Raw genomic sequence first — 56,015 nt, forward strand, 5'->3', positions numbered from 1 at the left:
TGCGAACCTGCCGATGGAGGTCGGTCAACCTTGTTTCGAGTTGTCTGCCGTCCAGGAGCGAGGGGAGCTCGTCCCGGCGCAAAGCTTCCTCGGCGAAACTTCCGTAGAGATCCTTGCCATGGGTGTCGCGGTGAAGCGTCGGATCGCGCTCCCCGATGGGGTTCTGCTCGGGAAGCGAGATGATCTTCAGCGATGTTCCAATGGAGATGGGCCGGAACTGCTGAGCGCGATGCGATCGGCCGGGGTGCTGCCGACGGAGGCTGCGCAGCAGCGACGGATGCTCGAGGCCGCAGGGAAGCTGGCGCGGCGTTGGCATCAGCAGGGCCACGCTGCGCAGCGCGAGATCCTGCTCGCCGTCCATGCCGAAGTGGTGGTGCAACGGCAGGAGATTGCCATCGATCTCGCGCCGCATCGATTGCTTGCGGTGCTTTCGGGTAAGAGCCAGCGTGCTGCCCCCGGCAACGGCAACGGCCACAACGATGATGTCCATCTCCCCCGCATCACCATCACTGAGCCAGTGGCCCTGCGTCGCGCCGGCCGGGAAATGGCGCTGCTGGTGGGATCGACCGTTGCCGCGGATCGGTCGGACCCGTCGCTGGTTCGCCTGATCGCCAAGGCCTGGGCGCTGCGCGAGGCGCTGGTGTCGAGCACCGCGCCGAGCCTGACCGCCGTGGCGGCGGAGCGGGGCATCTCGCAATCCTATGCGACGCGGGTGGTTCGGCTCGCATGGCTGGCGCCGGACATCGTCGAGGCCATCCTCGGTGGCTGCCAGCCGGTGAACCTGACGGCAGCGCGGCTGATGCAGGACACCCGCATCCCCACCGACTGGCAGGACCAGCGCAGGGCGCTCGGGTTCGTCTGAACTGGACCTGCAGCTCGCCACCGGGGCGCCGGCCGACCTCGGTCCGGTCAATCAACCGCGTCGGCGCATCTTGCGCGCTCATCGAGCGATGCCAGCCACCCCAAGCAGGGCGCCGCACTCGCCGCCTCCAGACACCAACTGTACATGCCGAAATGGCCTTGAGAGACAGAGCCGGCGTTTCCGTGGCTAACGCCGCCGGGCCGGGGTCTCTCAGGTACGATTCGCGCAATGCCCTCGCGTGTCTGGCCGGAAAGGCGGGCCTTCCGCGGGCAGAGTCCGCCAAGCCAGAAATCGTCTGCGACACCGCGACTGCGTGGTTGGGGCGCCAGGATTCGAACCTGGGAATGGCGGTACCAAAAACCGCTGCCTTACCGCTTGGCTACGCCCCACCAAGCGAATGTCCCGTTCCGCCTCGGCTGCGGTACAGCGCTGACGCGTTGCACGAGCCCGCCGAGACGGTGCCCCACGTCCGGCGGCGCTTCCCTTGGCCTCGAAACAGGACGACGCCCGATCAAACGACGCCGGGCGGCCCCTTATCGTGGACTGTTCCGGCCCTTGCAAGCATCCGAGCTGAGTTTCGTATGCCGCGCCTACGGGTCCACGCCCCGGTTTAGACTCCGCTGCGACTATGGCACACAGTCTCTGTCGGCCTTCGTGAGCCGCGCCCCGGGGGCGACTGCATGAAACCCGCCGCCCCACCGCCACCAGCTTTCCGGCAACGATCGCGCTGCATTGGTGGCAGCGGCCGGCTCAGCGAGCAGCGCGAAGCACGTCGCGCCAGAGCCACTCATGCGCGCTAGCAAACAGCCAGGAAGTCCCCGCAAGGCCGCGAGAACCTCCGCGACCGGCGGGCACAACTCCATTGCCGGCGCTTCCAGGTCATTCCTCAACAACGCCAGGTCCCGCGCCATCGCCGTCGCGCTCGGCCACCCGCCGGGCAGTGCGGCCCGCGCAGAAAACGCTCCATTCCGTGCTCGGAACACCGACGGCGTCGACAAGGCGACCTGTGGATTCGCGAGGACTAACCCGCAGTCCGGAATCTGCGGCGCCGGCGACAGTATCTCGCCAATCCCCTCCATCCGGCATGGTCGCGACATCAGGCAAACAGGCACGTCCGCGCCGATCTGAGCGGCCAGCACCGCCAGTCGCGCCTCTGCCCAGCCCAGCCCCCAAAGCCCGTTCAACGCCCGCAGCGCCGCGGCCGCATCTGCGCTGCCGCCACCGATCCCGGACGCCACAGGCAGTTGCTTCGTCAGGGCCAACGCCGCCGCCGCCGGCATGCCCGCCGCCTGCGCCAGAAGGCGCGCCGCGCGCAGCACCAGATTGTCCGCCTCCGCCGTCAGCGGGCCCGCCGCCGGCCCGTCCAGCGCCAGCGTAAGCTCCTTCGACGGCGCGGCACGCAAGACGTCGCCCACGCCGGCGAAGACGACGAGGCTATCCAGCAGATGGTACCCGTCGCCGCGCCGGCCCGTGCAATGCAGGTAAAGATTGACCTTCGCCGGGGCGGCCTCGATCAGCGCCGGTTCTCCGCAATCGGGTTCGCCGGCAGGCCGCTGCGGATCTTTGCCTCGATCCTCGGCCCCTCGTCGCCCTCCGGGCCGAGGGCCAGGGCGCGGCGCCACTGGAACTGCGCCTCCCGTTGCCGCCCCGCCGCCCAATAGGCGTCGCCAAGGTGATCGTTGATGACGCTGTTGCGCGACTCCAACTCGACCGCGCGCTCCAGCCAGCGGATCGCGCCCGGCAGGTCGTTCAGCTTGTACAGCGCCCAGCCGAGGCTATCGGCGATGTTGCCGTCCTGCGGCCGCAGGGCGACGGCGCGCTCCAGCATCCGCCGCGCTTCCGCCAGATGCTCGCCGCGTTCGACCCAGGTATAGCCGAGGTAGTTCAGCACATAGGGCTGTTCCGGGCTGAGCTCGAGCGCTTGGCGGAAATCGGCTTCCGCCGCAGGCCAGTTGCCGCTCCGCTCCAGCGCCACGCCGCGGCTGTAGAACAGCGCCCAATGGCCGGCCGTCGGCGCCTGCACGCGCCGGATCGCCTCGGAATACGCTGCGGCCGCCTCCACCCAGCGCTGCCGCGCGCGCATGATGTCCCCGAGCCGCGCATAGGGCTGCGAGGCCGTCGGGAATGCCGAGGCGATACTGCGCAACTGCGCGGCAGCCTCGTCGGTCCGATCCAGCCGGTCGAGCAGCGTAGCGCGGCGCAGCCCGACCAGCCCGTTCAGCGGATCGTCCGACGGCACCTGCTCCAGCATCGCCAGGGCTGGCAGGTACTGCTCCTCATCCGCCAGCGCATCCGAACCGATCAGCAGGGCGGGCGCGAAGCCCGGCCTTAGCCGCAGCGCCAGACGCGTCAGCGCCAGCGAAAACTCGGCCGCACCCTGCCCACGAAGCGACCCGGCGAGTGCCAGATATGCCTCGGCAAACCCTTCGACCGGCGAGGCCACAGCACGGGTGGTGAACAACTCCCGCTGCGCCGCAGCCGAGCCGCCGAGCACCAGGTCCTCCTGGCTGCGGGAATAGGCCTCGAGCAGCCGCTCCGCATCGGCTTCCTTGCCGCCGCGGGCGAGGATGCCGCCGGCGATCTGCACCAGTCGCAGTGTCATCGGCTGCGGGTCGCCGATCGCGATGCGGACGAAGCGCTCGGCCTCGCGCGGCCGGCCTGCGATGTCGCAGATCAGCGCCGCATGCATCGCATACAGCGTGCGCAGCCGGCCGGTCTCCGCCAGTGGCCGCAGCAGCGCCAGCGCTTGCTCCGTCTGCCCCTTTCCCTGCAGCGCCCAGGCCAGCAACATCGGCTGCAGCAGTTGCGACACGCCCTGTCGCGGCAGGGCCCGCACGCGCTGCTCGACACGGTCCCAGCGCCCGGCCTGCGCATCCGCGCCGGCGACCATCAGGACGGCGAGCGAATTCTCGGGCAACCGGCGCGCCAGCCGCATCGCCTCGGGCCGGCCATCGAGCAGCGTGGCGATGAAGGCCCGCTCGACCACTTCCGGCTGATCGGGGTCCGCGCGCAGCGCCGCCAACAGGCTGTCAGCCGCCACCCCCGTGTCCGATTCGGCTGTCGCAAACCGGCCGGCCAGATAGGCGCCGAAAGCATTGCTCGGCGAAGGAGTGAAGCGGCCAGCCCCCGAACCGGCATCCCCGGCGGCGCAGGCGGAGAGCAATGCCGCCGCCAGGAGGAGAGGGCGGGACGATCGGACGGAGAGGATCATCCCGCCATCCTAGCGACGGGCGCTGCGGCGCACTACGGCCGATCGCGCCAAGTTGCGGAATGCCGGCCGCCGAGCCTCACTCGATCGTGATGTTGGCGGCACGAATTACCGCGCCGAGCTCCGTCACTTCCTTACGTGCCAGGGCATCAAGTTGCTCGAGCGTCATGGCGGCCGTCGTCGCCCCGCCCTGCTGCGCCCGCTGGCGCACGGTCGGCTGCTGGGCAACCTCTCGCAGCGCGGCGTTCAGCCGCTCCTGGATCGGGCGCGGCGTCGCGGCCGGGACGGCGAAGGCGAACCAGGCATCCAGGGTGAAGCCCGATAGGCCGGCCTCGGCCGTGGTCGGCACGTCGGGCAGGCCGGCGGCGCGGTTCGCGCTCGCCATCGCCAGCGCCTTCACCCGCCCGCCTTCAATCAGCGCGATGGCGGAGGAAGGGGTGGTGATGAACATCTCGACCCGGCCACCCGCCACGTCCTGCAGAGCCGGCGCCGCGCCACGATACGGCACATGCACCATGTCCGCCCCGATCGCACGGGCGAAGAGCACGCCCCCGATGTGCTGGATCGATCCATTGCCCGAGGACGCATAGTTCAGCTTCCCCGGATTGGCCCGCGCCAGGGCGATGAACTCGGCCAGCGTGTTTGCCTGCACATTCGGCGCCGCCAGGATCACATGCGGTGCCATGGTTCCCATGCCGACGATCGACAGGTCGCGAACCGGATCCCAGGTGAGGTTCTGCATCATCGCCGGATTGCCGGCGTGGTAGCCATTGTACTGCAGCAGCAGGGTGTGCCCGTCCGGCTGCGCCCGCGCTGCCGCGCTGATGGCGATGTTGCCATTCGCGCCGGGCCGGTTCTCGATCACCACCGGCTGGCCGAGTGCGGCCTGCAACCCTTCCTGGAACAGCCGCGCGGCGAAATCCGTGCCGCCGCCCGGCGGGTTCGGCACCAACACGGTGATGGGGCGGTTGGGGAAGGCCGGCTGCGCGCCCAGGGTTCCGGGCAGGGCAAGCGCGGCGCCGGCGCCCAGAAGGCTGCGACGGGTGGCGGTGATCATGGGGGAAATCCTCCGGGCTCGGCCTTCGCGGCCTCCTTGCCGTTGAGGATCGGGCAGCCATGTCCGGGTGGCAAGGCACCCCGTCTGGCCGCGCGCCCGCCGCGCGTCTAGGCTGCGTACCAACACCCTGCTGGAGGATTGCGCCGATGTCCTATCCGAACACCCTGCTGCATGTGAACGGGGAGTGGCGCGCCGCGCGCTCCGGCAAGACCATCAACGTCATCAACCCGGCGACCGAGGAAGTGATCGGCACCGTCGCCCACGCCGAGAAAGCCGACCTCGACGAGGCGCTGGCCGCCGCCGACAAGGGCTTCGCGGTGTGGCGGAAGGTCTCGGCCTTCGAGCGCTACAAGCTGATGCGCAAGGCCGCCGATATCTTCCGGTCCCGCGCCGACGACATTGCCCGCCTGCTGACGATGGAACAGGGCAAGCCGCTGGCCGAGGCCAAGGTCGAGGTGATGTCCGCCGCCGACATCATCGACTGGTTCGCCGAGGAAGGCCGCCGCGCCTATGGCCGCGTCATCCCGGCGCGCGCCGAGGGCGTCTACCAGCTCGTCGTGAAGGAGCCTGTCGGCCCCGTCGCCGCCTTCACCCCCTGGAACTTCCCGATCAACCAGGTGGTCCGCAAGCTGTGCGGCGCGGTGACCACCGGCTGCTCGATCATCGTGAAGGCCCCGGAGGAAACCCCGGCCTCCCCGGCCGAACTGATCCGCGCCTTCGTCGATGCTGGGCTGCCGCCGGGTGTCGCGAACCTCGTCTACGGCGTGCCGTCGGAGATTTCCGAGTACCTCATCGCGCACCCCGTCATCCGCAAGGTGACGTTCACCGGCTCGACGCCGGTCGGCAAGCTGCTCGCCGGCCTCGCCGGCCAGCACATGAAGCGCGTGACCATGGAACTTGGCGGCCACGCGCCGGCGATCGTCTTCGACGACGCGGATCTCGACCTCGCGGCAAAGACGCTTGCGGGTGCCAAGTTCCGCAACGCCGGCCAGGTCTGCGTCTCCCCCACGCGCTTCCTGGTGCAGGAGAAGCTTTATGACGGCTTCGTCGAGAAGTTCGTCGCCGCCGCCAAGGCGATGAAGGTCGGCGACGGCATGGCCGAGGGCACCACCATGGGCCCGCTCGCCCATGACCGCCGCGTGCCCTGGATCGAGACGCTGGTGCAAGACGCGCAGTCCAAGGGTGCCAAGGTCCACACCGGCGGGTCGCGCATCGGCAACAAGGGATACTTCTACGAGCCGACCGTGATGACCGACGTGCCGAAGGACGCCCGCGCGATGAGCGAGGAGCCCTTCGGCCCGATGGCCATGATCTCCCGCTTCAAGGACCTCGAGGAAGTGGTGACCGAGGCGAACCGGCTGCCCTACGGCCTCGCCGCCTACGCCTTTACCAAATCTGCCAAGACCGCCAACGCCGTCGCCGCGCAGGTCGAAAGCGGGATGATGACGATCAACCACCTCGGCCTCGCGCTGCCGGAAGTGCCGTTCGGCGGCGTGAAGGACAGCGGCTACGGGTCCGAAGGCGGCTCCGAAGCGATCGAGGCGTATCTGAACACGAAGTTCGTGTCTCAGGCTGGAATCTGAGGCGTCTTGGAGAGGGGCGCCGCCCCTCTCCAAACCTCACCCCGCCAAAGGCCGAAGGGCCTTTGGAAACCTCTACCTGGCGCCGGGCGCGGCTGGTCGGAGAACTGCGATCGTCGCGCCGGTCACGACGGCGCGCTTGCTGTCTCGAGGACGGCGCCTTCGCCGAACGATATGCGCGGGCAGCCGATGTGCTCCGGCCGCGCCTGCTGATCCCCGGCATCGAGCACGGCGCGACCTGACCGACGCACCGCGCCCCCGATGCCCACAACCAAGTCAAGGTTCCCAAAGGCCCTTCGGCCTTTGGTGGGGTGGGGTCCGGGGAGGGGCAAAGCCCATCCCCGTTGCGCCCGCCCCGACGGGAGGACCATTGCCGGACCCAGCCTGGCGCGGCCTGTTCCGCGACCGCGATTTCCTGCGTCTCTGGCTATCGGGCCTGGCGGTCTTCGTCGTGCGCTGGCTGGAGACGCTGGCGGTCGGCGTGTTTGCCTACAACGTCACGCATTCCGCCTTCGTCGTCGCCATGCTGACGATGTTGCGCCTGTTGCCGATGGGGCTGTTCGGCGCATTCCTTGGGGCTGCGGCGGACCGGATGGATCGGCGGCAGGCGCTCGTGCTGACCATCCTGTCGCAGATCGTGACCTCGGCGATCATCGCGGCCTTGGCGATCGCCGATGCGGTCGAGGTGTGGCACCTCGCTGTGGCGTCCTTCATGAACGGCATCGGCTGGGCGGCGGACAACCCAGTGCGGCGGGCGATGATCGGGCAGGTCGCAGGGCCCGCCCGCATGGGCACGGCGATGTCGATCGATGTCGCGACCAGCAATGGCAGCCGCGTGCTGGGGCCGACGTTGGGCGGCGTGATCCTGGCCACCGTGGGTCTCGACGGCGCCTTCATGCTGAGCGTGTTGATCTACCTGCCGGCGCTGGTGGCCGCGTGGCGGCTGCCGCCCGCGCCGCCGGCGCCGGGGGCGGGGGCGACGCCGGTGCTGGCCAGCATCGCGGAAGGCCTTGCCCTGGTTCGGCGGGAACCGCGGCTGAGCGGCGCGCTGTTGGTGACGCTGCTGTTCAACATTTTCGGCTGGCCGGCGACCTCCATGGTGCCGGTCATCGGGCAAGACCGGCTGGCGCTCGGGCCCAGCGGCATCGGGTTGCTGGCGGGGATGGACGGGGTGGGCGCCTTCATCGGCGCGGTGACGGTCGCCGTGCTTGCGCGACCGGAGCACTACAAGATGATCTATCTGTGCGGCATCAGCCTGTACTTCGCGATGCTGCCGGCCTTCGCCTGGGCACCCGATGCCGGGCTTGCCGGCGTCGCGCTGCTGCTGGTTGGTATTGGCGGCGCCGGCTTCGCCATCATGCAGCCGACGCTGATCTTCCTGGCGACGCCAGTCGAGCTGCGCAGCCGCATCCTTGGCCTGCTGTCGGTCTGCATCGGGCTGGGGCCGATCGGCTTCCTGCTGCTGGGCGGGCTTGCGGAACTCATCGGCGCACCGGCCGCAACGGCCGCAATGGGCACGGCGGGGCTGGTCGCCCTGGCCCTGACCCGGCCATGGTGGCGGCACATCTGACGGAGGAATGGCGATGGACAGCATCCTGCCTGCGGCGCGTGAGATCGGCGCCCGGCTCAAGGCCCGCGGCGAGACGGTGGCGGTGGCCGAGAGCTCGGCAGCGGGGCTGATCTCGGCGGCGCTGCTGGCGGTGCCGGGCGCCTCGGCCTATTTCGTCGGTGGCGCGGTGGTCTACACCAAGGCGGCGCGGGGTGGGCTGCTCGGCATCACGGATGCGGAGATGGCGGGCATGCGCTCCTCCTCCGAACCCTATGCGCTGCTGCTGGCCCGCACGGTGCGGGCGCGGATCGGCGCCGATTGGGGCTTTGCGGAAACCGGCGCCGCCGGCCCGAGCGGCAACCGGTATGGCGATGCGGCGGGTCATTCCTGCCTGGCCATCGCAGGGCCGGTCGAGAAGGTCATCACCCTCGAAACGGGGTCGCCGGATCGCGAGGCCAATATGCGCGCCTTCGCCGCCGCGCTGTTCGCCCTGGCGGGTGAGGCCCTTGCATGATCCGCCCTTCCGCCCGACCCTGAGCCCGAACATCCAGGGGACGAAGCGGTGGCGCAGTTCAAGGGCACGGACAACTACGTCGCATCGCGCGAGCTGGAAGTCGCGGTCAACGCTTCGGTCGCCCTGCAGCGCCCATTGCTGGTGAAGGGGGAGCCGGGCACCGGCAAGACCGTGCTGGCGCATGAGATCGCGAAGGCGCTGGGTTATCCGCTGATCGAGTGGCACATCAAGTCCACCACCAAGGCGCAGCAGGGCCTCTACGAATACGACGCCGTGTCGCGCCTGCGCGACGGCCAGCTCGGCGACCCGCGCGTGCACGACATCGCCAACTACATCGTGCGCGGCAAGCTGTGGGATGCCTTCGAGGCTGACGCGCCCGTCGTCCTGCTGATCGACGAAATCGACAAGGCCGACATCGAATTCCCGAACGACCTGCTGCTCGAACTCGATCGCATGCAGTTCTTCGTCTACGAGACGCGGAAGACCGTGGCCGCGAAGCACCGCCCGGTGGTGATCATCACGTCCAACAACGAGAAGGAGCTGCCGGACGCCTTCCTGCGCCGCTGCTTCTTCCACTACATCCGCTTCCCCGACCGCGAGACGATGGAGATGATCGTCCGCGCGCACTACCCGGACATCCGCCAGGACCTGCTGCGGGAGGCGCTGAATGTCTTCTTCGACATCCGGCAGGTGAACGAGCTGAAGAAGAAGCCGGCGACATCCGAATTGCTCGACTGGCTGAAGCTGCTGACCATCGAGGACATGCCCGCCGAGGCGCTGCGCTCCTCCGACGCCAAGACCGCCATCCCGCCGCTGTACGGCGCGCTGCTGAAGAACGAGCAGGACGTGCACCTATTCGAGCGGCTGGCGTTCCTGGCGCGGCGGCGCGGCGGCTGAACCGTGTTCGCACCCTTCATCCTCGCGCTGCGCGCCGCCGGTGTTCCGGCCTCCATCACGGAGTATTTGGCGCTGCTACGCGCGATGAAGGAGGGCGTGGCAGGCTTCAGCGTCGATGATTTCTACCATCTGAGCCGGGCCGCGCTGGTGAAGGACGAACGGCATCTCGACCGCTTCGACCGCGTCTTCGGCGAGATCTTCAAGGGCCTGGAATCGCCGCAGGGCGAGGCGCCGCGCGAATTGCCGACGGAGTGGCTGCGCAAGATCGCCGAGAAGACGCTGACGCCCGAGGAGATGAAGCAGATCGAAGCCCTCGGTGGCTTCGACGCGCTGATGGAGACGCTGAAGAAGCGGCTGGAGGAACAGAAGGGCCGCCACCAGGGCGGCTCGAAATGGATCGGCACGGCCGGTACCTCACCCTTCGGCGCTTATGGCTACAACCCCGAGGGCGTGCGCATCGGGCAGGAGGAATCCCGCCATCGCCGCGCGGCGAAGGTGTGGGACCAGCGGACCTTCCGCGACCTCGACGAGGATGAGGCGCTGTCCTCGCGAAACATGAAGGTCGCGCTGCGTCGCCTGCGCCGCTTCGCGCGTACGGGTGCCGCGACCGAGCTCGACATCCCCGGCACCATCGGCGCCACCGCGAAGAATGGCGGATCGCTCGACCTACACATGGTCCCGGAGCGGCACAACGCGGTGAAGGTGCTGCTGCTGATGGATATCGGCGGGTCGATGGATGACCACATCCGCATCTGCCAGGAGCTGTTCACCGCCGCGCGCTCCGAATTCAAGCACCTCGAATTCTGGTACTTCCACAACTGCCCCTATGAGCGCGTCTGGCGCACCAACCGTCGCCGCAAGGAGACGGAGCGGCCGATGATGGAAGTCATGCGGACCTACGGCCCCGACTGGCGCCTGGTCTTCGTCGGCGACGCCACGATGGGCCCCTATGAGATCATCCAGCCAGGCGGCTCGGTCGAGCACTGGAACGAGGAATCGGGTGAGGTCTGGATGAACCGGCTGACCCGGCATTTCCGCAAGGCGGCCTGGCTGAATCCGATCGACCAGCAGCATTGGCGCTACACGCAGTCGATCTCGATCATGCAGCGGCTGATGGAAAACCGGATGCACCCGCTGACGCTGGCGGGGCTGGAATCCATGGCGCGGGAACTGGCGCGCTGACAGGGGAAACGAACAGGCATGTCCACCACCACCGCCCGCATCCCGCGAGGCCGGCAATTCTTCGCGAATCCCGGCCCGACCAACATCCCTGATTCCATCCTGAAGGCGGTCTCCGCCGTCAGCATCGACTTCAACGACCCGGCCTTCCTGACTGTCTATGACGACGTCGTCGCGGGGTTGAAGCGCATCCTGAAGACGCAGCAGGACGTCTTCCTCTACACCGGCTCCGGCCACGCCGCTTGGGAAGCTGCGCTGGTCAACTTGTTCTCGCCCGGCGATACGCTGCTGATCATCGAGACCGGCCACTTCTCCGAATCCTGGGGCAAGATGGCGAAGGATTTCGGCCTCGAGGTCCGCACCCTGTCGGCCGATTGGCGCCGCGGTGCCGACTTCGCCGCGCTGCGGGCCATGCTGGCCGAGGACAAGACCCACACGATCAAGGCCGTCTGCGCCGTGCAGAACGAAACGGCGACCGGCATGGAACTGTCCATCGCCGAGACGCGCGCCGCCATGGACGCGGCCGCCCACCCCGCCCTGCTGCTGGTCGACACGATTTCCTCGCTCGGCTCGCTCGACTTCCGCATGGATGAATGGGGCGTCGACGCCGCGGTCGGCGGGAGCCAGAAGGGGCTGATGCTGCCGACCGGCATGTCCTTCACCGGCGTCTCGGCGAAGGCCATGGCGACGCACAAGCTGTCGAAGCTGCCGAAATCCTACCTCAACTGGACGAACATGCTGACGCGGCGGCACAAATCCTTCATCGGGACGGTGCCGACCTCGCTGTTCTACGGGATGCGGGAATCGATCCGGCTGCTGGAGGAAGAAGGCCTCGACGCCGTCTTCGCCCGCCATGCCCGCCTGGCCGAGGCGGTGCGCCGCTGCGTGCGCCACTGGTCGGGCAACAACGGCCCCTCCCTGTTCTGCGAAAGCCCGGACCGTTTCTCCAACTCCGTCACCGCCGTGCTGATGCCGGAAGGCCACGACGCCGAGGCGGTGCGCCGCGTCGCGCTGCAGGCCTTCAACGTTTCCCTCGGCGGCGGGCTGAACCGGCTCGGCGGACAGGTCTTCCGCATCGGCCATCTGGGCGACCTGAACGAGCCGATGATCCTCGGCACGCTTGCGACCGTGGAGGCCTCCCTCCGCGTCGCCGGCGTGCCCCACGCGCCCGGCGGGGTCCAAGCGGCGATCGAATACCTGGCCGAGGCCGCGCGCCCGGCGTGACACTTCGGTGATTGCGGCGCCGGCCGGCTTGCCGGCGCCGGTGGGGTGCGCGAGGTAACCCCGGCCACCCACACGAAGTGATGCCGCATGGGATTCGAGATCGAACGCCGCTTCCTGGTCGTCGATGAGGCATGGCGCGACGCCGCGACGCGGTCGCGCCGCCTCGTCCAGGGCTATCTGGCCCGGGAAGGTGGGGTCGCTGTCCGCCTGCGCCTGGACGACGGCCAAGCCCATCTGACCATCAAGGGCCCGGGTGGGCTGGTCCGCCCCGAATTCGAGTACGGCATCCCGGCCGAGGAGGCTGCCGCGATGCTCGATACGCTCTGCGCCGGACGGCGCATCGTGAAGACGCGGCACGATGTCCCGCATGGCGGCCTGCTGTGGGAGATCGATGTCTTCGAAGGCCCGCTTGCCGGTCTCATCATCGCCGAGGTGGAGTTGCCCGCCGCGGATCTTCCGCTCGACCTTCCGCCCTGGGCCGCGCGGGAGATCACCGGGGATGAGCGCTATGCCAACGCGGCGCTCGCGTCGCTGAGCGCGCCGCCGCGGGGGTGACGGCGCCCGGATCGCCGCCTAGGCTTGCAACAGGGGCCATAGCGTGCCGAAGCAAGCCAGGGGAAGCGTCCGCATGAGTTCAACGAGCCGCGCCGTCTATCGCCATGACGAGATGCGCCGCCTGTTCGATCCGTCCTCGATCGCCGTGATCGGCGCCAGCCCCCGCGCAGGGTCCTTCGCCGACCGCACCATCCAGGCGCTGAGGAACTACACCGGCCGGCTGTACCTGGTGAATTCGCGCTACGAGACGATCGGGGAGCGCGCCTGCTTCCCCTCCGTTGCGGCGCTGCCCGAGGTGCCGGATTGCTGCATCGTGGTCGCCGCGAAGGACGCGGTGGAGGAGATCGCCGCCGACTGCGCGAAGGCCGGTGTCGGCGGCATCATGCTCTACGCCTCCGGCTTCTCGGAGACGGGGCGGGATGCGGACATCGGGGCGCAGCTCCGCCTCGCGCAGATCGGCCGCGATGCCGGCATGCGCATCGTCGGACCGAATTGCATCGGGATGCTGAACTTCGGCTCGAAGGCCGGCGTCACCTTCATGCTGCCGCCGCCGATGGAAGCGCCGCTCCCGCATGCGATCGGCCTGGTGAGCCAGTCCGGCGCGCTCGGCTTCTCGCTGGCGCAATCGGTGATGCGCGGCGTCTCCGTCAGCCACCTGCTGACCACCGGGAATTCCTCGGATGTGGACGTCGCCGACTGCGTATCGTTCCTCGCCGACGATCCCGCCTGCCGCGCCATCGCCTGCGTCTTCGAAGGCATGCCGGACCCGATGCGCTTCATCCAGGCGGCCGAAGTCGCCGATGCGGCGAACAAGCCGCTGGTGGTCTTCAAGCTCGGCACCGGGGAAGCCGGTGCGGCGGCGGCGATGTCGCATACGGGCTCGCTGGCCGGCGAGCAGGCGGCCTATCTGGCCGCCTTCGAACGTGCCGGCGCCGTGGTGGTGAAGGATTTCGAGGCGCTCGTGGAGACCGCCGCCTTCCTTGCCAAGGCGCCGGCTCCGCGCGCCCGCGGCGTCGCGGTCGTCGCCGTCTCCGGCGGTGCTGCCATCATGTCGGCCGACAAGGCCGAGGCGCACGCCATCCCGCTGCCGCAGCCGACGCCGCCGGTGCAGGCCATCCTGGAATCGCGCATCCCGGATTTCGGTTCGGCGCGTAACCCCTGCGACGTTACCGCCCAGGTGGCGAACGACCCCGAGAGTCTGACCGCCTGCGCCTCCGCGATGCTCGGCGAGGACCACTACGGCACGCTGATCTATGCGCAGATCTATTCTTCCGAACTCTCCGCCAAGCGGCCGGGTGAACTCGCCGCCATCGCCGAGAAGCACGACAAGCCGATCTGCGTCGTCTGGACGACCGAATGGCTGGAAGGCTTCGGGTCGAAGGAAGCCGAGACGAACCCACACATCGGTCTGTTCCGCTCGATGGACCGCTGCTTCGCGGCACTCGCGCATTGGCATGCCCGCGAAGCGCGGCGGGCCCGCGGCCCGCGCCTGCTGAGCCGGCTGTCGCGGCCGGAGGCGGCCGAGGAAGCCGCGGCGCTGATCGCCGCCGCGCAGGACCGTACCCTGACCGAACGCGAAGCCAAGACCGTCCTCGCCGCCTATGGCGTGCCCGTCGTGCCCGAGACCCTGACCCAGACCGAGGACGAGGCCGTCGCCGCGGCCGAGGCCCTGGGCTTCCCGATCGCGATGAAGGTCGAAAGCCCCGACCTGCCGCACAAGACCGAGGCGGGCGTCATTCGCCTGAAGCTGAAGGATGCAGCCGAGGTGCGGGATGCCTATCGCGCCGTCATGGCCAATGCGAAGCATCATGCGCCGAATGCCCGCATCAACGGCGTTCTGGTCCAGCCAATGGCAAAGCCGGGCGTCGAGGTGATGGTCGGCGGCCGCGTCGATCCGCTGATGGGCCCGCTGATCGTCGCGGGCCTGGGCGGCGTGCTGGTCGAGCTGATGCGCGATTCGTCGCTCGCTCTTGCGCCGATCAGCCACACCGAGGGTCGCGCGATGTTCGAGAAGCTGCGCGGCCGCGCAGCGCTTGAAGGCTTCCGCGGCGCGCCGGCCGCGGATCTGGACCGGCTGGCCGATATCGTGACGCGGCTGTCGGAATTCGTCGCCGATCAGCGCGAGCGTGTCGCCGAACTGGACGTGAACCCGATCATCATTGCCGGGTCGGATGCGGTGGCGGTGGATGCGCTGATCGTGAAGGCCTGATCGGCCCCGCTCAACGAGAAGGGGCGGGCCCTCGCAGGCCCGCCCCCCTATCCCGTCGATGGACCGGCCGCTTACTGCTGCAGCGGCAGCACAACGTTGGTGACTTCGCACAGGTTCACGCCCCGGCGTTCCTGCGCCTGGCCGTTCTGGTAGACGAAGCGCACGTCATACATGCAGTCGCCTTCCGGCAGGCGGACCGGGTAGACCGCGCCCGGCGCGACCATGTCGGCGCCCAGCCGGTCCGGACCCCAGTTCTGGTCGGTGGTCAGCGAGGCATAGACCTCACGCACCGGTTGCTGTCCCTGGTTCACCAGGTTGAAGGACGGGTTGCCGCGCGGGCCGGCGCCCTGGCCCATGCCGCCCTGACCGGGCGCCTGGCCGAAGCCTTGGCCACCCTGCGGCGGCATCTGCTGCTGGCCACCTTGCTGCTGCTGCGGCCGGCCGTCAAACACCACCTCGGTCATGTTGCAAAGGTTGATGTTGCGGCGTTCTTCCGCCTGGCCGCCCTGGCGGTCGTAGACCACCCGCACGTCGTACATGCACTCGCCCTGCGGCAGGCGGATGACGAAGTTGCGCCCGGCGGGCACCACGTTCTGGCCAAGCCGGTCCGGGCCCCAGTTGTTGTCCGAGGTCGGCGACGCATAGGCCTCGTAGATCACCCGGCCGCTGCGGTTCGCCAGGTTGAAGGAGGGGTCGCCCGTCTGGGCCTGCGCAGAGGGGATCAGCCCCCCGAGCCCCAGCAGGGCGGCAGTGGCGATGGCGAGGCGTCTGAACAGCATGCGGGCTCTCCTTCCCGAAGGTCTGGGCACGACGCCCGATCGGATTGGCGCCACGCTAGCCGAGCCGGATGACAGCGCCAACCGCGGTGGGTCACACCTTGCGAAGGACTTCAGGCGTAGCGCGCGAGTGCCTGTTCCAGCGAAGCGAGCGCATTGCCCAGCGCGGCGGACATGGCCGACGCCGCCTGCTCGGGCGTCGGTGCCGTCGCGGTGCCGCCGGGTAGCGGTGCCGTGCCCTCGGTGACGAGTTGGCCGACCAACCGGCCGTTCCGGTCATTCATCAGGAGCAAGGTCAGTTCAGCGCGCGCCACGCCATCGCGTTGGCTGGCGGCGAGGGCGGTCAGCTCGCCCTCCAGGATGAAGTCGGGGGTTACGCGGCTTCCGGGCGCGAGAACGGCGGAGAACAGGTGCGAGTCGATCAGCCAGCGGCGGAGGGACTGCTCGGCGGCTTCGGCCGGCGGCGCCGCCCACTCGGCGTAGAAGTCGAGGCTCACCGTGCCGTCAGGGCGGATCACCTGCAGGTTCCGCGTTTCCATCCCGGCGCCGGCCTGCAGCGTGCGGATCAGCAGGGTGCGCCGGCCGCGCCCGCGGCGCGGTGCACCGGGGCGTCGTGGTTCCAGCGGGAAGCGCGTCGTCTCGACATACGGCCGGTCCGGCAGCACCGAGCAGCCGGCGAGGACGAAGGGAGCGAGGAGGAGGCTACGGCGGTGGGTCATCAGCGGCGGTCCCGTGGCGGTGGCGGGGGCTGGCCGAACAGCGACTGCGACGGACTCCGGCGCAGCTGTTCGGCGGTATCGCGTAGGCTGGAGACGGTTGCGCGTAGGTCGCGGAGCAGCGGCCCGAGATCGGCCTGGGCGTCGGTCGTCGTGCCGCGAACGCTGCGCAGCGCGAGCTCCAGCGACTGGATGACCGCCGGCAGCCGCGCGATGGAGGCTCGCAGGTCGGTCGCCGCCTCGCTGATGTTGGTCGCGGCACCCGTTACGGCAGGGCTGCCCAGAAGCCGCTCGGCGGCCTGGCCCGCCTCGGCGATGCGGGTCGCCGCATCGCGCACCTCGCGCACCGTCGCGGCGAGTTCCGCCCCCTCGATCGTCTGGCGCAGGGCCGTCATCGTCGCCGCGGCCTCGCGCAGGGTGATACCGAGGTCGCCTTGGCCGCCGACCTGGTTGCGCAGATCCTCCATCAATCCGGTCGCGGCGGTGAACAGTCCATCGATATCGACATCCGACAACCTCGTCATCAGCCGCTCGGCCGCCGAGGTCACCTGGCTGATGGTGGACGGAATGGACGGGATGTAGGGGTAGGTTGGCTGCCACGGCACGGTGATCGGCGGGAAGCGTTCCGGGTCGACGAAATCGGCCTCGAGATAAGAAACGCCGGTGACGCCCGTGCTCGCCATGCGTACGCGCAGCCCGGCGCGCACCGCCTGTTCCACCGGCACGTCGCCGTAGCGCGAGGGATCGAGGGCGAAGCGGATTACCACCAGGCGACTGGCGCTCCGTTCCGGCCCGCCATCCGCCTCGTTGTAGATGACCGAGGCGAGGCCGATATCCGTCACGCGCCCGACGGCGACGCCGCGGAAGCGCACCGGCGCGCCGACATCGAGGCCGGCGATGGATTCCCGGACATAGGTCTCGAACACCAGTTGGCGAGTGCCGAAGCTGCCCGAGGTCAGGAACAGGATGAAGCCGACGGCGAGCGCGGCGCCGGCGACGACCAGCATGCCGACGCGGAGGTAGAGCGAGCGTCCCGAACGCGCCATCTACGCGGCCTCCCGCCGGAAGAAGGCGCGGACGGTGGGGTGTGTGCTCTCCGCCTTCAGCTTCCGCGGGTCGCCTTCCGCGATCATGCCCTGGGCGTCCTTGTCCAGCATGATGCAGCGGTCGCCGATGGCGAGGATCGACTGCAATTCGTGCGTCACCACGACGAAGGTGGTGCCGGTATCCCGCGCGATGTCCTTGATCAGCTTGTCCAGCCCCGCGGATGTGATCGGGTCGAGCCCGGCGGACGGCTCGTCGAGAAAAAGCAAGGGCGGGTCGAGCGCCATGGCGCGCGCGATCCCGGCGCGCTTGGCCATGCCACCGGAGATTTCCGCCGGCAGCCGTCCGGCAGCGTCGCCGAGGCCGACCAGACCGAGCTTGGACGACGCCACCGCTTCCCGCGCCGGGCGAGGCAGGTCGGTATGCTCCTCGAGCGGCAGTTCGACATTCTCCGCCAGGGTCATGCTCCCGAACAACGCACCCGACTGCCACATGACGCCGATGCGGCGCAACAGCGCACGGCGGGCCCGGTCGTCCTCCTTGGCGATCTCCTCGCCCAGCAGCCACGCATGGCCGGCGGCGAGGGGCACCAGCCCGATCAGGGCCTTGAGCAAGGTGGACTTGCCGCAGCCGGAGCCGCCGAGGATCACGAAAATCTCACCGCGCCGGACCTCGAAGCTGACATCCTTGAACACCGTGCGGCTGCCGAAGCGGACGGACAGGCCCTCGGCCCGGATCACCGGTTCGTTCGCCATGATCAGATGCCCAGCCGGAAGAACAGCACGGCGAAGACGCCGTCCATCACGACGATGGCAACGATGCCGCCGACCACCGCGGCGGTCGCCGCATCGCCGACGGCACGCGGGCCGCGCCCCGCCGAGAGACCTGCCCGGCAGCCGATGCCCGCGATCACGAGGCCGAAGCACGCCGCCTTGAACAACCCGCCGGCGAGGTCCTGGAGCGACAGCCACTGCTGAAGCTGCGACTGCACGGAAGCCCAGGGATAGCCGAGCGTGCCCATGATCAACGTCATGCCCGCGAGGCCCGCGACGTTCATCAGCAGTGCCAGCACCGGCATCGCGATGGTCGCCGCGACCAGCCGCGGCAGCACCAGCATGGCCGTGGCGTCGACCCCCATGATCTTCAGCGCGTCCACCTCCTCGTTCACCGTCATGGTGCCGAGTTCGGCGGCGAAGGCCGATCCGGTGCGGCCGGCCAACACGACGCCCGCCAGCAGGGGGCCGAGCTCACGCAGCAGGGAAATCCCGACGAGATTGGGTACGAAGACCTCCGCCCCGAAGCGTCGCAGCGGGATCGAGGACTGGTAGGCGAGGATCACCCCGATCAGGAAGCCGAGCAGAAGGGTGAGCGGGAAGGCACGGGTGCCGACCTCGTCGAGGTGGCGCAGCACGTCCGCCAGACGCAGCAGCCGCGGCCGTGTCAGCACGCGCAGGGTGGTGACCACGGCCTCACCGATGAAGGCGATGCCGGCGACGGTGTCGCGCCCGCGGTTTACGGTGGCGCGGCCGATGGCGGTGATGGGGTGCCACGGCGCAGGCGGCCCCGGCGGCGGGATGGTCCCAAGCGCCTTGCGGGTGCGTTCCAACAGCGCGACGGCGTGGTCAGGCGCGCCGCGCAGCTCGGCATCGGGGGCGGCGGTCAGCAGCATGACCGCGCCCGCGGAGTCGATCGCCTCAAGCCCTGCGAGGTCGAGCGCCACGATGGGTGCGCCCTCGGCCGCCTTCATGGCGGTGGGCCAAAGCCGGGCGGCTGCCTCGGTGTCCAGGCGGCCGGTCGCGCGCAGCACGCGGCTCTCGCCTTCGGTCTGTGCCTCGATCCGCGCCGTCGCCATGCCGGGGGTTGGGTCCATGCAGCCGAATGGCCTGATACCGCGCGGTATCGCAAGCCCTTTGCGTCAGGTCGGGCCGCCCAGGGCGTGGATCAGCACGGCGGCGGCGACCGAGACGTTGAGGCTCTCGACCGGCCCTGCCGGCGGCAGCGTCACGCGCAGCGCGCAGGCGTTGAGCGTCGCCGGCGCCAGGCCGTTCTCCTCATTGCCGAGCACCAGGGCGATGGCAACGTCGCGCGGGATGCGGTCCGGGGGCAGGCCGCCGCGCGCCACGGCGGCCACCGTGCGGATGCGCGGGGACAGGCCCCGCAGCGCGATGGGCAGATCCTCGGCGCGGAACAGCTCCAGCGCCTCGATGCCGCCTTCCGAGGTACGGAACGCGGCATCCGACAGGCCGGCCTGACGCGGGTCACCCGACAGCACCATGGCGCGGCAGCCGAAGAAGGCGGCGGACCGCGCGATGGCACCGAGGTTGTGCGGATTGCCGATGCCGTCCAGCACCGGGGTGACGCGCGACCCTGCGATGGCCGGCGGCAGCCGGTGAGGGTCCAGCGCCGGCACGGGGCGCGGCAGCGCGAGAGCGACCAGCCCGCCATGGTGCTGCGTGCCGGCGACGCGGGCGAGTTCGGCCGCCGGGACCTCGCGATAGGGGCGCCGCAGCCGGGCCATGACGGCGCAATGCGGCCCGGCATCGCGGCGCCGCTCCGCGGTGTGGAACAGCCGCATCACGTCCTGCGGACGCGCCGCGAACAGCGCGGCGACGACAGCAGGCCCGCAATGGCGGTCGAGCTCCGGCCGCGTCGTCACAGCCCGGCCAGGGCCATCAGGCGCTGATGCAGAACGTCGGGGATCTCGATGCCCTCGGCGGCGGCGCGAGCGGCGAGCGCGTCGCGCCGGCTGCCGGGCAAACGCACGCCGTCCTCGGCGGTCATGGCGTCGACGAAGGCCTCGATGCGCGCGGCGAAGGATGCGCTGCCGGCCAGCGCGCCGGGATCGACGACGAGCAGCGCCTGGCCAAGGCGCGGACGGTTGCCCTCATCCTCGAAGAAGCTATCCGCCTCGAAGCCGAAGGCGGCGCCGGTCAGGGCGCAGCAGAGCAGTTCCACCACCATCGCCAGCAGCGCGCCCTTCGCGCCGCCCATGGCGAGCATGGCGCCCGCCAAGGCCGCCTTGGCGTCGGTGGTCGGCCGGCCCTGCGCGTCGACCGCCCAGCCCTCCGGGATCGGCCGGCCTTCCTTCGCGGCGACCATGATCTTGCCGCGTGCGACCTCCGACAGCGCCATGTCGATGACGAGCGGCGGCGCGTCCCGGCGCGGAAAGGCTGCAGCGATCGGGTTGGTGCCCATCAGCGGCCGCGCCCCGCCGGGCACGGGCATGGCGGCGGGGGAGTTGGTGAAGGCGAGCGCGACCAGCCCCTGCTGCGCCAAGCGCGCGACAGGCAGGCCCATCGCGCCGGAATGGTGCGAGTTGGTGATGCCCGCGAAGGCAATGCCGTGCGCGCGGGCGCGCCAGGCGGCTTCCGCTTCCGCCATCGCCAGTGCCGGATAGGCAAGGCCGTGGCCGGCATCGACCAGCACCGCGCCGCCGCGCTCGTTCACGATGCGCGGCGCGGCGCGGCCGTCGGCGCGGCCGTTCTTCAGGAAGGTGGCGTATTGCGGCACGCGGGACAGGCCATGCCCGGCCTGGCCGGCCGCCTCGGCCGCGGCCAGCGCGTTGGCCGTCGTCGCCGCCATCGCGGGCCGCGCGCCGGAAGCAGCCAGCGCAGCGCGCGCCAGCGCCTCCGCTTCGTCGATCGATATCCGCATCAGTCCGCGCGTAGCCCCGCATCCTGGATCAGCCGCGCCCAGCGCGCGGTCTCCGCCGCCACGAAGGCGTCAGACCGTGTACGGTCCCAGGCCTCGACCGTGAAGCCACCCTCGCGTGCGCGGCGCGACACATCGACATCCCGGATCGCGGCGAGCGTGTCGGTCTCGAGCCGCGCGAGAAGAGGTGCGGGCACGCTGGCGGGGACCATCATGGCGGTCCAGTTCGTCATTTCCAGGTTGGCCTGCCCGGCTTCCTTTACCGTCGGCACATCCGGGATCAGCGGATGCCGTTCGGCCGAGGTGACGGCCAGCGGGTGTAGGCGGCCACCCTGGATCTGCGCGATGCATTCCGGAAGGTTAGAGACCATGAAGTCGAGATTGCCGGCAGCGAGGTCGGTCACCGACGGCGCGCCGCCCCGATAGGGGACATGCTGGATGTTCTCGCCGGCCCGGGCGGCGATGCGCACCAGTTCGAGCCCCAGATGCGGCGGGGAGCCGGTGCCCGACGAGCCCGCATTCATCCGCTGCGTGCGCGCCGCCGCCAGGAAGTCCGTGAGATTGCGCGCCGGGCTCTTCTCCGCATTCACCACGACGACGAGCGGCAGTGAGCCGAGCACCGAGATGGTGGTGAAGTCGTTGCGGAAATTGTACGGGGCCTGCGGGAATAGCGACGCATTCACGGCATGCGTAAGGGTGATGGCGAGCAGCGTATGGCCATCCGGCGCACTTTTCGCCACGGCATCGGCGCCGATCAGCGCATTGCCGCCGGCGCGGTTCTCGACGACGACGGGCCTGCCCCAGTTCTCGGACAGCTTCTGGCCCACCAGGCGCGCCATGATGTCGGTGAGACCGCCCGGCGGGAAGGGCACGATGTAGCGGACGGGACGGTCAGGGAAGGCAGGCTGCGCGCGGGCGGCCAAGGGCAGGAGCACGGCCGGCAGGCCGGCAAGTACCGAACGGCGATCGATCATGGGATGCATCCTCTCCTGGGCTGTTATCGTTGACGCAACGATAACGCAGGGGTGGTGCAATGCCCTACAGCGAATGCGGCGAGCACCACGGGGCCGCGCCACGGCGCGACCCCGCTGCCCTGATCAGGCGCTCTCGTAGAGGCGCGTGAGGCTGTACTCGCGGTGGCCAAGGATCTCGGCCGCCGTATGCTGACCGTCCGCGGTGCGGATGATGCAGTCGATCAGCGCCTCGCCCGCTTCGTCCAGGTTCATCTTCTTCTGCAGCAGGCCGGTCACGTCCACGTCGACGTGCTCGGACATGGTCCGCATGGTGCGCGGGTTCGCGGTCAGCTTGATCACCGGCAGGATCGGGTTGCCGATGACGTTGCCCTGGCCGGTCGGGAAGGTGTGCACGGCAAAGCCCGACGCCGCGCAGAGCGTCACCATCTCCGCCGCCGCCGATGACGAATCCATGAACCACAGCCCCGGATGGGTCGGTTCTTCGGCCTTGTCGAGCACGCCATCGACCGTGCACTTCTTGCCGATCTTCTGGATGTTGCCGAGCGCCTTCTCCTCGATTGTGGTCAGGCCACCTTCGATGTTGCCCTTGGTGGGCTGGCTCTCGGAAAGGTCGGAGGTCTTATTGGCCTCGACCACCGCCTGGTAGCGGTCGAACATCGCCATGAACTGGGCGCGGATCTCCGGCGTCTTGCACCGCTCGGCGACCAGATGCTCGCCGCCGGTCAGTTCCGTCGTCTCGCCGAAGACCAGCGTGTTGCCATTGGCCCATAGCTTGTCGAAGGAATCCCCGACGGTGGGGCAGGAGGCGAGGCCCGAAGTGGTGTCGGACTCGCCGCACTTGGTCGACACCCACAGATCCACCAGCGGCGCCTTGGTCTTCTTCAGCGCGGTCGCGTACTTCACCATGCGGTAGGCGGCGCGGGAGGCATTCGCGATGGTCGCGATGTCGCCGTTCTGCTCGATGGCGAAGAATTCCACCGGCTTGCCGGTCTTGGCGATGCCCTCGGCGACCTTGGATGCCCAACCGAGTTCGATGCCGATGACGACGACGGCCGCGACGTTCGGATTGCAGCCGGTACCGATGATGGTGCGGAAATGCAGGTCGAGGTCGGCGCCGAACTGCAGGCGCCCATAGGCGTGTGGGATCGCCAGGGTGCCCTGGATGTTGCGCGCCACACCCTCGGCCGCCGCGTTGGAGATGTCGTCCACGGGCAGGATCAGGACGTGGTTGCGCACGCCCATGCGGCCGTTGTCGCGGCGCCAGCCGTCGAAGGTCGCATTCTTCAGGTTGATACCCATCGTGCTCACCACCGCTTCGTCTTGACGTTGTGGACGTGCAGATGCTCGCCGGCGCCGATGTCGGCGACCGCCTTCCCGATGTCCACACCGTACTTGATGATGGTGTCGCCCTTGGCGATCGCCTTGATCGCGACCTTGTGGCCGATGGGGATGTCGGATTTGGCCGGGAACTCGATCATCCGGTCCTGGTCCATGATCCAGCCGTTCAGCGTCTGGCCGGATGTTATCCCCTCGACGACCACGACGCCGGCGGAATCGCCTTCGTCATGGACGCAGAAATGCACCGTCATGGCGTGCCTCTCCCTGAACTGTTGGCCGCGACGCTAGGGCGGTGCGGGTGGGCGGTCAACGCGGTCAATCCGCGCGGATGCCCGCCCGCTCGATGGTCGCGCGCCACTTCGCGGTCTCGCTGCGGATGAGGCTCGCGAAGGCCTCGCGCGTCGTCGCCTGCACGTCGAAGCCCAGTTCCGTCAGCCGGGCCGCGACGGCGGGGCGGCGCGCCGGCTGCACCAGCAGCGCGTTCAGCCGGTCCAGCACGGCTGCGGGCGTGGCGGCGGGCGCCACGACGCCGAACAGCGAAACGGCATCGACCGCGGCGAAGCCGGCTTCCGTGAAGGTGGGCACGTCGGGCAGGGCGCTGCTGCGCTGCGCCGAGGTGACGGCCAGGGCCCGCAGGCGGCCGCCATCGACATGCGGCTTCGCGCTCGGGATCGCGGAGAAAGCGAGCTGGATCTCGCCGCCGAGCAGAGCGGTCAGCATCGGCCCCGCGCCGCGATAGGCGACGGGGACCAGTTCCGTCTCGGTCACCAGGCCGAGCTGCGCGCCGGCCAGATGCACCGCCGTGCCATTGCCGGCATGGCCGATGTTGAGCGCGCCGGGCCGCGCGCGGGCGCGCGCCACGGCTTCACGCACTGTCGCGAAGGGGACCTCGCGCGGGGCGACGAGGACCAGCGGCGCGACGGCGACGAGGCCGACGGGCGCGAGGTCGCGCTCGGTGTCGAAGGGCATGCGGTCGCCGAACAGGCCGGGGTTGGTCACCAGCGCGGAATCGACGAAGCCGACCGTATAGCCATCGGGCGGCGCGCTGATCACGGCCTGGGTGCCGGGGATGGAGGCACCGCCGCCGCGGTTCTCGACGACGAAGGATTGGCCGGAGGCTTCGCTCGCCGCCTGCGCCATGATGCGCGCGACGATGTCGGTCCCGCCGCCCGGCGCGTAGGGCACGACCACGCGAACGGGACGTGCGGGAAAGGCCTGCGCCGCGGCGCGGCGGGACAGGCCGGCGACGGGGAGCGCCGTCAGCGCGGCCTGCAGGAGATGGCGTCGGTTCATGGCCGTTCCTCCTCAGGCGGTGCGATAGCGCGCGATCAGGGCCGGGTCCGGCTCGACACCGAGGCCCGGGCCGGTCGGTACCGCCACGCGGCCGCCGATGACGTCCACCTGACCGGCAAACGGCGTCGTCTCAAGATCGAGGAAGAAGCGTTCGATCGCGATATCGGCTTCCTCGGCGGCAAGGAGATGCAGCGTCGCGACGAAGCCCGGCCCGAAATAGGGCGAGTGCGGCGCGAGCTTCACGCCATGCTGGCGCGCCGCGGCGGAGACCTTCAGGAACTCCGTGATGCCGCCGATGCGCGAGACGCTCGGCTGGGCGTAGTCCACAGCGCTGGCGGACAGCATCTGGATCAGCGCCGTCGCATTGGCGGCGTTCTCCCCGGCGGCGACGGGGATCCTGGCTTCGCGGCGGACGCGGGCCAGCGTCTCGTGGTCCTCGGGTGGCCAGACCGGCTCCTCGATCCACAGCGGGTCCATCTTCGCGATGAGTTGCGCGTTGTGCACGGCCTCGTCGCCGCGCCACGGGCAGTTGGTGTCCACCATGATCGGGATGGACGGCCCGGCGGCGTCGCGCGCCGCCTGCGAGGCTTCCAGCGTGATCTCGTGCAGCTTGATCAGCTCGAAGCCGTCGCGCAGCGCCTTGGTCACATTCGTCGCCACGAGCTCGGGCACGCCGTAGCGCAGCAGGCTGGCATAGGCGCGCAGGGAGGTGCGCCGCGCGCCGAGCATCGTGCTGAGCGACGTACCCGCGGCCTTGCCGGCGAGGTCCCACAACGCGATGTCGAGGCCGGAGAGCGCATAGATGGGCGGTCCACCGCGGCCGAGATTGTGCAGCTTGACCTGCAGCTCCTCGCTCAGCGCCGCGGGATCGTCGAAGCTGCGGCCGGTGACGAGCGGGGCGATGAATTCATCCAGCACCAGCTTGGTGTTGGGGAAGATGGAGGCGCCGAAGCCATCGCCCCAGCCGACCAGGCCTTCCTCGGTCTCCACGCGCACCAGCAGCGTGTCCATCGTGGTGCGTGGCTTGCCGGCGAAGCTCAGCGGCGGGCCGCCATGGGTGAAGGGAATGCGGAGCGGAATGCTCTCGACACGCGTGATCTTCATCGTGTTCCTTGCGGCGATGCGTCGTTCTTGGACCGGGTCGACGCGCCGTCGCGCCGTGCCGGCAGCATCACGACGATGCGATCGGCTGACAAGAGCGGCCGCGTGGCGTCACGCAACCGGACGCTCATCCGCAATCACCTTGCCATCATTCGGCAGGCTTCCGGGCGCCACGATCTCCGCGGTGCCGCGCAACCGCGTCACGGCGTGCAGCGACGCTGCCAGCGCGTCGGCAAGGCCATTTGCATCGCCAGCCTCGGCGCGCAGCGTCATCGCGTCCTGCTCGCCATCGCGGGTAACGACCAGGCGCAGGCGGCCGGTGCCGGGATGGCGCTTCGCGACCTCGGCGATCTGCTCGGGCCGCACGAACATGCCCTTCACCTTCGTCGTCTGGTCGGCGCGGCCGCGCCAGCCGGCGATGCGCGTGTTCGTCCGCCCGCACGCCGAAACCCCCGGCACGACAGCCGAGAGATCACCAAGCGCAAGGCGCAGGATCGGATGGGTCGGGTCGGGCACGGTGACGACGACCTCGCCGACCTCGCCATCCGGCACGGGGTCGCCGGTGCCGGGGCGAACGATCTCGACAATGACCTCCTCGGCGACGACGAGCCCATCGCGCGCTGCGGTTTCGTATGCGACGCAGCCCAGGTCCGCGGTGCCGTACATCTGGAACGCGTCGATGCCGCGCGCCTTCACCTCAGCCTGGAGCGATGGCGGGAAGGCGGCGCCGGAAACCATCGCCTTGCGGATGGATCGCGCGTCGCGGCCGGCCTTCTCCGCCGCATCCAGCAGGATCTTCAGGAAGTCCGGCGTGCCCGTGTAGCCGGCGGGGCGGAAGGCCTCGATCAGGTCCAGCTGCGCCTCGGTATTGCCGGGACCCGCCGGGATCACGGCGCAGCCGAGCGCCTGCAATCCATGATCCATCATCCATCCGCCAGGCGTCAGGTGATAGGCGAAGGTGTTCAGCGCCACCTCTCCCGCGCGGAAGCCGGCGGCGAAGAAGGCGGAGGCCATGTGCCAGGGATCCGCTGCGCGCGCCTCACCCTCGAAGATCGGGCCGGGCGACAGGAACAGCCGTGCGAAGGAACCCGGCGCGGCGGCGACGAAGCCGCCGAAAGGGGGGATCGCCTTCTGCGCCGCAGGCAGGTCTGCCTTGCGCAGTACAGGGATGCGCGCCAGCGTCGAGCGATCGGTCATTTCCGCCGGGTCGATCCCGGCAAGCCGGGCAGCCTGCGCCGGCGCGTGGGCGGCTGCGGCGATCGCGGTGGGCAGGGCGTTCGCGAGCCAGGCCGCACGCTCATCCGCACTGCGGGCCTCGCGCGGATCAAAGTGTTCTCCGATCATGTTTCCTCCTGGCAGGCCCTTCTCCGGGTGCCGCCGTCGTGGCACATCCATCGCCCCAACTCGGGCTGGAGGAACAGATGGCCGGCGTCTTCTGGTATGATGGCACATGGATGACCGAGGAACCGAAGATCCTCGGCCCGATGGACCATGCCTTCTGGCTGGGTTCGGTCATCTTCGACGGGGCGAGGGCCATCAGGGGCTGGGCGCCCGACCTCGACCGCCACTGCGCGCGCGCCGTCGCCTCGGCGCATGCGATGCTGATGAAGCCGACGAAGACCGCGGCCGAGATCGAGGCCCTGTGTCGCGAGGGCATCCGCCGCATGGGCCCGGATGCCGAGCTCTACGTCCGCCCGATGTTCTTCATCCGCAAGGGGCTGGGTGCGGCACGGCCCGACCCGGACAGCACGGATTTCATCCTGTCGATCTACGACAGCCCGATCCCGGGCTGGGCCGGCTTCTCGGCGGTGATGGCGCCCTTCCGCCGCCCGACGCCGGAGATGGCGCCAACCGATGCGAAGGCGGCCTGCCTGTATCCCAACGGCGCGCGCGCCTCGGCCTTCGCGGGCACGCAGGGTGCCGACAACGCGGTGATGTGCGACGCGATGGGGCATGTGGCCGAATTCGCCTCGGCCAATCTCTGGTTCGCGAAGGACGGCAAGGTCATCACGCCGGCGGTAAACCACACCTTCCTGAACGGTATCACGCGCCAGCGCGTCATCAGCCTGTTCAACGAGGCGGGCGTAACGGTCGAGCAGCGCACGGTGAAGCCCGCTGAACTGGACAGCGCGGACGAGATCTTCTCGACCGGCAACTACGCCAAGGTGCAGCCCTGCACACGCTACAACGGGCGGGACATGCAGATCGGCCGTTTCGCGACACAGGCGCGTGAGATGTACTGGCGCTGGATGGAAGCGGCACCGAAGGTCGCTTGACGGCCGGGTGGAGAGAAGCCGCCTCCTCTCTCTCTCCGTATCGGTGCGGACCGACATTTCCGCAGTGGCGGCCGCCTGCTTGCTCCGCTGCGGGTGGACGAGCCTGAAAGCGGAGTACGCGCGGCCCGCCGATGGCCACGCCACGGTGCGGGTGCTTGCTTCCGCTCCTCGCGTGATCATTCGGCATGTGTCGACCCGCCACGCGGCGCCGCGGAGGGCGGATGCGGCGTGACGGCCGCAGCGCCGCTAGGCCGCCAGCGCGGCGGCCAGCGCGCCGAAAGCCTGGCCGGGGTCGCTTGGTTCCGCCTTGCCCTGGGCAAGCACCGCTTCGATCGCCGGGGCCAGGCGGACCGCCTCATCCGCCTGGGGATCGTGACCGACGCGATAGGCGCCGAGCCGCACGAGGTCTTTCACCTCGCCATAGGTGGAGAGCAGGCGCCGCGCCTCAGCGACCAGCGGGCGTTCATGCGGATCGAGCACCGCCGGCGCCGTTCGCGACAACGAGCGCAGCACGTCGACCGGCGGATAGCGGCCAGCCTCCGCGATGCGGCGATCCAGTACGACATGACCGTCCAGGATGCCGCGGACGGCATCCGCCACCGGCTCATCATGGTCGTCGCCTTCGACCAGGACGGTGAACAGGCCGGTGATGGCACCGCTGCATCCCTCCGGCCCCGGGCCGGCGCGTTCCAGCAGGCGCGGCAACTCGGTGAAGACGGACGGCGGGAAGCCGCGCGTCGCTGGCGGTTCGCGGACCGCCAGGCCGATCTCCCGCAAGGCCAGCGCAAAGCGCGTCACGCTGTCCATCAGCAGCAGCACCTGGCGGCCTTCGTCGCGGAAATGTTCGGCCACGGCCATGGCGGCGTAGGCGGCTTCCCGCCGCAACGGCGCGGCGGCATCGGAGGTGGCGCAGATCACGACCGATCGCGCGAGCCGGTCCGGGCCGAGGTCGTCCTCGATGAACTCGCGCAGCTCCCGCCCCCGTTCGCCGACCAGGGCGAAGACGATCACGTCCGCCTCGACCCCGCCGGCCAGCATGGCCATCAGCGTGGATTTTCCGACGCCCGAGGCGGCGAACAGCCCGAGCCGCTGCCCTTGCCGCACCGGCGTGAACAGGTCCAGCGCACGCACGCCGAGCGCCATCCGCGGCCCAAGCCGCGCCCGCAGGCCCGCCGGCGGCGCCGCAGTGTGGGTGAGGCGCGGGCAGGCGCCCGATGCGGGTGGTGCCTGACCATCCATCGGCGCGCCCATCGGGTCGAGCACACGGCCGAGCCAGTCGTCCGAGACAGCGAGGGCAGGACGTGGCGCCAGCACGGCGCGCACGCCGTCCGAAAGGCCGGCCAGCGGGCCCATGGCGATGGCCTCGGCGCGGCCGTGGCGGAACGCCGCGATCTCGGCGAGGGCGCTGGCACCGTTCGGCGCCTCCAGCCGGACGCGGTCGCCGATCGCGGCAAGCGAGCCGAAGCCCTCCAGCGTGACGCTGAGCCCTCCGAGGCCGACGACGGAACCGTGAATCGTCTCGCGCGGGAGGCGGTCGATGGCGGCGGCGGCAGCAAGCAGATCGGGCGACATGGCAGCGATGCTGCGGCAAGCGCGTTGGCGGGGGGTTAAGGCGCGCCGGAGAGGCGCAGAGCGCTTCTCCGATCTATCACGCGATCGCTACAGCACCCGGCGCGCCACCACATCGAGCTTCGCGAGCATGTCCGGGTCGCGCTTTTCCGGCGCGGTGATCAGCGCGTGGTCCAGTGCCCGGTCGCAGCCGGCCGGGCAGGGGTCGCGCGGCGCGCCGAGCGCGGGAACGACCGATTTCACCAGGGCACGCGCCTTGTCGGCGTTGGAGAAAAGTACCTTCACCACCTGCTCGACCGTGACGTGGTCGTGGTCGGGGTGCCAGCAGTCGAAATCCGTCACCATCGCCATGGTCGCGTAGCAAAGCTCGGCTTCCCGGGCCAACTTCGCCTCGGGCATGTTGGTCATGCCGATCACGTCGCAGCCCCACTGGCGATACAGCAGGCTTTCCGCCTTGGTGCTGAACTGCGGGCCCTCCATGACGAGGTAGGTACCGCCGCGCGTGTAGGGGATGCCGATGCCCTTCGCCGCAGTCTCCAGCGCGTCGCCCAGGCGCGGGCAGACCGGATGGGCGACCGAGACATGCGCGACGCAGCCGGTGCCGAAGAAGGACTTCTCGCGCGCGAAGGTACGGTCGATGAACTGGTCGACGAGGACGAAATGCCCGGGCGGCAGCTCCTCCTTCAGCGAGCCGACGGCCGAGAGCGAGATCAGCTCGGTGCAGCCGATGCGCTTCATCGCGTCGATATTGGCGCGGTAGTTGAGCGCGGAGGGCGGCGTGGGGTGGCCACGGCCGTGGCGCGGCAGGAAGGCGACGCGTACGCCGTGCAGCGCGCCGGTCAGGATCTCGTCGGACGGGTCGCCCCAGGGGGTGCGGATCTTGACCCATTTGCGGTCCTCGAGCCCGTCGAGGTCATAGACGCCCGAGCCGCCGATGAAGCCGATCATGGGGGTGATGAGGTCGGACATGGAAAATTGCCTCTGCGCTGCGCGGGTGCGGTTTAGCGCGACAGGGCAGGCGTGCTAAGCGGGCGGAATGATGCGACCTGCGGTTGTCCGGATTCTCGCGCCTGTCTTGCTGGTGATGCTGGCGCTGGCCGCCTGCGGGGAGGACCAGTATTCGCGCAGCGGGCCGATCGGGCCGCGCGGGACGGCGCTGCCGCCGCCCGACCCGGCGACGGGGGCGGCGCGGACGGCGTTGCCGGGGCGGTAGGGAGCGGCGGGGCGACATACGCCCTTACTCCGGAGCACTGGTCGATCCCGATCTAACAAGTCGCGGTGGTGATATCCATGCCGGCCCGCTCCGGGTCGAAGCCCGCAGGGAATCGCGTTTCGCATTGCAGAGCCACGCGGTCCAGCACGGCACCGCGAAGGGATGTTCCACGAAAATCGGCGGCGCCCAGGGTGGCATCCCGAAAGTCGACGGCAACCAGACTCGCGCCGGCAAAGACCGCTCGGTTCAGATACGCCCAGGGAAAGCGAACTTCGTGGAGGCGCGCCCCGCGGAAATCCACGACGGTCACCGTTGTCTCGCCGAAACTGACACCGTCCAGCCGGGCGTTGCGGAAGCTGGCGCCCGAAAGTTGCGACGTCTCGAAGCGGAACAGGGACAGCCTTGCGCCGCTCAGATTCGCCCCTCTCAAGGAACTGTGCCTGACAAGAACCTGAGTCGCGGCGATTCGCGGAAGTGAAGCATCCGAAAGATCAAGGGCCTGCAGCGTCACACGCTCCAGCCGCGCATCGTCGAGCCTGACGCCCTGAGCGTTCATCCCCGGAGGACTGTCGCGCCCAACATATGTATCCGTGATCTGTGCACCCCTCAGATCCGCACTATTGAGGATCCCGTGCAGCGAGACCTGATCGCTGAAGACGGCGCCGCGCAGATCCGCTTGGCTCAGATCGACGAAGGAAAGCTCGGTTCGCACGAAGCGCGCGCCCCGAAGATCAGCGCCGACCAGCCGAACGCCTCTAAGCGTCGCATCGGTCAGATCCTGACCACGAAGATCCGCACCTGACAGGTCCAGGCGGACGAGCTCCGCGCCGCGTAGGCTCAGCCCCGGCAGCGCCGACAAGTCCCCAGTGGCGAGGCGCACCTGGCCCAGCAGGCGTGTCGCTTCCACATCGTCCGGATGGCCCTCTGACAGGGCGCGTGCCAGAGCGAGTGCCTCGGCGGTCCGACCTTCGGCCAAGGCCACCCGCGCAAGGCCAGCCCGCGCCGCGACGTTGCCTGGTCCCGCGGCCTCGAAGGCGGCGCGGGCCGCGGGCAGGTCACGCCAGCGCAGCAGGGCATTGCCGAGGGAAAGCTGAGGGTCCGGTGACATCGCGCTGGCGGCGGCACGGCGACGCAGCGGACCGACCTCGTCGTCCATCGCTTCCAGCGCGGACTCCAGCCCGCGCCGGTGTTGACCTCCACAGGGGCCGCCGTCGGATAGTTCCCCTGTATGAGCGGACATTGCGATGAAAAGGGCCCGTTCACCGGGAGCGAAGGCCCTGCCGTCCCAGATGCTCACCTCGGAGCCCAAGGTGAGCAGGCCTTTCCAGACTTGGTTCACACGAACCCGGACGCGCCGGCCCGACAGACTTGAGGAATGCTCTGACGGCGGCGTTGTGGTGACCTCGCCAGCGAAGATGATGGGTATGTCGCGAACCCGTTGCATCGGTGCCGCGGGCGGAGGATAGCAGCTTGTCGCCCGCACATCTGTCACGGTCACCAGGGTGCAGATGACTGCCAGGACGAACAAGCGCATCTGCTCCGATACTCCGGCAAATCAGATGCGCAGGATGCCTATTTGGTCCGACTGCTCGCAATGCCGCTCATGGCCCCGCTCCGCGGTGCAGAGCGTCATCCGTTACACGTTGAACCGGAACAGCATCACGTCGCCATCCTTCACGACGTATTCCTTGCCTTCCACCCGCATCTTCCCGGCTTCCTTCGCGCCCTGCTCACCGTTCAGCGCCACGTAGTCATCGAAGCCGATCGTCTCGGCCGCGATGAAGCCGCGTTCGAAGTCGCCATGGATCACGCCGGCGGCCTGCGGCGCCTTCATCCCCTTCAGGATGGTCCAGGCGCGTGCTTCCTTCGGGCCGACGGTGAAGTAGGTGATCAGGCCGAGCAGCGCGTAGCCGGCCCGGATGATGCGATCCAGGCCGGAATCCTCCAGGCCGAGCGAATCCAGGAACTCCGCCCGGTCGGCATCCGGCATCTGGCTGATCTCGGCCTCGATCGCCGCCGAGACCACCACGGCCTGCGCGCCTTCGGCCTTCGCCTTGGCGAAGACACGTTCGGACTGTGAATTGCCCGTCGCCGCGCTGCCTTCCTCGACATTCGCGACATACAGCACGGGCTTGGTCGTCATCAGCTGCAGCCGCGCTGCGGCCGCTTCCTCGCCCTTCGGCACCGCCGTCCGCGCCGGCCTGCCGGCTTCCAGTGCCGCCTTGATCGGGTCGATCAGCGCCATCTGCGCGATCGCTTCCTTGTCCCCGCCGCGGGCGCGCTTCACCAGTCCCTGGGCGCGCTTCTCCAACGAGTCCAGGTCGGCGAGCATCAGCTCCGTCTCGACCGTCTCGGCATCGCGGAGCGGGTCGATGCTGCCCTCGACATGAGTGATGTCGCCATCCTCGAAGCAGCGCAGGACATGGACGATCGCGTCCACCTCGCGGATGTTGGCCAGGAACTGGTTGCCGAGGCCCTCGCCCTTCGACGCGCCGCGCACCAGCCCGGCGATATCCACGAATTCCAGGCTGGTCGGCACCGTCTTCTGCGACTTGCCGATGCGCGTCAGCGCATCCAGCCGCCGGTCGGGCACCGCCACGCGACCGACGTTGGGCTCGATCGTGCAGAACGGATAGTTCGCCGCCTGGGCGGAGGCCGTCTGCGTCAGCGCGTTGAAGAGGGTGGACTTGCCGACATTCGGCAGGCCCACGATGCCGCAGTTGAAACCCATCTCAATCCCCCTGTCCGCCGGGCGCGTCGCGCCACGCAGCGTCGAAAGCCATGGCGAAAGTCTCGGCGACGATGGCCGCAGCGATGCGCGCCGCGCCGTCATCCGTCACCGGCGCGAGCGACGCCGCGCGCAGATGCCCCAGGATGGTCCGGCCCGAGACGGCGCCGCGCGGCAGGCCGGCCGCGGCTTCCTGCGCCGCGCGTTCGGCATCGCCGGTAAAATGCAGCAGCAGCCGCGCGACGAGCGACAACGCACCCGCCAGCGTCGCGGCCTGGACCGCGCTCGCCTGCACCATCCGCTGTCCCGGCGTGTCGTCCAGCACATCAAGCGAGCCCCGCATGCCCGCGGCCGCCGAAGCCAGCGCCTCTGCCTCCCGCACCAGCGCCGATGCCAGGATCGCCGTGCCGTTCGCGACATCCTGCGGCGAGGGGCCGCCGAAGCTCATCTCATCGGGCAGATCCGACATCACGCCTCCTGCGTCAGCAGCGCCACGCGGGTCATGAACTCCTCCGCCCGGCCTTCGACGAGCATCGGTGCAGCATCCGTCACCGCATCCAGCAGCTTCTCGAGCCAGGCCTGGTCCTGCTTCGCGAAATTTCCGAGCACATGCCCGGTCACCGCGTCCTTGTGTCCCGGATGGCCGATGCCCAGCCGCACCCGCCAGAATTCGGGGGTCGCGAAGGCGCGGCGCATGTCGCGCAGGCCGTTGTGCCCCGCCACGCCACCGCCCTTCTTCACCCGCACCTTGCCGGGCGCGAGGTCGAGTTCGTCATGGAAGGCAGTGACCGCCTCGACCGGCAGCTTCAGGAAGGATGCGGCCTGCTGCACTGAATCGCCGCTGGCGTTCATGTAGGTCATGGGCTTCAGCGCCCAGACCTTGCGGCCGGCGATCACGCCCTCGCTGACCTCGCCCTTGAAGCGCTTGCGCCAGGGGGAAAAGCGATGGCGCCGCGCGATCGCGTCGAGCGCCATGAAGCCGATATTGTGCCGCTGGCGCGCGTGTTCGCTGCCCGGATTGCCGAGGCCCACCCAGAGCAGAGGTCCGTCTTGCGCAGGCATGGGAGAAAGAAAGGTCGGGGGAGAGAACTCCCCCGATCCCCCTCCTTTTTCTGTCTACTGGCGCCGGCCTCGGCGGTCAGTCTCCAACAGACAGAAAGCGGTGGGGGATTCGGGGGAGGTGTTCCTCCCCCGACTTTCTTACTTCTTCTTCGCGGGCTTGGCCGCGGCGGCAGCGCCGGCGGCCGGCGCCTTCTGCTTCGTCGCCTCGACGGGGCCCGCCGCGGCTGCCGGGGCGGCGTCCTCCACCACTGTCGGGGCGGCGATCGAGGCCACCATGAAGTCGCGGCCGACGATGACCGGCTTCGTGCCGAACTGGTCCTTCACCGCCGACCAACGCAGGCCGTCACCGATGCTGGCCTCGCCCAGGTCGATCTCGAAGGCTGCCGGCACGTTCTCCGGGTCGGCCATCACCTCGATATCGCGGCGCACGACGTTCAGCACGCCGCCGGCCTTGATGCCCGGGCAGGTCTCTTCGTTCAGGAAGTGCACCGCCACCTTCACGCGGATGCGGGCGCCCGGCGCCAGGCGCTGGAAGTCCACATGGATCGGGCGGTCGGTGACCGGGTGGAACTGCACGTCGCGCATCAGGCAGCGCTCGGTGGCGCCGTCCTTCACCGCAACCTCGTACAGGTGCGACTGCCAGCCGCCCTTCTGCAGTTCCTTCATCACGACGCGCGGGTCGAGCGCCGCAAGCGTCGCCTCCTGCTTCGCGCCGTAGATGACAACGGGGACAAGCCCCTGACGCCGGGTTGCGCGGGCTGCCCCCTTACCTGCCTGCTCGCGCGCTTCGGCCTCGATCCGGATGGTCTGGACCATGGTCGTGCTCCAATTCAGGTTCGTGTGATATCGCCGCCGCGGGGCCCGATGGGCAGGCCGCAACGACAAACGCCGGCCTCCAGGGGTGCCGGCGCGCGCCGCTTCTAGGCGATGCAGGTCACGCACGCAAGTGTCGAAGGCCTTGACGCGGCGCGGCCGGGAAGGGGAGCGTCCGGCGGATGGAAGGCCTTATCCTCGTCGTTCTCGTTGCTTTTCTGGGTGGGTGGTTCTTCGGCATCGCCGGCCTGATCCGCGCCGGGGGTGCCCGGCGGGAGGCGGCGGCGCTGCGTGCCGAGGTCGCCGGCCTGCGCACCGAGCTCGGCAGCATGGCAGCGGCCCTGGTCGCCGCCGGGTTCCGGCCGCCCGGGCCGCTTTGGTCCCCGGTCGCGCCGCCCGAGGCGCCCGCATTCGACGCTCCGCCCGCCGCAAGCGCCCCGGCCGCGCCGCAGGGCGCGCCAGAGGATGTGCCGGAGCCGGAACCGGCCGAGGCCGCGGCGCTCCCACCCTGGTCCCGGTCGGCGCCGGCGCGCCCGCAGCGGAACCTCGAGGAACTGATCACCCAGCGTTGGGGCGTCTGGCTCGGGGCGGGTGCCTTGTTGCTGGCCGGTGTCTTCCTGATCCGCTTTGCGGTGGAGGAAGGGTGGCTCGGCCCGGGGGCGCGGTGCGCCCTGGCCGGGCTGCTCGGTATCGCCCTGATCATCGGCGGGGAATGGTTGGCGAAGCGGTCGGCCGCGACCGAACGCGCCAGCGCCTTGCCCGACTATGCGCCGTCTGCGCTTGCCGCCGGCGGTGTCGCGGCGCTGTTCGGTGCCACCTATGCCGCGACGGCGTTGTATGGGCTGCTGCCGCCCCTAGTCGGCTTCGCCGGCATGGCGGCGGCCGGGGCGCTCGGCATGCTGCTGTCGTTGCGGCGCGGGCCGCTGGTGGCTGTGGTCGGGCTGGTCGGCGCGTTCGTGACGCCGTTGCTGGTCGAGACCGGCGGAACCTCGCTGCCTGGACTGTTCGCCTATCTGCTGGTGGTGGTCGCGGCTGCGATGATGGTGGTACGTGCGACTGCCTGGGGATGGCTCGGCTGGTGCGCGACAGTGGCGGGTGCCCTCTGGGTGCTGCTTGGCACCATCATGGGCGAGGGCCTCGATCAATGGGCGCCGGCGCTGTTCGTGCCGGCGGCGGCCGCATGCTTCCTGTTCCTGCTGCCGAGAGAGGCGCTGTCGGGCACCCTTGGCCGGCGTTTGACCCATCTGCCGCCGGCGCTGCTCGGCGCGGCACTGCTGCCGTTGGCGATCTTCGAGACCGGCATCGCGCCAGCTGCGGGGCTGCTGCTGCTGTCGGCGGTCGCCATCCTCGCCGGTCTGCGCGACCCGCGGCTAGTCCGCCTGCCCTGGATCGCCGCAGGGCTCGGCCTGATGCTGCTGCTGGTCTGGCAGGTGCCGGCCTGGACCCAGACCTGGGAGGCCGTGACGATCGAGGGCGTCACCCAGGCGGTCATTCCGGGCGCGACCGTGCCCGCCGCGCTGACCCCCTACCTGACCGTCGCGGCGATCCTGGCGCTGATGCATCTGCTGGCCGGGCTGGCCTTCGAGGGGCGGGCGCTGGCCTGGGCGGGGCTGGGCGCGACCGTGCCGGTGCTGGCGCTGCTCGCCGCCTATGCGCGAGTTCGTGGCTTCGCGACTGACCCGGGCTGGGCGCTCGCCGCGACGGTGCTGGCGGCCGTGCATGTGGGCGCGGTGGCGCGGGCGATGCGCGCCGAGAGCCTGGGCCGCGCCGGGGCCCATGCGGCCGCCGCGACGGCAGCGCTGGCGCTCGGCGTCGCGATGGTGCTGCGCGACCAGTGGCTCACGCTGACCGTCGCGCTGTTCCTGCCACCGCTCGCGATGATCGCCCTGCGGACGGGGCTCGATGCGTTGCGGCGCGTGGCGGTGGCGGTTGCCACGCTGGTGCTCGGGCGGCTGGCGTTGAACGGCTTCGTGCTGGGCTATGACTGGGGCGAGACACCCGTGCTGAACGGGCTGTTGCTCGCCTATGGCGTACCGGCGGGCTGCTTCTGGTGGGCGGCGCGGATCTTCCTGCGCCAACGGGACGGCATCGTGGTGCGGCTACTCGAATGCGGATCGGCGCTGTTCGCGACGCTCCTCGTGCTGCTCAAAATCCGTCACGTTTTCCATCCCGGCGCGCTTGCCGAGGAGGCCTGGGCCTTCGCGGAGGCCGCCTGGCAGTGCACCGCGCTGTTCGCCTGCGCGGCGGTCGCGCTGCTGCTGCACCGGGCCACCGGGCGCGTCGCGATGCTCTGGGCGGCGCGGACGGCGGGGGTGGCGGGGCTCATCGTGGGGGTGATCCTGCTGGCCACCAATCCCTGGGCGACGGATCGCGCCGTCGGCGCCGTGCCGCTGCTCAATGCGCTCGCGCCGGCCTATCTGTTGCCCGCGCTGCTCGCTGCCTGGGCGGTGGCGCGTGCGCCGGAGGCGCAGGAACCGCCAGGAGCGGCGCAGCTTCTCGCGGCCTACGCGCTGGTTTCCGCTTTCGCCTGGGTCACGCTGGAGGTGCGCCGTGCCTTCCATCCGGAGCATATGGGGGCGCGCTGGGTGGGGGAGGCGGAGATGTACGCCTATTCCGGCGCCTGGCTGCTGCTCGGCGCCGTCATGGTGGCGATCGGCATCCGCAGCGGGCGGAAGGAGATCCGACTGGCGGCGCTCGCCGTCATCGCGCTGGCCACGTTCAAGGTGTTCCTGGTGGACATGGACGCGCTGGTCGGGTTGTGGCGCGTGTTGTCTTTCCTCGGGCTGGGACTGGCGCTGATCGCGCTGGGGGCGATCTACCGGCGCTTCGTGATGACGAAGCCGGAACCGGCGTGACGTTGGGGGCGTGAGGGGCTCGACCGCCCTCGGCGCGCGTCTGCTCGCGGCTTCAACCTGAACGCATGCCCGGCGCAAGGCCGGACAGGTGCTGGCGCAGGACGCGGGGCAGGATGCCGCCGTGGCGGAAGCACTCGGCCTCGAAGGGCGTATCGAGCCGGCAGAGCAGGGGCAGTGCCTCGGTCCGCCCATCGGCGCGGCGGATGGTCCAGGTGATGGTCGACACCGGCGCCGGCCAGGGCGCGATGCCTTCCAGATTGAAGGTCTCCGTGCCGTCCAGCGCAAGTGTCTCCGCTGTCACGCCCTGCGGGAGCTGGAGCGGCAGCACGCCGAGATAGACGAGGTTCGATCGGTGGATGCGCTCGAAGCTGTTGGCGATGACGACGCGGACGCCCAGCAACCGCGTGCCCTTCGCCGCCCAGTCGCGCGAGGATCCCGCGCCGTACTCCGCGCCGGCCATGACGATCAGTGGGACGCCCTCCGACGCGTAGCGCGCGGCGGCTTCGTGGATCGGCAGGATCTCTCCGCTCGGCTGGTGGTGCGTCCAGCCGCCTTCGGTGCCTGGCGCGAGCCGGTTGCGTAGGCGAATGTTGCCGAAGGTGCCGCGGATCATGACATGGTGGTTGAGCCGCCGCGCCGCGAAGGAGTTGAAGTCCTTCGGTCGCACCTGGTGTTCGATCAGGTAGCGGCCGGAAGCGGAAGCGGGCGTGATGATGCCGACCGGCGAGATGTGGTCGGTGGTGACGCTGTCGCCGAGCATCACCAACATCCGCGCGCCTTCCAGGTCCTCGGCGGGTTCCGGTTCGGCCGGCACGTCCTGCAGGAAGGGCGGTTCCTGCATGTAGAGGCTGTCCGCCGCCCAGGGGAAGGTGTCGCCTGCGGGGGCGTCGAGGCCTTGCCAGCGCTCGTCGCCGGCGAAGACGGCAGCATAGCGGCGCTCGAAGCGTTCGGTGGTCAGGGCGACATCGCGCGCCTCGGCGATCTCGTCCGCCGTCGGCCAGATGTCTGCAAGCATCACGGGGCGGCCGTCGCGGTCCGGCCCGATCGCGTCGGTCGTCAGGTCGATGCGGATGGTGCCCGCGAGCGCATGCGCGACGACCAGCGGCGGCGACATGATGTAGTTCGCCTTGGCGAGGGTATGGACGCGACCTTCGAAGTTACGGTTGCCTGAAAGCACGGCAACGGCGGTGCTGCCGCCGGTCGCGATCGCTTCCTCCACCGCCTCCGGCAGCGGGCCCGAATTACCCATGCAGGTGGTGCAGCCGAAACCGATGAGGTTGAAGCCGAGGCGATCGAGGTCGGCTTGCAGCCCGGTCGCCTCCAGGTAGTCCGCGACCACGGTTGATCCCGGTGCGAGCGACGTCTTGACCCAGGGCTTCGACGTCAGGCCGCGTGCGACGGCTTTGCGGGCAAGGATGCCGGCACCGAGCATGCCGTCGGGGTTCGAGGTGTTGGTGCAGCTCGTGATGGCGGCGATGACCACCGCGCCATCGGCCAGACCGCCATCGGGGATGCTCCCGCGCGGCGGGAAGGCGGCGTCGAACGAAGGGCGGATCTGCGGCAGGCTGACGCGGTCCTGCGGGCGGCGTGGGCCGGCAGCGGCGGGTTCAGCCTCGGACAGGTCGATTTCCAGGGCTTCGAGGAAGCGCGGCTGCGGGCCATCGGCGTCGTGCCAAAGGCCCTGGGCGCGGCAATAAGCTTCGACCAATCGGGCATGCATGCCGCCGCGGCCGGTCAATTCGAGGAAGCGGATGGTTTCCGCGTCAACCGGGCAGAAGCCCATGGTGGCGCCGTATTCGGGCGCCATGTTGGACAGTGTCGCGCGATCCGGCAGCGACAGGCGGGACAGCGCCGGGCCGAAGAATTCGACATAGGCGGCGATCACGCCATAGGCGCGGAGCCGCTGCACGACGAGCAGCGTGATGTCGGTCGCCGTCACGCCCTGCGCCGGCGCGCCGACCAGGCGGCAGCCCACGACGCGGGGCAGCACGATGCCGATCGGCTGTCCGAGCACGCCGGCCGTCGCCTCAATGCCCCCGACACCCCAGCCGAGCACGCCGAGCGCGTTGATCATCGGCGTGTGGCTGTCCGTGCCCATCAGCGATTCTGGGTACGCCCAGCGACGACCGTCCTGCTCGGATGTCCAGACGCAACGCGCCATGTGTTCCAGATTCACCTGGTGCAGGATGCCCTGTCCCGGCGGCGCCACGCGGAAGCCGGTGAAGGCCGACTGGCACCAGCGCAGGAAGCGGTAGCGTTCCGCGTTGCGTTCGTACTCAAGGTCGAGGTTGCGTGCCACGGCGTCAAGCGTGCCGAAGGCATCCACCATCACCGAGTGGTCGATGACCATGTCCGCCGGAACGCCGGGATTGATCCGCGTGGGATCGCCGCCGGCACGGCGCACCGCGTCGCGCAGCGCGGCAAGGTCCGCCATGGCCGGCAGGCCGCCTGAATCGTTCAGCACCAGTCGCGTCGGATGGAACGGGACCTCCGCGCCGACACCTGCCGGCGTGGACCAGTTCCGCAGACCCTCCAGCGTCGACGCCGTCACCGCGCGGCCATCCTCGTGGCGGAGCACGTTCTCGGCGAGTACCTTCAGGCTGCGCGGCAGCATCGTCAGACCGGCGAGGCCGTTCGCCTCGGCCGCGGCGAGGCTCACCATCGCGTAGACGTCGCCCTCGACCGTCAGCGACCGGGCCGCGGAGAAGCTGTCCTGTGGTCGGGGCATCGTCATCCTCCCGCGCCTGTTTCGTCAGGCGGCGTATGTCGCGTCGCGGCGCAGCCAATCCTCGGTGCCGACCAGCGCTTCTCGGTCCTTGAAGGAGACCATGCGCTCCTCCATCGCCATGGCGTGGCCATCGCGCGCAATCGCGGCGAGCGTGTCCTGCATGGCCCGGATTGCGGCGCGCTGGAGGTCGGATGGAATGATCACGATGGCATAGCCCATCGCCTGCAGCTCGGCCGCCGGCACCAGCGGCGTCTTTCCGCCGTGGAACATGTTGATCAGCTTCGGTCCCGGGATCTCGCGCGCGATGCGCTCGATCTCGGCCAGGCTGCGCGGTGCCTCAACGAAGATCACATCCGCCCCTGCGTCGCGATACGCGCGCGCGCGGTCGAGCGCGGCGTCGATGCCCTCCACCGCAATCGCGTCGGTGCGTGCGATGATCAGGAGGTCGGGGTCCGGCCGCGCGTCACAGGCGGCGCGCAGCTTGCCTGCCATCTCCCGCGCCGGGATCAGCGCCTTGTTGTCCAGGTGGCCACAGCGCTTGGGAAAGTCCTGGTCCTCCAGGTGCAGGCCGGCGACACCGGCGCGGGCGAATCCCCGCACGGCGACGTGGGTGTTCAGCGCATTGCCGTAGCCAGTGTCGGCATCGGCGATGACCGGCAGGCCCGTCGCGTCGCAAATCTCCGTGATGCGCTCGATGATGCGGCTGACGCTCAGCAGCCCGAGATCCGGAAGGGCAGTGCTGCGGGAGATGGCCCCGCCGCTGGCATAGACCGCCTGGAACCCGGCCTGGGCAACGAGGCGGGCGCTGAGGCCGTCATAGGCGCCGGGCGCGACGATGGTCTCTCCCGCCGCGATACGCTGGCGCAGCAGCCTGGCCTTGCTCATGGGCTGGGTTCCTCCGGGCGGTTTCGCCGGATGCCGCCTGTGACGTGATCCGACATCCGCCGTGACCGGATGATCGGCACGCCGCGTGGCCCTGTCCAGGGTCGCGGGCGGCGGCTGGTTGACAGCATGCCTTCGCGCTATATCCATAGATATATATCGGGCCGTGCCGCCGCCTCGCGCCCACCCACGACTTCGAGGAGATCAGCCATGGCGACCTACCCGACCCTCAAGCTCCATGTCGCGGGGGAATGGCGCAGCCGTCCCGGCGCACCCGTCCACAATCCGCTGGATGACAGCGTGGTCGGCGAGGTACCGCACGCGACGAAGGCCGATCTCGATGATGCGCTCGCTGCTGCCGTCGAGGGTCAGCGCGCGTGGCGCCGCACCTCCCCCGTGAAGCGCCAGGCCATCATGCGTGCGGCAGCGCAGCTCATCCGCGAACGGGCCGACGCCATCGCCGACTCCATCACGCTGGAGCAGGGCAAGCCCCACGCCCAGGCGAAGATCGAAGCCATCCGCGCCTGCGACATCATCGAATGGGATGCCGAGGAAGGTCGCCGCGCCTATGGCCGTGTCATTCCCGCCGAACCCGGCATGCGCCACATCGTGCTGCGCGAGCCCATCGGCATCGTCGCCGGTTTCGCGCCATGGAACTTCCCGATCAGCTCGCCGACGCGCAAGGTCGCCGGCGCGCTCGCAGCCGGCTGCGCAATCATCCTGAAGGCATCGGAGGAAACGCCGGCCGGCGCGATGCATCTCGTCGAAGCCTTCGTCGATGCCGGCGTGCCGAAGGGCGCGCTGCAACTGCTGTACGGCGTGCCGTCGGAGATCTCGGAGTACCTGATCCCGCAGGCCACGGTGCGGTTGGTGACCTTCACCGGCTCGGTGCCGGTGGGCAAGCGGCTCGCTGCGCTCGCCGGGCAGTACATGAAGCCGGCCATCATGGAACTCGGTGGGCACGCGCCGGTCATCGTCTGCGACGACATCGACGTGGATGCGGCGGCGGCCGTCTCCGCGACCGTGAAGTCGCGCAACGCCGGTCAGGTCTGCGTGGCGCCGACGCGCTTCTTCGTGGATGACGCGGTGCATGACCGCTTCGCCGCCGCCATGGGCGAGAAGGCGAAGGCGGTGAAGATCGGCAACGGGCTCGATCCCGCAACGATGATGGGCCCCGTGGCAAATCACCGCCGTGTGGAGGCGATGGAGCGCCTGGTCGCCGATGCGGTCTCGCGCGGTGCGCGGGTGCTGGCTGGCGGCGAGCGCGTCGGCAACCAGGGCTGCCTCTATCCGCTCACCGTGCTGGCGGACGTGCCGGACGACGCGCTGGCGATGCAGGAGGAGCCCTTCGGCCCGCTCGCGCTGATCAGCCGTACGCGCAGCCTGGACGAGGCGATCACGAAGGCAAACTCGCTGCCCTTCGGGCTGGCGGGCTATGCGTTCACGAACTCCGCGCCGCGGGTGGAGCAGCTCAGCGACCAGCTCGAAGTGGGCAATCTCTCGATAAACCACTTGGTGGCGTCGATCGCGGAGACACCGTTCGGCGGCGTGAAGGACAGCGGCTACGGCCGCGAGGGCGGCAGCGAAGGGCTCGCCTGCTACACCGTGACGAAGAACGTGTCGCACCTCGTCGGCGCAGGCGCCTGAGGCGCCGGGGAGGCGCCGCGCGGCGCCTCCCCGGCGGTCACGCCGGCAGGTGCGGCAGCGTCACCGGTTCGACATCCCAGACCTTGCCGGTTGCCGGCGGCGTGCAGAGGATCGGCAGCGCATTGGGCGTGCGGACGTTCGGCTCATGCCCGAAGGCGAGGCGCAACGCGCGGAACAGCGCGCCATGCGCCACCACGAGCACGGGGCCGGGCAGCGCAGTCGCGCGATTGATCGCCGCCACGGCGCGGTCATGCAGGCCCTGGAAGGTCTCGGCACCCTCGGGGGTGAAGCCGCCGGCGATCCAGTCATCGTACCAATCGCCCATCGGCTTGCCTTCCTCGGTGCCAAAGGCGACTTCCTGAAGGTCGACGTCGGTAGAGACCGGCAGATTGAGGGCTTCGGCCACGATTTCGGCCGTATCCAGCGCGCGCGACAGCGGTGAGGAGACGATGGTGACGATGCCGCGATCCACCATCGCGAGCGCCGCGCGACGCGCCTGCATCAGCCCCACGCCGTTGAGGGGTATGTCGGTGCGGCCCTGACTGCGGCCTTCGGCGTTCCAGTCCGTCTCCCCGTGGCGGAGGAACCAGAACGAGGTGGGGTTCAGGGTGACAGTCATCCGATCTCCTCCTCGCGGGCGAGGGCGGCGGCGATGGCAGGCACGGCGGCGACCTTCGCGCTCAGGGCCTTCAGATGGGCGAAGTGATCCGTCGGCAGCTTGAGGAAGCCGGCGAGGAACAGCAGCGCCGCGGCGAAGATGTCGGGCGCGGTGACGTGCGGCGTGTCGAGTAGCGTGCCGTTGGGCTGCCGCGCCAGCGCCGCGTCGACGAAGGCGAGAGCCTCCCCGCCGCGGGCGGCGGCGGCGGCGCGCAGCTTCGCAGCGGCGGCCACGTCATCGGCAAGCAGCCCATCCGCCTGGAAGGCGACATAGAAGGTGTTGGCCATCCGGAAGTGGCACCAGGTGAGCCATTCCATGCCCTTCGCGCGGCCGATCGGGTCGCGCGGCAGCAGGCCGGATTCCGGCGCGGCGTCGGCCAACCACAGCGCCATCGCCGGGATCTCGGTGATCGCGACTCCGGCATCGGGAATCTGGATCGCCGCGACCTCCCCCTTCGGGTTGATGGCGAGGTATTCCGGCGTCTTGTGGTCGCCCTTGCGCAGGCTGATGAAGCGGATGTCGAGGTCGAGACCCGAAGCCGCGACCATCTGGTGGACGATGGTCCCGCTTGTGCGCGTCGAGGTCCAAAGGATCGGCTTGGTCATGCAGCGTCTCCGGCGAGGGCGATGCAGGCGAAGGCGACCTTCGCCTCGGTCGGCACGCCGAAGCGCGCGGTATGGCGCGCGGGCAAGCCGTTCGGGAAGTGCTTCACGTATTCCGCGTTGCATTCGGCATAGTCGGCCGGATCGGTGATCAGCATCGTCACTTGCGCGGCGCGGTCGAGCGACGAACCGGCCTCGCGCAGGATGCGGTCCACCATGCCGAGCGCGTTGCGCGTCTGCTCGGCGGCGGTCTCTCCGCGATGGACGCCGTTGGCCGGATCGTGCGGGGCGGAATGCCCCGACACGAACACCAGGCCGCCGGCGCGGGTGGCGCGGCTGAAGGGCCGCGCCTCGCCCGCCGACGGATGGCCGAAAATGTCGAAAGGCGCTTCGCTCACGCCAGCCCCTCGGCGGCCAGGGCGCGCTGTACGGCCGGGCGGGCCTTCATCCGCGCGTAATGCGCGGCGACATTGGCCGGCAGTTCGTGGCCCATGCGGCCGTTCCACCAGAAGGAGACATAGAACAGCGCGCTGTCCGCGAAGGAATAGCCACCGACCAGCCACTCCTTGCCGTCCAGCGCCTTGTCGAACATCGCCAGACCCTTCGAGAAGATCTCTGCGCCACGTGTCTTCACCGCTTCGGCATCGCCTTCCGACGGCGCGAAGTTCGACGGGCGGAACATGCGGGAGAAGCCCTGCATGTGCAGCGTGGCGACGCAGTAATCGGTGCATTCCAGCGCGCGCGCCTGCGCGTCCATGCCCGACGGCAGCAGCGCGGCGGTCGGGAAGCGGGAGGCCAGCCAGAACGCGATGGCGGGATATTCGGTCAGGATGGAGCCGTCCTCGCGCTCCAGCGTCGGGACCTTGGATTTCGGGTTCACGCCGGTAAACGCCGGCTTGAACTGCGCGCCCTCACGCAGGTTCACCAGCACGGCCTCATAAGGCGCGCCGATCTCCTCAAGCAGCACATGGATGCCGAGCGAGCAGGCGCCAGGGGAGTAGTAAAGCTTCATGCCGCGTGTCCTTCCATCCGGCCGCCAGTAGGCGACCGGGCGGAGGATCGGGCGACGGGCGAGGGTTGGCAAGCCGGGGAGGGAAGCGCGGTGAGGGGCTTTGCCCCTCCCCGGACCCCACCCCACCAAAGGCCGAAGGGCCTTTGGAAACCATCACTTGGCGCTGGGCGGGGCGGGGCGCGCGTACTCGGTGCCCGGAATGTGGTTCCCGTATTTGCCGGGCATGCGGGCCGGAACCAACTCAAGGTGTCCAGAGGCCTTTCGGCCTTTGGCGGGGAGAGGTTTGGAGAGGGGCAGAGCCCCTCTCCAACGATCCCTTCTCAGTTAAACAGCGACGAAACCGACGATTCCTCGCTGATCCGCTTCATCGCTTCGGCGAGCAGCGGCGCGATCGTGAGCTGGCGGATGTTGCGCGAAACGCGCACTGCCTCGGTCGCCTGGATGCTGTCGGTGACGATCATGTTCTCGATCGGCGCGGCGCCGATGCGCGCGACAGCGCCACCCGAGAAGACGCCATGCGTCACATAGACACCGGCGGACTTCGCACCGTTCTTCAAAAGCGCCTCGGCCGCATTGCACAGCGTGCCGCCCGAATCGACGATGTCGTCCACCAGCAGGCAGTCGCGACCTTCGACCTCGCCGATCACGTTCATCACTTCGGAGACTCCGGCGCGCGGGCGCCGCTTGTCGATGATGGCCAGATCGACGCCGAGCCGGGCCGCGATGGCGCGCGCGCGCACCACGCCGCCCACGTCGGGGGATACGATCATCAGCTCGCGACCCGCATAGCGTTCCTGGATGTCACGCGAATACAGCGGCGCGGCGAACAGGTTGTCCACCGGGATGTCGAAGAAGCCCTGGATCTGCGCGGCGTGCAGATCCATCGTCAGCACGCGGTTGGCACCCGCCGCCGTGATCAGGTTCGCCACGAGCTTGGCGCTGATGGGCGTGCGGGGACCGGATTTACGATCCTGCCGGGCATAGCCGAAATACGGGATCACCGCGGTGATGCGCCGCGCGGAGGACCGCTTCAGCGCATCCAGCGTGATCAGCAGCTCCATCAGGTTGTCGTTGGCGGGGTAGCTGGTGGACTGCACCACGAACACATCCTCGCCGCGGATGTTCTCATGGATCTCGACGAACACTTCCATGTCCGCGAAGCGGCGGACGGAGGCATTGGTCAGCGGAATGCCACAGGCTGCGGCCACCGCCTCGGCGAGGGGGCGGTTGCTGTTGCAGGCGACGATCTTCATGGCCGGGGGGCTCCGGGTGCCGCAGGGCGTCAATGGCAGGAGAAGGGCGGGCGCTAGGTAGCAACGTGACGGCTGTGTGTAAATCGCTCGCCGAACCTGATCGGAGCTGAGTCGTTGCTGAACCGTCGGGCGGCGGGTGCCGCACATCCGTGCGGGGTGTCCTTTGCGCCGTGCGCTGCTTCGCCGAGGTGTCTTGGCGCGGTCGCTCTTCGCACGCGCCGCCCGGTGCCTGGCGTGTCGGACCGACGGAGGCGCGGTGGCGGAACGGCCATATCCGCGCCGCAACCTTCCGCAATCGTTCCAGCGGAGATTCCCCATGCACCGTCCCGCAACCACGCTTGCCGTGCTGCTGCTCACCCCGGCGCTCGCCTGCGCGCAGACCAGCCGGCAATACGATGCCGCCGGCCGATCGACCGGCCGTACCGAAGGGCAGGCGACGCAGCGCCACTATGATGCATCGGGCCGGCAGGCCGGCCGGTCGGAGACGCGCGGCGACACCACCCGTCACTACGATTCCGCAGGGCGGACGGAAGGCCGCAGCGCGCGGAGCGGCAGCACGACGCGCCACTACGACGCGTCGGGGCGCCCGACGGGTCGCACCGAATGGTCAGGCGACCGCGCACGGATCTACGATTCTTTAGGCCGCAGCGTCGGGCGCATCGAACGCAGCAGCAACGGTTGGCGCCGCTATGACGCCCAGGGAAGGCTGGTCGGGAGCGGCACGGGGCCGGCGCCCGACCGATAGAGGGGTCGGAGGCCGTTTGAAGCGCCGGGCACTTGCTCACACGCCCGACGACCGCATCCGGACCACATGACCGAAGCCCGGAAGCCGCCAGGCGGCTGCCCAGAGTAGGGTCGGGTCAGCCCTTGCCGACCAGGCCCTTCACCTCGTCCATCGCCTCGGCGAAGCGCTTGTTCAGCACCGAGAGCGCCTCGCTGTTGGACTTCTGGATGAGGTCGGCGATCTCCTGCAGGTTGGCCACCGCCTTCTCATAGGTGGCCTTGGCCAGCTCGGCCTGCTTCGTCGCCTTGTCGTGCGGCGCGTCAGCCGAGGCGAAGGCCTTCATCGCATCGGTCATTTCGGTGACCGAGGCCTGCATGATCTCCATGTGACGCCGTGCGACCGCCTGCGCGCCTTCCAGCGCGACGCGGTTGGCGGTGGACAGCGCCTCGATGTTGCGGCGCTGGGCGGCGGCGAGAGCCTCCATGTCCGGCATCGCCGGCATGCGGAACTCGCCAAGCACCTTCATCATGTCGAAGTCCGGCTTGAACCCGAAACGGTCTGACATCGCCCTGCTCCCGCACGTTGCGGAGGTAGCCTAGACCCTATCTCGCCGCACCGCATCATGAAGAGCGTGCGGCATGCGTCCCGGCGGTTGTTCAGGCGTCCGGCGTTGCCACCGGCGTGGGCGACGGCGCCTCATCCGGCAGCAGACGCAGCGTCCGACCGATCTGCCCCGCGCGGTCGAGCAGACGGTCCAGCGCCGCCATGGTGTGGCCGAGATCCTCGCTTTCATCCTCGATCCACGCGCGCACCGTGCCGATCCAGACGCCGACCAGCCCGAGCGCGAGCAGCCGGCGCATCGGCGCATCGGCATCGACCTCCGCGGCATCCAGCATCCAGCGCATGGACCGAACCAGATGCGGCCCGAGCAACGCCGCGAGGCCCGGGTCGCGCCGCATGTCGTCCAGCAGGCGCAGAATGCCGGCGCGATGCGGCTGCATGGCGTCGAGCCGGCGCATCAGGACGTCGAACAGCCTGTCGCGCGCGAGGCCTCCCTGGCCAGGGATGGTGCCGGCCAGGACCGTCCGGTCCATCAGGCTGCCGTGCAGCACCAGCAGGTCGAGCCGGGAGGGGAACCGCCGTCGCAACTCGGCGAGGGACAGGTCGGCCTCGCCTGCCAGCCGCCGCATCGTCAGCCCGTCCCAGCCATGCGCCGCGACCACGCGCCAGAGCGCGGCGATCAGGGTGTTGTCGTCGGTCTCGCTCATGAGGGGAGCATATGGGATTGCGTGCTCAGCCTGCCAGTTCGCGTGCGCGGTCCGTCGCGGCCTGGATCGCCTTCGACATCAGCGCCGGCCAGGCATCCGGCCCCATCAGCACGTTGAGGGCCCGCTCCGTGGTGCCCTTCGGGCTGGTGACGGCCTTGCGCAGGTCCGCCGCATCCTGGGTGCTGGCCGCCAGCAGCGCCCCCGATCCCGCAACCGTCGCGCGGGCCATCTGGCGCGCGAGCGCCGGGGAAAGGCCCTGCTCGATCGCTGCCTTCTCCATCACCTCGGCCAGCAGGAACACATAGGCCGGGCCACCGCCGGAGACGGCCGTGACCGGATTGATCTGGTCCTCCTGGTCGACCCAGGCGACCTCGCCCACCGCCCGCAGCAGCGCGTCGGCCAGCGCCTTCTGCGCCGGCGTCACGCCATCCGCGGCGAAGGCGGCGGTGAAGCCCTGCCGCACGGCCGCCGGGGTGTTCGGCATGGCACGCACCACGGCGGCGCCGTCGCCCAGCGCGGCCCGCATGGACGCGACCGAGCGCCCCGCCATGATCGAGACGAACAGCGTGTCCCCCGTCGCGAAGCGGGCGAAGGCGGGCAGCGTCGTCGGCGCCTCCTGCGGCTTGATCGCCAGGATCACGGCTGCGGGCTGGAACTCCACGGGGATCGAGGCCGCATCCGGTACGATGGTGGCGCGCGACGCGAAGGCGGCTGCCGCCGGCTCATGCGGTTCGACCACCACGGCGCGGGACAGGCCGCGCTCCAGCCAGCCGGACAGCATGGCGCCGCCCATCTTGCCGCAGCCGATCAGGAGGAGGTCGGGAAGGGTCTCGGTCATGCTTCGCAGCGTAAGGTCCCGCGGCTGCCCCGGCTACACCCGCCGCAGCGGTACCCGCCAGGCGAAGACCGCGCCGGCCGCCATCAGCGCCGCGACGCTCACGAACAGCATGCGGAAGGCTTCGATCAGGTCGGCGCGTAGGGCGGCGGCCACGTCCGGGGCGAGCGTCCCGACAAAGCCCGCACCCTCGGCCACCAGCCGCTGGAAGGCGGGAGCGGTGGCGGGGCCCGTCAGCGTCAGCGCCGCGAAGACCGCCGCCGCGACCAGCGCGGTGCCCGTCGCCGCCCCGATGTTGCGGGAGAAGGCGACGCCGGCCGAGGCCGAGCCAAGCCTCTCCCGCCCCGCCGCCGCCTGGGCCGTGACCTGCACCATGGGGAAGGACGTCCCGGTGCAGAAGGCGACCACCGCCAGAAGGAACACGAGAACGGACAGGGACAGATCCGGCGCGATCACGGCGAGCACCGCCCAGATCGCGCTGCCGACCGGCAGGAACACCGAGGGCCAGCGCATGGCATGGCCGGTCTTCGCGGCCATCCGCCCGGCGAAATAGGCACCGCTGACCCCGCCCACCGACATCGCCAGCAGCATCAGCCCCGACGGCCCGGGCTCCAGCCCGCGCACCGTCTGCAGCCAGACCGGCAGAAAGGAGATCATGCCGACCTGTGCCCCCACGACGCAGGCCGAGACGGCATAGGCGCGCCAGATGGAGGGATCGGCGAACAGGCCCAGCGGCAGCAGCGGGTCCGGCGCCGCGCGCTCGACCCGCAGCAGGAGGGCGCCGGCCCCGACCGCCAGCGCCGCCAGCCCGCACGCCAGCGGCAGCAGCGCCGGGTCGAGCCGTCTGGCGCGATCCAGCCCGATCAGCGCCGCCGCCACCATCACGACGAACAGCGCCAGTCCGAGCCAGTCGAAGCGCAGGCGGACACCAAGCCGGGCCGGCGGCACGTAGGGCAGCCGCCGCGCCAGCAGCGCGCAGAGCGCCGCAACCGGCAGCAGCAGTACGAAGATCGACCGCCAACCGAAAGCCTGCGACAGGTATCCCCCCGCCACCGGGCCGAAGGCGGAGGCGAAGGCGTAAGACCCGGCGATGCGCGCCTGGTATCGCCCGCGTTCTCGCGGTGGCAGCGCCTCTCCGATCAGCGCCTGGGCCAGGGTGAGCAGCGCCCCGCCGCCGAACCCCTGCACGATGCGCGCGGCGACCAGCGCCGGCAGGCTCGGCGCCAGGACGCAGCCAAGGCAGCCGGCGGCGAAGACCGCGAGCGCCACGAAGGTGACGCGGCGCCGCCCGAAGACGTCGCCAAGCTGGCCGAAGATCGGCGCGGCGCAGGTGGCGGCGACCAGGTAGGCGACAAGGATCCAGGATGTACGCTCGATGCCGCCCATCTCGGCGGCGATGGCCGGAAGGGCGGTGGCGACGATGGTCTGGTCCACCGCGGCCAGGAAGATGACCAGCGAGACGCCGGGGAAGGCACGGAGGAACGCGTCGCGGAGGGCGGCCTCGGAGGTCACGCGGAGAAGGCGCCCGGTTTTCGTCGGCCAGGAACCGGAGGGGCGCCGCCCCTCCGTGCCTCCTCGCCAGGATGCTGGGCATCCTGGACCGCAGCTATCTGGCGCCGGGCATGACGGTGATGACCGGCCCGCGAGGCGCGCTTCGTGCGCGAGGGCGGGCTTGGGCGACGATCCTGTCTGCGGTGCGATGCGCCACGTATCGGTTTCCAAAGGCCTCGGGCCTTTGGCGGGGTGGGTTGGAGGGGCAGGGCCCCTCCAATCTCTACCGCGGAGGTAGCGGTGTCCTCCCCCGCGGCCACGCTCAGAGGCTCCCGCTCCGCCCCATCTCCAGGAACTTCTCGCGCCGCCGGGCCCGCAATGTCGCGCCGTCCAGATCGACCAGCGGTGCCAGCAGCTCCGCGATCTTGTCGCCCAGCGCGCCGATCGTCGCCTCGGCATCCCGATGCGCACCGCCCAGCGGTTCCGGCACCATGGCGTCCACAAGGTTCAGCCTGCGGAGGTCGTCCGCGGTCAGCTTCAGCGCCTCGGCCGCCGTCGCGGCCTGCGCGGCGTCGCGCCACAGGATGGAGGCGCAGCCCTCGGGCGAGATCACCGAGTAGATCGCGTGCTCCAGCATGATGATGCGATCGGCGGCGGCGAGCGCGATCGCGCCACCGGACCCGCCCTCGCCGATGATGGAGGCGATAAAGGGAACGGGGGCTTCCAGGCCCGCTTCGATCGACCGGGCGATGGCTTCGGCCTGTCCGCGCGCCTCGGCCTCGATGCCGGGGAAGGCGCCGGCCGTATCCACGAAGGAGAGGATCGGCAGGCCGAAGCGGCCGGCGAGTTCCATCAGGCGCTTTGCCTTCCGATAGCCCTCGGGCCGCGCCATGCCGAAGTTATGCTCCACGCGGCTTTCGGTGTCGTGGCCGCGCTCGGTGCCGATCACCATCACCGCACGCCCGCGGAAGCGGCCCATGCCGCCCATCACCGCCGCGTCGTCGGCGAAGGCGCGGTCGCCGGCCAGCGGCGTGTAGTCCTCGATCAGGGTGGCAACGTAGTCGCGGCAGTGCGGCCGTTCCGGGTGGCGGGCGACCTGGGCCTTCTGCCAGGGCGTCAGCTTGGCGTAGGTGGCCTTCAGCAGCGCCTGTGCCTTGTCGCGCAGCCGACCGACCTCCTCGGCGACGTCGATGCCGCCGGCGTCGGTGGTCCGACGCAGCTCCTCGATCTTGCCTTCGAGCTCGGCGATCGGTTTCTCGAAATCCAGGAAGTGGCGCATGGCCGCGGCGGTTAGCGGAAATTGGGAGCGGGCGCGAGACCCCACGGTGGCCGGGCCGTCGCAACGGGGCTTCTTGCTGGCGATAGAATGAAATAATATAACATTGCAATCTGCTGTCCCGGAGCCGTCATGTCCTTCCTCTGCGAGGTCTTTCCGCCCGATGCCGGGCAGCGCAGCCTGACGGCCGGCGCCTGTGCGGCGGTCAGCGATGACGAGGCGGTGCTGCTGGAAATCCTCCGCGCCGAGGTCGCGCTAGCCTTGTGGCTGCGCCCCGTGCCGGCCGGCTGGTCACGGCTGACGGACCCGCTGCTTGAGACCGCACCCTTCCGCGCCGCCGCCGAGGACGCGCCGGAGGCTGCGGTCGATGCGCTGATGGCCGCGCTGGGGCTGCCGGTACCGTTGGACCTCGCCGTCGACATGACGCAGCTCGCCCGCGTCTTCGCGGCCATCAGCGGCCGGTCGCGGGTCCGGCTGCGGCTCGATGGCGTGACGCATGATGCCTGCCGCCGTTTTCATTGCGATGCCGTGGGCCTGCGGCTGCTCTGCACCTACCGGGGCGTCGGCACGCAATGGACGATGTGCGGACCCGACTGCACCACGCCGCATCAGGCACCGGCCTGCTCCGTCGCGCTGCTCAAGGGCAGCCGCCATGAACCGCCACCGCCGCCCGGCTGCCTCCATCGCTCCCCGCCCGTCAGCCGCCTGCCGGAGAATCGGCGTGCGCGGCTGCTGCTGTGCATCGACGAACCCGGGATCTTCGCATGACCGCCACCGACGCCCGCCTGCCCGTGACCGTGCTCTCGGGATTCCTTGGCGCCGGCAAGACGACGCTGCTGAACCATGTACTGGCCAATCGCGAAGGCCGCCGCGTCGCCGTCATCGTCAACGACATGTCCGAGGTGAACATCGACGCCGCGCTGGTGGACAATGCCGGCACGCTCTCCCGCACCGAGGAGAAGCTGGTCGAGATGTCGAACGGCTGCATCTGCTGCACGCTGCGCGAGGATCTGATGCAGGAAGTCGCCAGGCTGGCGGCTGAGGGCCGCTTCGACGCCCTGCTGATCGAGAGCACCGGCATCGCCGAACCGATGCCCGTCGCCGCGACATTCGACTTCCGAACCGAGGACGGCTTCTCGCTGGCCGACGTCGCCCGGGTCGATTCCATGGTGACGGTCGTCGATGCCAAGGCATGGCTCGAGGATTACGGTTCGGCGGATACGCTGGCGAAGCGCGGCGAGACGGCGGGTGAGGGGGACACACGTTTGCTGGTGGACCTGCTGGTCGAGCAGGTGGAGTTCGCCGACCTGATCGTGCTCAACAAGGCTGATCTGGTCGCGGAGGCCGATCTGCGCCGGCTCGCGGGTATCATTGCCACCTTCAATCCTTCCGCCGAGATCGTCGGTTCCGTGCATGGCCGGGTGCCGCTGGAGCGCATCATCGCGACCGGCCGCTTCGACTACGACGCGGCACGGCAGGCGGCCGGCTGGGCGCAGGCCCTTTCCGGCCACCATCTGCCCGAAAGCGAGGAGTTCGGCATCACCACCTTCGTCTGGCGCGCTCGCCGCCCGCTGCATCCGGCGCGCTTCAAGCGGCTGATCGAGGGCAGCCTGCCTGGTGTGATCCGCGCCAAGGGCTTCTTCTGGCTGGCGAGCCGGCTGGATTGGGCGGGAGAATGGCATCTCGCCGGCCGCGTCGGCCGGCATGAGGGCGCGGGCATGTGGTGGGCGGCGCAGCCGCGCAGTCGCTGGCCGGACGACCCCGCATGGCGCGCCGGCGTGCTGCGGCACTGGATGGAACCTTGGGGCGACCGGCGGCAGGAGATCGTCTTTATCGGCGTTGGCATGGACGAGGCCGCGCTGCGGTCGGACCTCTCCTCTTGCCTGCTGACCGATGCCGAGATGAAGGCGGGCGAAGGCGGCTGGGCCCGGCTGCCCGATCCGTTTCCGACCTGGGCAGGGTGACGGCTGCGCCCTACTGCGCCAGCGGGTGATGCGCCTCGACCAGCGCCTTCAGCCGCGCTTCCAGCACCTTCGTATAGATCTGGGTCGTGGCGATGTCGGCATGGCCCAGCAGCACCTGCAGGCTCCGAAGGTCCGCACCGCGACCGAGCAGGTGGGAAGCGAAGGAGTGCCGCAGCACGTGCGGGCTGACCCGTGCCGGATCGATTCCGGCGGTGAGGGCGGCTTCCTTCAGCAGCAGCGCCAAGGATTGCCGCGTCAGATGCCCTGACGCGGCGCGGGAGGGGAACAGCCAGCGGGCGCCCTTGGCGCCGGCCCGCTCCGCGGCGTCGGTGCGTGCTGCGAGCGCCAGCTCGCGCGCCCGGGCCGAGATCGGTACCAGCCGCTCCTTACCGCCCTTGCCGCGGACGGCAACCAGCCCTTCTTCAGCGCGCAGGGCGCCGGCGGGCAGGGCAATCAGTTCGCTCGCGCGCAGGCCGGAACAATAGAGCAGCTCCGCCGCCGCCGCTGCGACCGGCCCGCGGCGGCTAGGCAAGGCGGCAGCAGCGGCGATCAACGTTTCCACCTCCGCTTCCGACAGCGCCTTTGGCAGGCTGGCGGGCAGGCGGGGGCTTTCGAGCAACTCCGTCGGGTCGTCGGCCCGCACCCCTTCCCGTGCCAGGAACCGATGGAATTGGCGGATCGCCGAGAGGCGTCGCGCCTGGGTGCGCGCGGCATAACCGGCGCCCGCGAGCTGCCGCACCCAGCCACGGAGCGATTCGGCATCCGCCGCATGCACCGCTACGCCGCGTGCGGCGGCAAACCCCGCGAAATCGTCCAGGTCGGCCTGGTAGGCCGCGAGGGTGTTGCGTGCGGCCCCTCGCTCGGCGACCAGCATCTCGAGGAAGGCCTCGACATGGCGCGACAGCCCGACACCGTCCGGCAGGGCCGGCCTCTGGCGCCGCGGGGCCGGGCGTGCCATGCGGCTATCGGCTCGACTGGAACCGTTCGTTGGGGATGGCGCGCTCAACCGGCTGCGGCGGCACGCTGGGCGGGAAAGCCCCCAGGACGAGCAGCCCGACGGCAACCGCGCCCAGTACCAGCAGCAGGATCAGTATGAAGGGGCTGCGGGACATCGGGCGCGGCTTCTCCTTGCGGAACTCGGGGAGCGGATCAGGACGACGGCGATAAGATGTTCAAGAACCTTGACTTTTCAGGACAGGAAATCCGTCGCGGCGATTTCATCCGAACCGATATTGCTCTAGCCTCCGGCCCTGTGTCGCGCAACTCCGCCATCGATCTTCCCGACGAAGACCCCCCGAACCTCCCGCCATCCACTGCTTTTGCACGCGCCGTGGTGCTCGTTGGTATGCCCGGCGCCGGCAAGACGGCGATCGGCCGACGGCTGGCGGCGCGACTCGGCATGCCCTTCCGTGACGCGGATGCCGAGATCGAG

Annotated in this window: 55 protein-coding genes and 1 tRNA gene (1 of these 56 running past the window's edge); 17 read left to right on the plus strand and 39 right to left on the minus strand. The window is 69.8% G+C overall.

All coding sequences use genetic code 11. The annotated features are described in order from the left end of the window. Window positions 1–490 (minus strand): hypothetical protein (locus GXW78_RS00005; RefSeq protein ID WP_211864944.1); only part of this gene is annotated, 490 nt, incomplete at its 3' end. 27 nt (window positions 491–517) lie between these two features. On the opposite strand from GXW78_RS00005, the gene GXW78_RS00010 reads away from it, so the two are divergent. Continuing rightward, on the plus strand, window positions 518–862 hold the full coding sequence (locus tag GXW78_RS00010; protein ID WP_211864945.1) for a hypothetical protein: 345 nt from the start codon (window positions 518–520) through the stop codon (window positions 860–862). A gap of 314 nt (window positions 863–1,176) precedes the next feature. Here the strand turns inward: GXW78_RS00010 and GXW78_RS00015 are convergent. The 4 genes from GXW78_RS00015 to GXW78_RS00030 form a co-directional block, all read right to left on the minus strand. Then, window positions 1,177–1,251, minus strand: a tRNA-Gln gene (locus GXW78_RS00015). Between the two features lie 237 nt (window positions 1,252–1,488). Continuing rightward, window positions 1,489–2,379 carry a 4-(cytidine 5'-diphospho)-2-C-methyl-D-erythritol kinase gene (locus GXW78_RS00020; protein ID WP_211865369.1) on the minus strand — a complete coding sequence of 297 codons (891 nt, stop codon included), beginning with the start codon at window positions 2,377–2,379 and terminating at the stop codon, window positions 1,489–1,491. Beyond that, a complete protein-coding gene (locus GXW78_RS00025) occupies window positions 2,376–4,073 on the minus strand; it encodes a tetratricopeptide repeat protein (RefSeq protein ID WP_211864946.1) in 1,698 nt (565 codons plus the stop codon). Before GXW78_RS00025 ends, GXW78_RS00020 begins: the two co-directional genes overlap by 4 nt. Before the next feature lie 76 nt (window positions 4,074–4,149). After that, complete coding sequence (locus GXW78_RS00030; RefSeq protein ID WP_211864947.1) at window positions 4,150–5,127, minus strand: Bug family tripartite tricarboxylate transporter substrate binding protein; 978 nt, start codon at window positions 5,125–5,127, stop codon at window positions 4,150–4,152. A gap of 146 nt (window positions 5,128–5,273) precedes the next feature. On the opposite strand from GXW78_RS00030, the gene GXW78_RS00035 reads away from it, so the two are divergent. From GXW78_RS00035 to GXW78_RS00070, 8 genes are all read left to right on the plus strand, one after another. Beyond that, window positions 5,274–6,710 carry an NAD-dependent succinate-semialdehyde dehydrogenase gene (locus GXW78_RS00035; RefSeq protein ID WP_211864948.1) on the plus strand — a complete coding sequence of 479 codons (1,437 nt, stop codon included), beginning with the start codon at window positions 5,274–5,276 and terminating at the stop codon, window positions 6,708–6,710. Between the two features lie 367 nt (window positions 6,711–7,077). After that, entirely contained in the window at window positions 7,078–8,277 is a 1,200-nt protein-coding gene (locus tag GXW78_RS00040; protein WP_211864949.1) for an MFS transporter, read from the plus strand. A 13-nt stretch (window positions 8,278–8,290) separates the two neighbouring features. Further along, window positions 8,291–8,770, plus strand: coding sequence for a CinA family protein (locus GXW78_RS00045; protein ID WP_211864950.1), 480 nt, complete (start codon window positions 8,291–8,293; stop codon window positions 8,768–8,770). 48 nt (window positions 8,771–8,818) lie between these two features. Further along, window positions 8,819–9,667: an AAA family ATPase gene (locus GXW78_RS00050; RefSeq protein ID WP_211864951.1), complete on the plus strand. Its 849-nt coding sequence runs from the start codon at window positions 8,819–8,821 to the stop codon at window positions 9,665–9,667. A 3-nt stretch (window positions 9,668–9,670) separates the two neighbouring features. After that, window positions 9,671–10,849, plus strand: a complete 1,179-nt coding sequence (locus GXW78_RS00055; RefSeq protein ID WP_338147642.1) for a vWA domain-containing protein — start codon at window positions 9,671–9,673, stop codon at window positions 10,847–10,849. Window positions 10,850–10,867: 18 nt separating this feature from the next. Beyond that, window positions 10,868–12,070, plus strand: coding sequence for a pyridoxal-phosphate-dependent aminotransferase family protein (locus tag GXW78_RS00060; protein WP_211864952.1), 1,203 nt, complete (start codon window positions 10,868–10,870; stop codon window positions 12,068–12,070). An 87-nt stretch (window positions 12,071–12,157) separates the two neighbouring features. Next, complete coding sequence (locus tag GXW78_RS00065; protein ID WP_211864953.1) at window positions 12,158–12,625, plus strand: CYTH domain-containing protein; 468 nt, start codon at window positions 12,158–12,160, stop codon at window positions 12,623–12,625. A 73-nt stretch (window positions 12,626–12,698) separates the two neighbouring features. Further along, window positions 12,699–14,834, plus strand: a complete 2,136-nt coding sequence (locus GXW78_RS00070; RefSeq protein ID WP_211864954.1) for an acetate--CoA ligase family protein — start codon at window positions 12,699–12,701, stop codon at window positions 14,832–14,834. A 71-nt stretch (window positions 14,835–14,905) separates the two neighbouring features. Here the strand turns inward: GXW78_RS00070 and GXW78_RS00075 are convergent, their stop codons facing one another. The 13 genes from GXW78_RS00075 to GXW78_RS00135 all read right to left on the minus strand — a co-directional run bounded on the left by GXW78_RS00075 (window position 14,906) and on the right by GXW78_RS00135 (window position 27,071). Next, window positions 14,906–15,613 (minus strand): hypothetical protein, encoded by a 708-nt coding sequence (locus GXW78_RS00075; RefSeq protein WP_211864955.1) that lies wholly within the window; start codon window positions 15,611–15,613, stop codon window positions 14,906–14,908. Window positions 15,614–15,723: 110 nt separating this feature from the next. Then, the gene (locus GXW78_RS00080; RefSeq protein ID WP_211864956.1) at window positions 15,724–16,329 is read right to left on the minus strand and encodes an ABC-type transport auxiliary lipoprotein family protein; all 606 of its coding nucleotides are present in this window, start codon (window positions 16,327–16,329) and stop codon (window positions 15,724–15,726) included. Continuing rightward, a complete protein-coding gene (locus tag GXW78_RS00085; protein ID WP_211864957.1) occupies window positions 16,329–17,372 on the minus strand; it encodes an MlaD family protein in 1,044 nt (347 codons plus the stop codon). The genes GXW78_RS00080 and GXW78_RS00085 overlap by 1 nt, the downstream gene beginning before the upstream one ends. Beyond that, window positions 17,373–18,125, minus strand: coding sequence for an ABC transporter ATP-binding protein (locus tag GXW78_RS00090; RefSeq protein ID WP_211864958.1), 753 nt, complete (start codon window positions 18,123–18,125; stop codon window positions 17,373–17,375). It abuts the gene before it with no gap. A gap of 2 nt (window positions 18,126–18,127) precedes the next feature. Continuing rightward, a complete protein-coding gene (locus tag GXW78_RS00095) occupies window positions 18,128–19,240 on the minus strand; it encodes an ABC transporter permease (RefSeq protein ID WP_246521723.1) in 1,113 nt (370 codons plus the stop codon). A gap of 45 nt (window positions 19,241–19,285) precedes the next feature. Continuing rightward, entirely contained in the window at window positions 19,286–20,026 is a 741-nt protein-coding gene (locus tag GXW78_RS00100; RefSeq protein WP_211864959.1) for a TrmH family RNA methyltransferase, read from the minus strand. Continuing rightward, complete coding sequence (locus tag GXW78_RS00105; RefSeq protein WP_211864960.1) at window positions 20,023–21,024, minus strand: Ldh family oxidoreductase; 1,002 nt, start codon at window positions 21,022–21,024, stop codon at window positions 20,023–20,025. The genes GXW78_RS00100 and GXW78_RS00105 overlap by 4 nt, the downstream gene beginning before the upstream one ends. Then, window positions 21,024–21,995, minus strand: coding sequence for a Bug family tripartite tricarboxylate transporter substrate binding protein (locus tag GXW78_RS00110; protein ID WP_211864961.1), 972 nt, complete (start codon window positions 21,993–21,995; stop codon window positions 21,024–21,026). Before GXW78_RS00110 ends, GXW78_RS00105 begins: the two co-directional genes overlap by 1 nt. 123 nt (window positions 21,996–22,118) lie before the next feature. Next, window positions 22,119–23,294: a UxaA family hydrolase gene (locus GXW78_RS00115; protein ID WP_246521744.1), complete on the minus strand. Its 1,176-nt coding sequence runs from the start codon at window positions 23,292–23,294 to the stop codon at window positions 22,119–22,121. Between the two features lie 5 nt (window positions 23,295–23,299). Then, window positions 23,300–23,584, minus strand: a complete 285-nt coding sequence (locus tag GXW78_RS00120) for a UxaA family hydrolase (protein ID WP_211864962.1) — start codon at window positions 23,582–23,584, stop codon at window positions 23,300–23,302. Window positions 23,585–23,648: 64 nt separating this feature from the next. Further along, window positions 23,649–24,626 carry a Bug family tripartite tricarboxylate transporter substrate binding protein gene (locus tag GXW78_RS00125; RefSeq protein WP_211864963.1) on the minus strand — a complete coding sequence of 326 codons (978 nt, stop codon included), beginning with the start codon at window positions 24,624–24,626 and terminating at the stop codon, window positions 23,649–23,651. A 12-nt stretch (window positions 24,627–24,638) separates the two neighbouring features. Further along, window positions 24,639–25,730, minus strand: coding sequence for a mandelate racemase/muconate lactonizing enzyme family protein (locus tag GXW78_RS00130; RefSeq protein ID WP_211864964.1), 1,092 nt, complete (start codon window positions 25,728–25,730; stop codon window positions 24,639–24,641). 108 nt (window positions 25,731–25,838) lie between these two features. Continuing rightward, a complete protein-coding gene (locus GXW78_RS00135; RefSeq protein ID WP_211864965.1) occupies window positions 25,839–27,071 on the minus strand; it encodes a phenylacetate--CoA ligase family protein in 1,233 nt (410 codons plus the stop codon). 38 nt (window positions 27,072–27,109) lie between these two features. Between GXW78_RS00135 and GXW78_RS00140 the strand changes: the two genes are divergently transcribed. Then, the gene (locus GXW78_RS00140; RefSeq protein WP_338147643.1) at window positions 27,110–28,003 is read left to right on the plus strand and encodes a branched-chain amino acid aminotransferase; all 894 of its coding nucleotides are present in this window, start codon (window positions 27,110–27,112) and stop codon (window positions 28,001–28,003) included. A 246-nt stretch (window positions 28,004–28,249) separates the two neighbouring features. Here GXW78_RS00140 and GXW78_RS00145 read toward each other — a convergent pair whose 3' ends face one another. Next, a complete protein-coding gene (locus GXW78_RS00145; RefSeq protein ID WP_211864966.1) occupies window positions 28,250–29,575 on the minus strand; it encodes a FliI/YscN family ATPase in 1,326 nt (441 codons plus the stop codon). 87 nt (window positions 29,576–29,662) lie between these two features. After that, on the minus strand, window positions 29,663–30,541 hold the full coding sequence (locus tag GXW78_RS00150) for an S-methyl-5'-thioadenosine phosphorylase (RefSeq protein ID WP_211864967.1): 879 nt from the start codon (window positions 30,539–30,541) through the stop codon (window positions 29,663–29,665). A 106-nt stretch (window positions 30,542–30,647) separates the two neighbouring features. On the opposite strand from GXW78_RS00150, the gene GXW78_RS00155 reads away from it, so the two are divergent. Next, a complete protein-coding gene (locus GXW78_RS00155; RefSeq protein WP_211864968.1) occupies window positions 30,648–30,785 on the plus strand; it encodes a hypothetical protein in 138 nt (45 codons plus the stop codon). Between the two features lie 52 nt (window positions 30,786–30,837). On the opposite strand, the gene GXW78_RS00160 is transcribed toward GXW78_RS00155, so the two are convergent. From GXW78_RS00160 to GXW78_RS00180, 5 genes are all read right to left on the minus strand, one after another. After that, window positions 30,838–32,319: a pentapeptide repeat-containing protein gene (locus GXW78_RS00160; protein ID WP_211864969.1), complete on the minus strand. Its 1,482-nt coding sequence runs from the start codon at window positions 32,317–32,319 to the stop codon at window positions 30,838–30,840. A gap of 102 nt (window positions 32,320–32,421) precedes the next feature. After that, a complete protein-coding gene (gene ychF / locus GXW78_RS00165; RefSeq protein WP_211864970.1) occupies window positions 32,422–33,516 on the minus strand; it encodes a redox-regulated ATPase YchF in 1,095 nt (364 codons plus the stop codon). A 1-nt stretch (window position 33,517) separates the two neighbouring features. Beyond that, the gene (locus tag GXW78_RS00170; protein ID WP_211864971.1) at window positions 33,518–33,982 is read right to left on the minus strand and encodes a hypothetical protein; all 465 of its coding nucleotides are present in this window, start codon (window positions 33,980–33,982) and stop codon (window positions 33,518–33,520) included. Next, the gene (gene pth / locus GXW78_RS00175; RefSeq protein WP_211864972.1) at window positions 33,982–34,575 is read right to left on the minus strand and encodes an aminoacyl-tRNA hydrolase; all 594 of its coding nucleotides are present in this window, start codon (window positions 34,573–34,575) and stop codon (window positions 33,982–33,984) included. The genes GXW78_RS00170 and pth overlap by 1 nt, the downstream gene beginning before the upstream one ends. A 138-nt stretch (window positions 34,576–34,713) precedes the next feature. Then, on the minus strand, window positions 34,714–35,391 hold the full coding sequence (locus GXW78_RS00180) for a 50S ribosomal protein L25/general stress protein Ctc (RefSeq protein WP_211864973.1): 678 nt from the start codon (window positions 35,389–35,391) through the stop codon (window positions 34,714–34,716). Between the two features lie 179 nt (window positions 35,392–35,570). Between GXW78_RS00180 and GXW78_RS00185 the strand changes: the two genes are divergently transcribed. Further along, entirely contained in the window at window positions 35,571–38,243 is a 2,673-nt protein-coding gene (locus tag GXW78_RS00185; RefSeq protein WP_211864974.1) for a DUF2339 domain-containing protein, read from the plus strand. Between the two features lie 52 nt (window positions 38,244–38,295). On the opposite strand, the gene acnA is transcribed toward GXW78_RS00185, so the two are convergent. Continuing rightward, window positions 38,296–40,971: an aconitate hydratase AcnA gene (acnA, locus tag GXW78_RS00190; protein WP_272876770.1), complete on the minus strand. Its 2,676-nt coding sequence runs from the start codon at window positions 40,969–40,971 to the stop codon at window positions 38,296–38,298. Window positions 40,972–40,995: 24 nt separating this feature from the next. Next, a complete protein-coding gene (locus GXW78_RS00195) occupies window positions 40,996–41,856 on the minus strand; it encodes an isocitrate lyase/PEP mutase family protein (RefSeq protein WP_211864976.1) in 861 nt (286 codons plus the stop codon). A gap of 207 nt (window positions 41,857–42,063) precedes the next feature. On the opposite strand from GXW78_RS00195, the gene GXW78_RS00200 reads away from it, so the two are divergent. Beyond that, window positions 42,064–43,500: an NAD-dependent succinate-semialdehyde dehydrogenase gene (locus GXW78_RS00200; RefSeq protein WP_211864977.1), complete on the plus strand. Its 1,437-nt coding sequence runs from the start codon at window positions 42,064–42,066 to the stop codon at window positions 43,498–43,500. A 37-nt stretch (window positions 43,501–43,537) separates the two neighbouring features. On the opposite strand, the gene GXW78_RS00205 is transcribed toward GXW78_RS00200, so the two are convergent. The 5 genes from GXW78_RS00205 to GXW78_RS00225 form a co-directional block, all read right to left on the minus strand. Further along, window positions 43,538–44,119, minus strand: a complete 582-nt coding sequence (locus GXW78_RS00205; protein WP_211864978.1) for a histidine phosphatase family protein — start codon at window positions 44,117–44,119, stop codon at window positions 43,538–43,540. After that, entirely contained in the window at window positions 44,116–44,763 is a 648-nt protein-coding gene (locus tag GXW78_RS00210) for a glutathione S-transferase family protein (RefSeq protein ID WP_211864979.1), read from the minus strand. The genes GXW78_RS00205 and GXW78_RS00210 overlap by 4 nt, the downstream gene beginning before the upstream one ends. After that, window positions 44,760–45,158 carry a RidA family protein gene (locus tag GXW78_RS00215; protein ID WP_211864980.1) on the minus strand — a complete coding sequence of 133 codons (399 nt, stop codon included), beginning with the start codon at window positions 45,156–45,158 and terminating at the stop codon, window positions 44,760–44,762. The genes GXW78_RS00210 and GXW78_RS00215 overlap by 4 nt, the downstream gene beginning before the upstream one ends. After that, window positions 45,155–45,772 carry a glutathione S-transferase family protein gene (locus tag GXW78_RS00220; RefSeq protein ID WP_211864981.1) on the minus strand — a complete coding sequence of 206 codons (618 nt, stop codon included), beginning with the start codon at window positions 45,770–45,772 and terminating at the stop codon, window positions 45,155–45,157. Before GXW78_RS00220 ends, GXW78_RS00215 begins: the two co-directional genes overlap by 4 nt. A 320-nt stretch (window positions 45,773–46,092) precedes the next feature. Beyond that, complete coding sequence (locus GXW78_RS00225) at window positions 46,093–47,025, minus strand: ribose-phosphate pyrophosphokinase (protein WP_211864982.1); 933 nt, start codon at window positions 47,023–47,025, stop codon at window positions 46,093–46,095. Between the two features lie 316 nt (window positions 47,026–47,341). Between GXW78_RS00225 and GXW78_RS00230 the strand changes: the two genes are divergently transcribed. Further along, the gene (locus tag GXW78_RS00230; RefSeq protein WP_211864983.1) at window positions 47,342–47,770 is read left to right on the plus strand and encodes a hypothetical protein; all 429 of its coding nucleotides are present in this window, start codon (window positions 47,342–47,344) and stop codon (window positions 47,768–47,770) included. 115 nt (window positions 47,771–47,885) lie between these two features. On the opposite strand, the gene GXW78_RS00235 is transcribed toward GXW78_RS00230, so the two are convergent. The 5 genes from GXW78_RS00235 to GXW78_RS00255 all read right to left on the minus strand — a co-directional run bounded on the left by GXW78_RS00235 (window position 47,886) and on the right by GXW78_RS00255 (window position 52,622). Next, the gene (locus tag GXW78_RS00235; protein ID WP_246521724.1) at window positions 47,886–48,314 is read right to left on the minus strand and encodes a phasin family protein; all 429 of its coding nucleotides are present in this window, start codon (window positions 48,312–48,314) and stop codon (window positions 47,886–47,888) included. 91 nt (window positions 48,315–48,405) lie between these two features. Next, window positions 48,406–49,017: a TetR family transcriptional regulator gene (locus GXW78_RS00240; protein WP_211864984.1), complete on the minus strand. Its 612-nt coding sequence runs from the start codon at window positions 49,015–49,017 to the stop codon at window positions 48,406–48,408. Between the two features lie 25 nt (window positions 49,018–49,042). Beyond that, a complete protein-coding gene (gene proC / locus GXW78_RS00245) occupies window positions 49,043–49,855 on the minus strand; it encodes a pyrroline-5-carboxylate reductase (RefSeq protein ID WP_211864985.1) in 813 nt (270 codons plus the stop codon). 33 nt (window positions 49,856–49,888) lie between these two features. After that, window positions 49,889–51,364 carry an MFS transporter gene (locus tag GXW78_RS00250; RefSeq protein ID WP_211864986.1) on the minus strand — a complete coding sequence of 492 codons (1,476 nt, stop codon included), beginning with the start codon at window positions 51,362–51,364 and terminating at the stop codon, window positions 49,889–49,891. A gap of 301 nt (window positions 51,365–51,665) precedes the next feature. Further along, window positions 51,666–52,622, minus strand: coding sequence for an acetyl-CoA carboxylase carboxyltransferase subunit alpha (locus GXW78_RS00255; RefSeq protein WP_211864987.1), 957 nt, complete (start codon window positions 52,620–52,622; stop codon window positions 51,666–51,668). Between the two features lie 129 nt (window positions 52,623–52,751). Between GXW78_RS00255 and GXW78_RS00260 the strand changes: the two genes are divergently transcribed. Together GXW78_RS00260 and zigA are read left to right on the plus strand one after the other, a co-directional pair. Beyond that, window positions 52,752–53,387, plus strand: coding sequence for a DUF1826 domain-containing protein (locus tag GXW78_RS00260; RefSeq protein WP_211864988.1), 636 nt, complete (start codon window positions 52,752–52,754; stop codon window positions 53,385–53,387). After that, window positions 53,384–54,583, plus strand: coding sequence for a zinc metallochaperone GTPase ZigA (zigA, locus tag GXW78_RS00265; RefSeq protein ID WP_211864989.1), 1,200 nt, complete (start codon window positions 53,384–53,386; stop codon window positions 54,581–54,583). Before GXW78_RS00260 ends, zigA begins: the two co-directional genes overlap by 4 nt. A 10-nt stretch (window positions 54,584–54,593) precedes the next feature. Here the strand turns inward: zigA and GXW78_RS00270 are convergent, their stop codons facing one another. After that, window positions 54,594–55,541 (minus strand): tyrosine recombinase, encoded by a 948-nt coding sequence (locus GXW78_RS00270; RefSeq protein ID WP_246521726.1) that lies wholly within the window; start codon window positions 55,539–55,541, stop codon window positions 54,594–54,596. Window positions 55,542–55,545: 4 nt separating this feature from the next. Continuing rightward, the gene (locus GXW78_RS00275; RefSeq protein WP_211864990.1) at window positions 55,546–55,695 is read right to left on the minus strand and encodes a hypothetical protein; all 150 of its coding nucleotides are present in this window, start codon (window positions 55,693–55,695) and stop codon (window positions 55,546–55,548) included. Window positions 55,696–55,751: 56 nt separating this feature from the next. Between GXW78_RS00275 and aroB the strand changes: the two genes are divergently transcribed. After that, window positions 55,752–56,015 carry the beginning of a 3-dehydroquinate synthase gene (aroB, locus tag GXW78_RS00280; protein ID WP_211864991.1) on the plus strand. Its footprint extends 1,518 nt past the window's final position, so 264 of the gene's 1,782 nt are visible here — the first part of the coding sequence; it begins with the start codon at window positions 55,752–55,754; the stop codon falls past the right edge of the window.

The organism is Neoroseomonas terrae (assembly GCF_018129025.1).
Taxonomy (GTDB): domain Bacteria; phylum Pseudomonadota; class Alphaproteobacteria; order Acetobacterales; family Acetobacteraceae; genus Neoroseomonas; species Neoroseomonas terrae.

Coding starts and splice junctions, on each gene's coding strand:
- GXW78_RS00025 (WP_211864946.1), bottom strand. CDS start 4,073: ATGATCCTCTCCGTCCGATCGTCCCGCCCTCTCCTCCTGGCGGCGGCA.
- GXW78_RS00030 (WP_211864947.1), bottom strand. CDS start 5,127: ATGATCACCGCCACCCGTCGCAGCCTTCTGGGCGCCGGCGCCGCGCTT.
- GXW78_RS00035 (WP_211864948.1), top strand. CDS start 5,274: ATGTCCTATCCGAACACCCTGCTGCATGTGAACGGGGAGTGGCGCGCC.
- GXW78_RS00045 (WP_211864950.1), top strand. CDS start 8,291: ATGGACAGCATCCTGCCTGCGGCGCGTGAGATCGGCGCCCGGCTCAAG.
- GXW78_RS00060 (WP_211864952.1), top strand. CDS start 10,868: ATGTCCACCACCACCGCCCGCATCCCGCGAGGCCGGCAATTCTTCGCG.
- GXW78_RS00065 (WP_211864953.1), top strand. CDS start 12,158: ATGGGATTCGAGATCGAACGCCGCTTCCTGGTCGTCGATGAGGCATGG.
- GXW78_RS00070 (WP_211864954.1), top strand. CDS start 12,699: ATGAGTTCAACGAGCCGCGCCGTCTATCGCCATGACGAGATGCGCCGC.
- GXW78_RS00075 (WP_211864955.1), bottom strand. CDS start 15,613: ATGCTGTTCAGACGCCTCGCCATCGCCACTGCCGCCCTGCTGGGGCTC.
- GXW78_RS00080 (WP_211864956.1), bottom strand. CDS start 16,329: ATGACCCACCGCCGTAGCCTCCTCCTCGCTCCCTTCGTCCTCGCCGGC.
- GXW78_RS00085 (WP_211864957.1), bottom strand. CDS start 17,372: ATGGCGCGTTCGGGACGCTCGCTCTACCTCCGCGTCGGCATGCTGGTC.
- GXW78_RS00090 (WP_211864958.1), bottom strand. CDS start 18,125: ATGGCGAACGAACCGGTGATCCGGGCCGAGGGCCTGTCCGTCCGCTTC.
- GXW78_RS00095 (WP_246521723.1), bottom strand. CDS start 19,240: ATGGACCCAACCCCCGGCATGGCGACGGCGCGGATCGAGGCACAGACC.
- GXW78_RS00105 (WP_211864960.1), bottom strand. CDS start 21,024: ATGCGGATATCGATCGACGAAGCGGAGGCGCTGGCGCGCGCTGCGCTG.
- GXW78_RS00110 (WP_211864961.1), bottom strand. CDS start 21,995: ATGATCGATCGCCGTTCGGTACTTGCCGGCCTGCCGGCCGTGCTCCTG.
- GXW78_RS00115 (WP_246521744.1), bottom strand. CDS start 23,294: ATGGGTATCAACCTGAAGAATGCGACCTTCGACGGCTGGCGCCGCGAC.
- GXW78_RS00120 (WP_211864962.1), bottom strand. CDS start 23,584: ATGACGGTGCATTTCTGCGTCCATGACGAAGGCGATTCCGCCGGCGTC.
- GXW78_RS00125 (WP_211864963.1), bottom strand. CDS start 24,626: ATGAACCGACGCCATCTCCTGCAGGCCGCGCTGACGGCGCTCCCCGTC.
- GXW78_RS00130 (WP_211864964.1), bottom strand. CDS start 25,730: ATGAAGATCACGCGTGTCGAGAGCATTCCGCTCCGCATTCCCTTCACC.
- GXW78_RS00135 (WP_211864965.1), bottom strand. CDS start 27,071: ATGATCGGAGAACACTTTGATCCGCGCGAGGCCCGCAGTGCGGATGAG.
- GXW78_RS00145 (WP_211864966.1), bottom strand. CDS start 29,575: ATGTCGCCCGATCTGCTTGCTGCCGCCGCCGCCATCGACCGCCTCCCG.
- GXW78_RS00150 (WP_211864967.1), bottom strand. CDS start 30,541: ATGTCCGACCTCATCACCCCCATGATCGGCTTCATCGGCGGCTCGGGC.
- GXW78_RS00160 (WP_211864969.1), bottom strand. CDS start 32,319: ATGCGCTTGTTCGTCCTGGCAGTCATCTGCACCCTGGTGACCGTGACA.
- ychF (WP_211864970.1), bottom strand. CDS start 33,516: ATGGGTTTCAACTGCGGCATCGTGGGCCTGCCGAATGTCGGCAAGTCC.
- GXW78_RS00170 (WP_211864971.1), bottom strand. CDS start 33,982: ATGTCGGATCTGCCCGATGAGATGAGCTTCGGCGGCCCCTCGCCGCAG.
- pth (WP_211864972.1), bottom strand. CDS start 34,575: ATGCCTGCGCAAGACGGACCTCTGCTCTGGGTGGGCCTCGGCAATCCG.
- GXW78_RS00180 (WP_211864973.1), bottom strand. CDS start 35,391: ATGGTCCAGACCATCCGGATCGAGGCCGAAGCGCGCGAGCAGGCAGGT.
- GXW78_RS00185 (WP_211864974.1), top strand. CDS start 35,571: ATGGAAGGCCTTATCCTCGTCGTTCTCGTTGCTTTTCTGGGTGGGTGG.
- acnA (WP_272876770.1), bottom strand. CDS start 40,971: ATGCCCCGACCACAGGACAGCTTCTCCGCGGCCCGGTCGCTGACGGTC.
- GXW78_RS00195 (WP_211864976.1), bottom strand. CDS start 41,856: ATGAGCAAGGCCAGGCTGCTGCGCCAGCGTATCGCGGCGGGAGAGACC.
- GXW78_RS00200 (WP_211864977.1), top strand. CDS start 42,064: ATGGCGACCTACCCGACCCTCAAGCTCCATGTCGCGGGGGAATGGCGC.
- GXW78_RS00205 (WP_211864978.1), bottom strand. CDS start 44,119: ATGACTGTCACCCTGAACCCCACCTCGTTCTGGTTCCTCCGCCACGGG.
- GXW78_RS00210 (WP_211864979.1), bottom strand. CDS start 44,763: ATGACCAAGCCGATCCTTTGGACCTCGACGCGCACAAGCGGGACCATC.
- GXW78_RS00220 (WP_211864981.1), bottom strand. CDS start 45,772: ATGAAGCTTTACTACTCCCCTGGCGCCTGCTCGCTCGGCATCCATGTG.
- GXW78_RS00225 (WP_211864982.1), bottom strand. CDS start 47,025: ATGAAGATCGTCGCCTGCAACAGCAACCGCCCCCTCGCCGAGGCGGTG.
- GXW78_RS00230 (WP_211864983.1), top strand. CDS start 47,342: ATGCACCGTCCCGCAACCACGCTTGCCGTGCTGCTGCTCACCCCGGCG.
- GXW78_RS00235 (WP_246521724.1), bottom strand. CDS start 48,314: ATGTCAGACCGTTTCGGGTTCAAGCCGGACTTCGACATGATGAAGGTG.
- GXW78_RS00240 (WP_211864984.1), bottom strand. CDS start 49,017: ATGAGCGAGACCGACGACAACACCCTGATCGCCGCGCTCTGGCGCGTG.
- proC (WP_211864985.1), bottom strand. CDS start 49,855: ATGACCGAGACCCTTCCCGACCTCCTCCTGATCGGCTGCGGCAAGATG.
- GXW78_RS00255 (WP_211864987.1), bottom strand. CDS start 52,622: ATGCGCCACTTCCTGGATTTCGAGAAACCGATCGCCGAGCTCGAAGGC.
- GXW78_RS00260 (WP_211864988.1), top strand. CDS start 52,752: ATGTCCTTCCTCTGCGAGGTCTTTCCGCCCGATGCCGGGCAGCGCAGC.
- zigA (WP_211864989.1), top strand. CDS start 53,384: ATGACCGCCACCGACGCCCGCCTGCCCGTGACCGTGCTCTCGGGATTC.
- GXW78_RS00270 (WP_246521726.1), bottom strand. CDS start 55,541: ATGGCACGCCCGGCCCCGCGGCGCCAGAGGCCGGCCCTGCCGGACGGT.
- GXW78_RS00275 (WP_211864990.1), bottom strand. CDS start 55,695: ATGTCCCGCAGCCCCTTCATACTGATCCTGCTGCTGGTACTGGGCGCG.